The sequence below is a fragment of the Nocardia sp. NPDC020380 genome, assembly GCF_044386975.1.
In the GTDB taxonomy this organism is placed as follows: domain Bacteria; phylum Actinomycetota; class Actinomycetes; order Mycobacteriales; family Mycobacteriaceae; genus Nocardia.
In genome coordinates this window covers 513,862-570,322 of sequence record NZ_JBIRVQ010000004.1, presented here as the reverse complement: position 1 = coordinate 570,322, position 56,461 = coordinate 513,862, and the positions used below count along the sequence as shown (strand labels likewise).

The 56,461-nt window shown below is 66.7% G+C and carries 56 protein-coding genes and 2 pseudogenes (2 of these 58 running past the window's edge); 39 read left to right on the top strand and 19 right to left on the bottom strand.

The genetic code is table 11. The annotated features are described in order from the left end of the window. Positions 1–100, top strand: the 3' end of a protein-coding gene (locus ACH438_RS13425) for a DUF397 domain-containing protein (RefSeq protein ID WP_397004660.1). The gene continues 131 nt to the left of window position 1, outside the view; only the last 100 of its 231 coding nucleotides appear in the window; its start codon lies off the left edge, out of view; the stop codon is at positions 98–100. Between the two features lie 87 nt (positions 101–187). Then, positions 188–1,072: a helix-turn-helix domain-containing protein gene (locus ACH438_RS13420; protein ID WP_397004658.1), complete on the top strand. Its 885-nt coding sequence runs from the start codon at positions 188–190 to the stop codon at positions 1,070–1,072. 188 nt (positions 1,073–1,260) lie between these two features. Here the strand turns inward: ACH438_RS13420 and ACH438_RS13415 are convergent, their stop codons facing one another. The 3 genes from ACH438_RS13415 to ACH438_RS13405 form a co-directional block, all read right to left on the bottom strand. Next, a complete protein-coding gene (locus tag ACH438_RS13415; protein ID WP_397004656.1) occupies positions 1,261–1,509 on the bottom strand; it encodes a hypothetical protein in 249 nt (82 codons plus the stop codon). 310 nt (positions 1,510–1,819) lie between these two features. Further along, positions 1,820–2,062 (bottom strand): hypothetical protein, encoded by a 243-nt coding sequence (locus ACH438_RS13410; RefSeq protein WP_397004654.1) that lies wholly within the window; start codon positions 2,060–2,062, stop codon positions 1,820–1,822. A 70-nt stretch (positions 2,063–2,132) separates the two neighbouring features. Beyond that, positions 2,133–2,699 carry a hypothetical protein gene (locus ACH438_RS13405; RefSeq protein WP_397004652.1) on the bottom strand — a complete coding sequence of 189 codons (567 nt, stop codon included), beginning with the start codon at positions 2,697–2,699 and terminating at the stop codon, positions 2,133–2,135. Between the two features lie 212 nt (positions 2,700–2,911). Here ACH438_RS13405 and ACH438_RS13400 point away from each other — a divergent pair, with 212 nt between their 5' ends. The 3 genes from ACH438_RS13400 to ACH438_RS13390 all read left to right on the top strand — a co-directional run bounded on the left by ACH438_RS13400 (position 2,912) and on the right by ACH438_RS13390 (position 6,035). Continuing rightward, the gene (locus ACH438_RS13400) at positions 2,912–3,742 is read left to right on the top strand and encodes an acyl-CoA thioesterase domain-containing protein (RefSeq protein ID WP_397004892.1); all 831 of its coding nucleotides are present in this window, start codon (positions 2,912–2,914) and stop codon (positions 3,740–3,742) included. Positions 3,743–3,992: 250 nt separating this feature from the next. Beyond that, complete coding sequence (locus ACH438_RS13395) at positions 3,993–4,406, top strand: STAS domain-containing protein (RefSeq protein ID WP_397004650.1); 414 nt, start codon at positions 3,993–3,995, stop codon at positions 4,404–4,406. A gap of 237 nt (positions 4,407–4,643) precedes the next feature. Then, positions 4,644–6,035, top strand: a complete 1,392-nt coding sequence (locus tag ACH438_RS13390; protein ID WP_397004648.1) for a lipase family protein — start codon at positions 4,644–4,646, stop codon at positions 6,033–6,035. 96 nt (positions 6,036–6,131) lie between these two features. Here ACH438_RS13390 and ACH438_RS13385 read toward each other — a convergent pair whose 3' ends face one another. Continuing rightward, a complete protein-coding gene (locus ACH438_RS13385; RefSeq protein WP_397004646.1) occupies positions 6,132–7,682 on the bottom strand; it encodes an acyl-CoA carboxylase subunit beta in 1,551 nt (516 codons plus the stop codon). 169 nt (positions 7,683–7,851) lie between these two features. On the opposite strand from ACH438_RS13385, the gene ACH438_RS13380 reads away from it, so the two are divergent. From ACH438_RS13380 to ACH438_RS13350, 7 genes are all read left to right on the top strand, one after another. Then, positions 7,852–9,231: an ABC1 kinase family protein gene (locus ACH438_RS13380; RefSeq protein ID WP_397004644.1), complete on the top strand. Its 1,380-nt coding sequence runs from the start codon at positions 7,852–7,854 to the stop codon at positions 9,229–9,231. Between the two features lie 109 nt (positions 9,232–9,340). Then, positions 9,341–10,693 (top strand): MFS transporter, encoded by a 1,353-nt coding sequence (locus ACH438_RS13375; protein ID WP_397004642.1) that lies wholly within the window; start codon positions 9,341–9,343, stop codon positions 10,691–10,693. A 90-nt stretch (positions 10,694–10,783) separates the two neighbouring features. Continuing rightward, positions 10,784–11,506, top strand: coding sequence for a GntR family transcriptional regulator (locus tag ACH438_RS13370; RefSeq protein WP_397004640.1), 723 nt, complete (start codon positions 10,784–10,786; stop codon positions 11,504–11,506). Positions 11,507–11,655: 149 nt separating this feature from the next. Further along, on the top strand, positions 11,656–12,198 hold the full coding sequence (locus tag ACH438_RS13365; protein ID WP_397004638.1) for a thiamine pyrophosphate-binding protein: 543 nt from the start codon (positions 11,656–11,658) through the stop codon (positions 12,196–12,198). A gap of 2 nt (positions 12,199–12,200) precedes the next feature. After that, a complete protein-coding gene (locus tag ACH438_RS13360) occupies positions 12,201–12,818 on the top strand; it encodes a thiamine pyrophosphate-dependent enzyme (protein ID WP_397004636.1) in 618 nt (205 codons plus the stop codon). Further along, entirely contained in the window at positions 12,815–14,194 is a 1,380-nt protein-coding gene (locus tag ACH438_RS13355; protein ID WP_397004634.1) for an aldehyde dehydrogenase family protein, read from the top strand. Before ACH438_RS13360 ends, ACH438_RS13355 begins: the two co-directional genes overlap by 4 nt. Next, positions 14,191–15,324 carry a mandelate racemase/muconate lactonizing enzyme family protein gene (locus ACH438_RS13350; RefSeq protein WP_397004632.1) on the top strand — a complete coding sequence of 378 codons (1,134 nt, stop codon included), beginning with the start codon at positions 14,191–14,193 and terminating at the stop codon, positions 15,322–15,324. The genes ACH438_RS13355 and ACH438_RS13350 overlap by 4 nt, the downstream gene beginning before the upstream one ends. A gap of 81 nt (positions 15,325–15,405) precedes the next feature. Here the strand turns inward: ACH438_RS13350 and ACH438_RS13345 are convergent, their stop codons facing one another. The 9 genes and pseudogenes from ACH438_RS13345 to ACH438_RS13305 all read right to left on the bottom strand — a co-directional run bounded on the left by ACH438_RS13345 (position 15,406) and on the right by ACH438_RS13305 (position 29,297). Then, the gene (locus tag ACH438_RS13345) at positions 15,406–16,308 is read right to left on the bottom strand and encodes a hypothetical protein (RefSeq protein ID WP_397004630.1); all 903 of its coding nucleotides are present in this window, start codon (positions 16,306–16,308) and stop codon (positions 15,406–15,408) included. 116 nt (positions 16,309–16,424) lie between these two features. Beyond that, on the bottom strand, positions 16,425–17,993 hold the full coding sequence (locus ACH438_RS13340) for a serine/threonine-protein kinase (protein ID WP_397004628.1): 1,569 nt from the start codon (positions 17,991–17,993) through the stop codon (positions 16,425–16,427). Continuing rightward, entirely contained in the window at positions 17,980–19,509 is a 1,530-nt protein-coding gene (locus ACH438_RS13335; RefSeq protein WP_397004626.1) for a serine/threonine-protein kinase, read from the bottom strand. Before ACH438_RS13335 ends, ACH438_RS13340 begins: the two co-directional genes overlap by 14 nt. Beyond that, the gene (locus ACH438_RS13330) at positions 19,506–20,762 is read right to left on the bottom strand and encodes a hypothetical protein (RefSeq protein WP_397004624.1); all 1,257 of its coding nucleotides are present in this window, start codon (positions 20,760–20,762) and stop codon (positions 19,506–19,508) included. The genes ACH438_RS13335 and ACH438_RS13330 overlap by 4 nt, the downstream gene beginning before the upstream one ends. Positions 20,763–20,786: 24 nt before the next feature. Next, positions 20,787–22,274, bottom strand: coding sequence for a serine/threonine-protein kinase (locus ACH438_RS13325; protein WP_397004622.1), 1,488 nt, complete (start codon positions 22,272–22,274; stop codon positions 20,787–20,789). A 92-nt stretch (positions 22,275–22,366) separates the two neighbouring features. Beyond that, positions 22,367–24,901 (bottom strand): ATP-binding protein, encoded by a 2,535-nt coding sequence (locus tag ACH438_RS13320; protein WP_397004620.1) that lies wholly within the window; start codon positions 24,899–24,901, stop codon positions 22,367–22,369. 103 nt (positions 24,902–25,004) lie between these two features. Further along, a complete protein-coding gene (gene kdpA, locus ACH438_RS13315; RefSeq protein WP_397004618.1) occupies positions 25,005–26,657 on the bottom strand; it encodes a potassium-transporting ATPase subunit KdpA in 1,653 nt (550 codons plus the stop codon). 3 nt (positions 26,658–26,660) lie between these two features. Then, positions 26,661–27,530: a potassium-transporting ATPase subunit C gene (locus tag ACH438_RS13310; protein ID WP_397004616.1), complete on the bottom strand. Its 870-nt coding sequence runs from the start codon at positions 27,528–27,530 to the stop codon at positions 26,661–26,663. 1 nt (position 27,531) lies between these two features. Further along, positions 27,532–29,297: pseudogene (locus tag ACH438_RS13305) on the bottom strand (HAD-IC family P-type ATPase). A 195-nt stretch (positions 29,298–29,492) separates the two neighbouring features. On the opposite strand from ACH438_RS13305, the gene ACH438_RS13300 reads away from it, so the two are divergent. The 4 genes from ACH438_RS13300 (at position 29,493) to ACH438_RS13285 (ending at position 32,036) form a co-directional block, all read left to right on the top strand. After that, positions 29,493–29,894: a nuclear transport factor 2 family protein gene (locus tag ACH438_RS13300; protein ID WP_397004614.1), complete on the top strand. Its 402-nt coding sequence runs from the start codon at positions 29,493–29,495 to the stop codon at positions 29,892–29,894. Between the two features lie 112 nt (positions 29,895–30,006). After that, on the top strand, positions 30,007–30,771 hold the full coding sequence (locus ACH438_RS13295; RefSeq protein ID WP_397004612.1) for a class I SAM-dependent methyltransferase: 765 nt from the start codon (positions 30,007–30,009) through the stop codon (positions 30,769–30,771). Positions 30,772–30,830: 59 nt separating this feature from the next. Continuing rightward, positions 30,831–31,478 carry an NUDIX hydrolase gene (locus ACH438_RS13290; RefSeq protein WP_397004610.1) on the top strand — a complete coding sequence of 216 codons (648 nt, stop codon included), beginning with the start codon at positions 30,831–30,833 and terminating at the stop codon, positions 31,476–31,478. Between the two features lie 6 nt (positions 31,479–31,484). Beyond that, positions 31,485–32,036, top strand: coding sequence for a GNAT family N-acetyltransferase (locus ACH438_RS13285; RefSeq protein WP_397004608.1), 552 nt, complete (start codon positions 31,485–31,487; stop codon positions 32,034–32,036). 8 nt (positions 32,037–32,044) lie between these two features. Here ACH438_RS13285 and ACH438_RS13280 read toward each other — a convergent pair whose 3' ends face one another. Continuing rightward, the gene (locus ACH438_RS13280; protein WP_397004606.1) at positions 32,045–32,317 is read right to left on the bottom strand and encodes a hypothetical protein; all 273 of its coding nucleotides are present in this window, start codon (positions 32,315–32,317) and stop codon (positions 32,045–32,047) included. Positions 32,318–32,341: 24 nt separating this feature from the next. Between ACH438_RS13280 and ACH438_RS13275 the strand changes: the two genes are divergently transcribed. Continuing rightward, positions 32,342–32,827 (top strand): alpha/beta fold hydrolase, encoded by a 486-nt coding sequence (locus tag ACH438_RS13275; protein ID WP_397004604.1) that lies wholly within the window; start codon positions 32,342–32,344, stop codon positions 32,825–32,827. 136 nt (positions 32,828–32,963) lie between these two features. Here ACH438_RS13275 and ACH438_RS13270 read toward each other — a convergent pair whose 3' ends face one another. Beyond that, complete coding sequence (locus ACH438_RS13270) at positions 32,964–33,347, bottom strand: VOC family protein (protein ID WP_397004602.1); 384 nt, start codon at positions 33,345–33,347, stop codon at positions 32,964–32,966. Positions 33,348–33,526: 179 nt separating this feature from the next. Beyond that, positions 33,527–35,029 (bottom strand): MFS transporter, encoded by a 1,503-nt coding sequence (locus ACH438_RS13265; protein WP_397004600.1) that lies wholly within the window; start codon positions 35,027–35,029, stop codon positions 33,527–33,529. Between the two features lie 90 nt (positions 35,030–35,119). Between ACH438_RS13265 and ACH438_RS13260 the strand changes: the two genes are divergently transcribed. Genes ACH438_RS13260 through ACH438_RS13250 form a run of 3 tightly spaced genes read left to right on the top strand, consistent with a single transcriptional unit; the run spans position 35,120 to position 37,432 of the window. Continuing rightward, on the top strand, positions 35,120–35,776 hold the full coding sequence (locus tag ACH438_RS13260; protein WP_397004598.1) for a TetR/AcrR family transcriptional regulator: 657 nt from the start codon (positions 35,120–35,122) through the stop codon (positions 35,774–35,776). Continuing rightward, positions 35,776–36,615 carry a helix-turn-helix domain-containing protein gene (locus ACH438_RS13255; protein WP_397004596.1) on the top strand — a complete coding sequence of 280 codons (840 nt, stop codon included), beginning with the start codon at positions 35,776–35,778 and terminating at the stop codon, positions 36,613–36,615. The genes ACH438_RS13260 and ACH438_RS13255 overlap by 1 nt, the downstream gene beginning before the upstream one ends. Before the next feature lie 46 nt (positions 36,616–36,661). Further along, positions 36,662–37,432 carry an SDR family NAD(P)-dependent oxidoreductase gene (locus ACH438_RS13250; RefSeq protein WP_397004594.1) on the top strand — a complete coding sequence of 257 codons (771 nt, stop codon included), beginning with the start codon at positions 36,662–36,664 and terminating at the stop codon, positions 37,430–37,432. A 60-nt stretch (positions 37,433–37,492) separates the two neighbouring features. Here the strand turns inward: ACH438_RS13250 and ACH438_RS13245 are convergent. After that, positions 37,493–37,834, bottom strand: a pseudogene (locus ACH438_RS13245) (SDR family oxidoreductase); the annotation flags it as partial. A 489-nt stretch (positions 37,835–38,323) separates the two neighbouring features. Between ACH438_RS13245 and ACH438_RS13240 the strand changes: the two are divergent. Continuing rightward, positions 38,324–39,238 carry a class I SAM-dependent methyltransferase gene (locus tag ACH438_RS13240; RefSeq protein ID WP_397004592.1) on the top strand — a complete coding sequence of 305 codons (915 nt, stop codon included), beginning with the start codon at positions 38,324–38,326 and terminating at the stop codon, positions 39,236–39,238. 7 nt (positions 39,239–39,245) lie between these two features. Here ACH438_RS13240 and ACH438_RS13235 read toward each other — a convergent pair whose 3' ends face one another. Continuing rightward, a complete protein-coding gene (locus ACH438_RS13235) occupies positions 39,246–40,010 on the bottom strand; it encodes an acyl-CoA thioesterase domain-containing protein (protein ID WP_397004590.1) in 765 nt (254 codons plus the stop codon). 103 nt (positions 40,011–40,113) lie between these two features. Here ACH438_RS13235 and ACH438_RS13230 point away from each other — a divergent pair, with 103 nt between their 5' ends. From ACH438_RS13230 to ACH438_RS13220, 3 genes are all read left to right on the top strand, one after another. Further along, the gene (locus ACH438_RS13230; protein WP_397004588.1) at positions 40,114–40,725 is read left to right on the top strand and encodes a TetR family transcriptional regulator; all 612 of its coding nucleotides are present in this window, start codon (positions 40,114–40,116) and stop codon (positions 40,723–40,725) included. A 98-nt stretch (positions 40,726–40,823) separates the two neighbouring features. Further along, positions 40,824–41,252, top strand: coding sequence for a nuclear transport factor 2 family protein (locus tag ACH438_RS13225; protein WP_397004586.1), 429 nt, complete (start codon positions 40,824–40,826; stop codon positions 41,250–41,252). Positions 41,253–41,288: 36 nt separating this feature from the next. Then, complete coding sequence (locus ACH438_RS13220; protein WP_397004584.1) at positions 41,289–43,238, top strand: GMC family oxidoreductase; 1,950 nt, start codon at positions 41,289–41,291, stop codon at positions 43,236–43,238. Positions 43,239–43,264: 26 nt separating this feature from the next. Here the strand turns inward: ACH438_RS13220 and ACH438_RS13215 are convergent, their stop codons facing one another. After that, a complete protein-coding gene (locus ACH438_RS13215; RefSeq protein ID WP_397004582.1) occupies positions 43,265–43,876 on the bottom strand; it encodes a TetR family transcriptional regulator in 612 nt (203 codons plus the stop codon). Between the two features lie 124 nt (positions 43,877–44,000). Here ACH438_RS13215 and ACH438_RS13210 point away from each other — a divergent pair, with 124 nt between their 5' ends. The 15 genes from ACH438_RS13210 to ACH438_RS13140 form a co-directional block, all read left to right on the top strand. Further along, positions 44,001–45,224 carry an alkane 1-monooxygenase gene (locus ACH438_RS13210; RefSeq protein WP_397004580.1) on the top strand — a complete coding sequence of 408 codons (1,224 nt, stop codon included), beginning with the start codon at positions 44,001–44,003 and terminating at the stop codon, positions 45,222–45,224. Further along, a complete protein-coding gene (locus ACH438_RS13205) occupies positions 45,224–45,412 on the top strand; it encodes a rubredoxin (protein WP_397004578.1) in 189 nt (62 codons plus the stop codon). Before ACH438_RS13210 ends, ACH438_RS13205 begins: the two co-directional genes overlap by 1 nt. Then, positions 45,405–45,587, top strand: a complete 183-nt coding sequence (locus ACH438_RS13200; RefSeq protein ID WP_397004576.1) for a rubredoxin — start codon at positions 45,405–45,407, stop codon at positions 45,585–45,587. The genes ACH438_RS13205 and ACH438_RS13200 overlap by 8 nt, the downstream gene beginning before the upstream one ends. Then, on the top strand, positions 45,584–46,903 hold the full coding sequence (locus ACH438_RS13195; RefSeq protein WP_397004574.1) for an NAD(P)/FAD-dependent oxidoreductase: 1,320 nt from the start codon (positions 45,584–45,586) through the stop codon (positions 46,901–46,903). The genes ACH438_RS13200 and ACH438_RS13195 overlap by 4 nt, the downstream gene beginning before the upstream one ends. 301 nt (positions 46,904–47,204) lie before the next feature. Further along, positions 47,205–48,035, top strand: coding sequence for an MlaE family ABC transporter permease (locus ACH438_RS13190; protein ID WP_397004572.1), 831 nt, complete (start codon positions 47,205–47,207; stop codon positions 48,033–48,035). Next, positions 48,035–48,904, top strand: coding sequence for an MlaE family ABC transporter permease (locus ACH438_RS13185; protein WP_397004570.1), 870 nt, complete (start codon positions 48,035–48,037; stop codon positions 48,902–48,904). The genes ACH438_RS13190 and ACH438_RS13185 overlap by 1 nt, the downstream gene beginning before the upstream one ends. A gap of 2 nt (positions 48,905–48,906) precedes the next feature. Further along, positions 48,907–49,935 (top strand): MlaD family protein, encoded by a 1,029-nt coding sequence (locus tag ACH438_RS13180; RefSeq protein ID WP_397004568.1) that lies wholly within the window; start codon positions 48,907–48,909, stop codon positions 49,933–49,935. Then, positions 49,932–50,939, top strand: coding sequence for an MlaD family protein (locus tag ACH438_RS13175; RefSeq protein ID WP_397004566.1), 1,008 nt, complete (start codon positions 49,932–49,934; stop codon positions 50,937–50,939). The genes ACH438_RS13180 and ACH438_RS13175 overlap by 4 nt, the downstream gene beginning before the upstream one ends. Further along, complete coding sequence (locus ACH438_RS13170) at positions 50,936–51,949, top strand: MCE family protein (RefSeq protein ID WP_397004564.1); 1,014 nt, start codon at positions 50,936–50,938, stop codon at positions 51,947–51,949. The genes ACH438_RS13175 and ACH438_RS13170 overlap by 4 nt, the downstream gene beginning before the upstream one ends. Then, entirely contained in the window at positions 51,949–52,890 is a 942-nt protein-coding gene (locus tag ACH438_RS13165; RefSeq protein WP_397004562.1) for an MCE family protein, read from the top strand. The genes ACH438_RS13170 and ACH438_RS13165 overlap by 1 nt, the downstream gene beginning before the upstream one ends. After that, the gene (locus ACH438_RS13160) at positions 52,887–53,894 is read left to right on the top strand and encodes an MlaD family protein (RefSeq protein ID WP_397004560.1); all 1,008 of its coding nucleotides are present in this window, start codon (positions 52,887–52,889) and stop codon (positions 53,892–53,894) included. The genes ACH438_RS13165 and ACH438_RS13160 overlap by 4 nt, the downstream gene beginning before the upstream one ends. Continuing rightward, positions 53,891–54,841: an MlaD family protein gene (locus ACH438_RS13155; protein ID WP_397004558.1), complete on the top strand. Its 951-nt coding sequence runs from the start codon at positions 53,891–53,893 to the stop codon at positions 54,839–54,841. Before ACH438_RS13160 ends, ACH438_RS13155 begins: the two co-directional genes overlap by 4 nt. Positions 54,842–54,853: 12 nt before the next feature. Continuing rightward, on the top strand, positions 54,854–55,621 hold the full coding sequence (locus ACH438_RS13150) for a hypothetical protein (RefSeq protein ID WP_397004556.1): 768 nt from the start codon (positions 54,854–54,856) through the stop codon (positions 55,619–55,621). Continuing rightward, positions 55,618–56,262: a TetR/AcrR family transcriptional regulator gene (locus tag ACH438_RS13145; protein ID WP_397004890.1), complete on the top strand. Its 645-nt coding sequence runs from the start codon at positions 55,618–55,620 to the stop codon at positions 56,260–56,262. Before ACH438_RS13150 ends, ACH438_RS13145 begins: the two co-directional genes overlap by 4 nt. After that, positions 56,259–56,461: the 5' portion of a TetR/AcrR family transcriptional regulator gene (locus ACH438_RS13140; RefSeq protein ID WP_397004554.1), read on the top strand. Its footprint extends 433 nt past the window's final position; only the first 203 of its 636 coding nucleotides appear in the window; its start codon is at positions 56,259–56,261; the stop codon falls past the right edge of the window. Before ACH438_RS13145 ends, ACH438_RS13140 begins: the two co-directional genes overlap by 4 nt.

The window sequence follows — 56,461 nt, the reverse complement described above, 5'->3', positions numbered from 1 at the left end:
ACGGGACCCGGAAGGGTCGATCATCGTCTACACCCGCCCCGAGATCGATGCTTTTCTCCGGGGCGCCAAGTCCGGAGAATTCGACGACCTCGCGCGCTGAGCGGTAGCATTGGCAATCGGCGCGGTGGTTCGCGACACTCGGTTGTGAGTCCACTGCCGGCAAAACCCGAGCATCGGAGTGGACCCCATGATCGCAGAACCCGTTGCCCACGGTCGGGCGGATTCCGCTGTCGCCGAACGTGGCCCGACTGCACTGCGTATCGCGGTCGGCAGTCAGCTACGGAAGTTGCGCGAGAAGAGTGGCATTACCCGGGAGGCCGCGGGTGAACACATCCGCGGCTCTCACGCCAAGATCAGTCGCCTGGAACTCGGGCGAACCGGATTCAAGGAACGCGATATCCGGGATCTGCTGGCGCTGTACGGCGTTGACGACCTCGAGGAACGCGAGCAGTTCCTCGAGCTGGTGGTCAGGGCCAACCAGCCGGGCTGGTGGCATCGCTACAGCGACCTGCTGCCGCCCTGGTTCGAGACCTATCTAGGCCTGGAGCACGCGGCCAAGTCCATCAGGACCTATGAGGGCCAACTGGTTCCGGGTCTGCTGCAGACCGCGGACTACGCGCGCTCGGTCGTCGCGCTCGGGCACGACGAGAATTCCGAGCGTCGCGTTTCGCTGCGGCGCCGACGGCAGGAACTGCTGACCCGTCCGGGCGCGCCGAGCTTCTGGGCGGTCCTCGACGAGTCGGTGCTCCGGCGTCCGGTCGGCGGAACCAGCGTGCTGCGCGCCCAGATCGATCACCTCATCGAGATGTCCGAACTGCACAACGTCACCATCCAGGTCCTGCCGTACGCGGCGGGCGGGCATGCGGCAGCGGGTAGTTCGTTCACCATGCTGCGGTTCGCGGAACCGGAACTTCCGGACATCGTGTATCTGGAGCAGCTGACCAGCGCCCTGTATCTGGATCGCCGTCAGGATCTGGAACTGTACCGGCAGGTCATGGATCAGCTGAGCGTGCAGGCGGAGCCGCCCGAGCGCTCCCGCAAACGGCTCGCGGAGATCGCCGCCGAGCTGTAAATGGCGATAGCAGCCGCCCGTGTCAACGGGCGGCTATCGGCGTGCGCGGAGAAAGTCGCGGCGGGTGTGGCGCCGCCGGGCCGGGGCGCATGGACGAGCGCGGACGAGGTCGTCGTCGATTGCCCCGGTGCGGAAATGGTTACGGGGCCCCCGTAGGGACCCCGATCAACCGTGTAATGGGTTCCGACTCACTGCCTGATGAAGCTGGAAGCAATTCGCCAGAATGCTTCCGGTTGCATCGTATGCAGATCCCAATCGTTGACCATTGCGTGAGCCGTGGTAACGATTCGTTCGATATCAAAATCATACCGAGTGGCCGCTCCGGTGGATTCGACCTGTCGGATGACGAAATCTGTTGCCGTCTCCCGTGAATAGGTTTGCTCAGCTCGACTGAAGTCTGCAAACCCGAGCCGGCTGAGGTTGATTGGCTGGTTCATGCGAACGCCCCTGACGCCAGGCCGACGGCTAACCGTTGGCGAAGAATCGCCGATGATTCACCGCTCGGCTCTCTGGTTGTCCCCTGTTTGTGCCTTGCACGAGCAAGTCTAGGACCGTGCTCTGCGCAGATGCAAGTACATCTGCAACCTCGAATTCCCAGCGTCAGAGGGGTTTTCGGGATGCTATGAGTTAGCGAAAGCGGCCCTCGGGAGTGCCCGACTAAGATCGAATCGCGCTATTGAAGCTATTTCCGAACGAAAATTCCGGTGTGCTGCGCTCTGCGCCATTTATCCAGATATTTGCGGAAGATCAGTAGTCGTCCAGATCCGCCGGTCGGGAGTCGGATCCGGCTTTGGCGCGCCGGTGTTCCGCCACCAAGAGCGCGATTCCGAAGCGCAGGCACAGGACACTGGTGAGAGCGCCCATGACACTCCAGTCCCAGTGCCCGTATCCGGCGACATTCAATGTGAGTGCGATGCACACGATTCCGATGGCCGTGAGAATGAGCCCGGGCCAAACACGGATGTCGTCGACGGTCGGAGCGGCAGGCATCACCGCTGTCCTTTCTCGGAAACTGTGCGGAACCGATCACGCGCCGGGTACCCGGCGCCGTACACAGAAATCATGGGCCGGTCCCCGCGGCCGGTCGGCTGCGGATCCCGAGATCGCCCAGCAGGCCCAGGAATGCTCGTGCGTAGGGCGAACCCGCCGTCTCCGCATCCAGCCGGGCCCAGTCCACCTGCCCCCGCAGTATGCGCGCCGTATACAAAAGCCGGGTGAAGTCCAGCTGAAGCGGATCCGCGATCAGCAACTCGTCCACCAGCAGGTCCGTGGCGCACAGTACGGGCGCCTCGACGCCCGCCAGCCGCAGGTGATCGCTGCGGGCCAGCCGCTCCGCGGTCACCACCAGGTAGTCGGTCCGGAACACCAGTGCTATCCGCGTGTCGTCGTCGCGCACCACCACGCGCCGGTCCTCGGGCGGGTCCGGGTGTAATCCGGCCGCTGCCAACGCATCCCGTGCGCGTGGCGCGTCGGCGGGTGGTACCTGGATATCCATCGTCGCCACCGCCTCCCCGGCTCCCCGCAGATAGACCCCGCAGGCCCCGCTCACCGCGAACGGAACCCCGGCGCTCCGCAGCACGTCCACCGCTCGCGCGAGCACGCCCGGCAGTGGATCGACGAGCCCCATGATGCTGGGATACCCCCGGGCGGTGCACTTGAATCGAAGAGCGGCAACGAGATTCGGCATCCCATGGCTGTCCGGGACGATCGTGGGCGGTCCGGGCTGTGGGAAATCCCACCGCGGGGCAGCGGGACCCTGTGTTGTAACCCGTTTCAGCGGTGTGTTAGGTCTGGAAACAGTGGATTGATCAACCGAATGAGACAGGAGTCGTGGCCGTGATGGACGTACCCGCGTATTTCGATGTGGTGGACGGCGGGTTCGTACCGACGCGGTTCGCGGCCAGTCAGTGGTCCGCGGCGCAGGTCGTGGGGCCCGCGCTGACCGGGCTGCTGGCCCGGGAACTGGAACGCGAGCACGCTACCGACGGTTTCGTGCCGGTGCGGCTGACCGTGGACCTGTTCAGCGCGGCCCGCTTCGAGCACACCACCACGCCGACCGTGCGGGTGCGGGACGGCCGCCGGATCCGCGTCGCCGACGTCTCGGTGGTGCAGGGCGGGAAGGTGGCGGCCCGCGCCTCGGCGGTACTGCTGCAGCCCTCCGAGCAGCCGCCGGGCGAGCTCTGGCACCGCGAACACGAACCGCAGCCGCCCGCACTGGATATCGCACCGCGGTCCGAACTGCCGCTGGTGCCGTTGTTCAGCAGTGGCCCGGACACGCAGACCTGGTCGGTCAAGCCCACCGACCACGAGAACGCCGGCCGCAAACGCACCTGGCAGAACCCGATTCGCGTGGTCACCGGCGAGGCGCTGACGCCGTTCGTGCGCGCGGCCATCGTCGGCGAGGCCACCAGCATGATGACCAACTGGGGCGACAAGGGCATCGGCTTCATCAATACCGATATGACACTCGCGCTTTCCCGCATGCCGGAGGGCAACGAGATCGGCGTGGAGGGCGACAGCCACCTCAGTGAGCGGGGCATGGCGGTCGGGGTGGCGACGCTGTTCGACCGCCGCGGCTCCTTCGGCAGCGCCATGGTGACCTCGGTATCGAATGCCGGCCGGCAGATCAGCAATGCCCAGCTCGATATCGCGGTGAGCTCGCGGATGTAGGAGTGGCGCAGGCCGCCCTGTGCCACAGCGGAATTCGCGGTGAGGTTCCTGTGCGTCACCGCCCGAGCTTCGACAGTCCCGGCGCAGCGTGCCACAATGTGACCAGGTTGAGACGACAGCCCACCCGGTGCACGCGGGAAGCGCTCACGAGGCGCGGCAGGCACGGTCTCCCGAATCGGCTTCGAGAACCCACCGCACGTCGTCGCGGATCCTCCGGAACCGGGAAACATCCCGATTGGGAGGTCTGATCATGTCCGGAATCGCCATGCTGGGCGGTGTCGCCGAAAATGGCGCCACCACGGTGGAATCCGCTCCGGTCCACCGTGGCAGATACGTACCGCACGCGACCGACGGGCCGCGGCGCTGCGTGATCGTCCGTGCCGAAGGCGAATTGGATGCCGCCGTCGAGGCCGAATTCACCGCCACGCTGGCCCAGGCCGTGGCCGGCGGCGCGCAGGCCGTCGTGGTCGATCTGCGCCGGGCCCGGTTCCTGAGCATCCGGGTCGCCGCCGGGCTGATCGTCGCCAAGCGGGCGGCCGCCGCCTGCGATATCGACCTGCGACTGGTCGCCGGGCGTCGCGCGGTGGAGCGCGTGCTCGAGGTGACCGGGATCCGCCCGCTGTTCCACTACTATCCGACGATCACTGCCGCCCTGCAGGCGTAACCATCGGGGCGTGCGGCTCGCGTTCGGGAACCCGGATACGACGCTCGTATGCGACATTTGCCGCGCGGGGCTCGCGTTCGGCACAGAGTGATCTCGATGTGGCTTCGGTCCGACGACATCGGAGTGTCGGCTTGCGCGTGCCGGATAGGCTCGTTCGCGCGTGATGAGGAGACTGCCCGGACCACCGAGCCCGTGGGGGGTGTTGTGCTTCGACGCCTGCGAATTATCGCCGGTGCCATGACGATCGGATTGTGCGTGATCATCGGGTGCGGTGCCACGCCGGCACTCGCCCAGGCCCCGATAACCGAAAACCCCGCGAACCCACCGCTTTCGCCCGGCTCCTGGCTGCCCGCGATCCAACAGGGGATCGCCAAGCTCGTGCCCCCGCCGCCGCTACCGCCCGCCCCGAACGCCCCGATCGTCGACGCGGGCGGTCTCTCACCGCAATTGGCGGCGCTGCGGGCCGCGGTCATGCCCGTCGCCATCGGCGATTCGTTCGTCGACGACTGGCCGCCCGGGCTGGAGGACTACGCCGACGGGCAGATCATCGCCTGGCGTGATGTCACCGCCATCGCCGCGCCGACGGTGATCGTCCCGATCTCGAAGGTGGTGCAGCTGAAGTATCGGACCACCGACTCACACGGTGCGGCCTCCTACGGCATCGCCAGCCTGATCCTGCCGCCCGCGCAGTGGACCGGCACGGGGGAGCGGCCGGTGGTGGTCAACAATCTGCCCATCGACGCCCTGGGCCGCGACTGCAATCCGAGTTACACGCTGGCACACGGATTTACGCGCGCCTCCAACTTCAGCGGCTACCTGCTGCCCACCACCCAGCTGGCCCTGCTGCGCGGGTACGCGGTCCTGCTCGCTGATCACGAGGGCCCGCGCATGGCCTACGCCGAGCCGATCGTGGCCGGGCATCTGGTGCTGGACGCCATTCGCGCCGTGCGCAATGCCTTCCCGGATCAGCTGCGCGACAGCCGATACGGCATGATCGGCTACTCGGGCGGGGCCATCGCCACCAACGGCGCGGTCAAGCTCATGCCCGAATACGCCCCGGAGCTGGCCGATGTCGTGGTCGGCGCCGCCATGGGCGGTGTGCCCGCGGACTTCTCGCTGCTGGCGCGCAGTATGAACGCCAACCTCGCGTCGGGCGTGTTCCTGGCCGCGGTCTTCGGCATCGGCCGGGAGCGGCCCGAGATCCTGGCGCACATGAACAACCTCGCGGACTGGCTGGCCACCTCACCGCTGCTGAACAGCCTGTGCAGTGAGACCTTCTCGGTGCCGGGCGTGCTGCAGCTGCCGATCGACGTCTTCGCCAATATCCCGGACCCGCTGAACAGCGATCTGGCCAAGCACATCTACGCCATCACGCGCATGGACGGCAAGAAATCGCCTGTGCCGCTGTACATCTTCAATGGGGAGCAGGAGTTCTGGGTGCCCTCCGCGGGGGCGAAGGCGCTCTATCGCGAGCAATGCTCGCTCGGGGTGCCGGCGGTCTACCGCAGTGTGTTCGGTGAGCATTTCATCGCCGCGTTCACCGGCTTCAGCGGATCCCTCAGCTGGCTAGATCAACGGTTGCAGGGGATACCCGCGCCCGACGAATGCCGGAGCAACCCGAATCCCTGAGCGCCCCACAGTCTTTCCCGACCTGCCGGGAAAAGCACCGAGGGCCCCGAAGTTCTCGGAGCCCTCGGCGATCGGGTAACTGTCAGCGCAACCGGCTCACATCGGGTACAGGTTGTGCTTGCGCGGGTTGTGCTTGCGGACCGTGCCCTTGTCGCGCAGCAGGCGCAGTGCCTTGCGGATCTCCAGGCGAGTGGCCGCGGGCTCGATGACCGCGTCGATGTAGCCGCGCTCGGCCGCCACCCACGGGTTGTCGATGAGCGCGTTGTAGAAGTCGACCATCTGCTGCCGCACGGCCGCGCGCTGCTCCGGCGGGGTGGCGGCGAGGGTCTTCTTCCCGGTGACCGTCACCATGCCGTCCGCGCCGATGACCGCGATGCGCGCGGTCGGCCACGCCAGGTTGATATCGGCGCCGAGCTGCTTGCAGCCCATGACCGCGTACCCGCCGCCGTACGCCTTGCGCGTCACGATGGTGATGATCGGGACGGTGGCCTCGATGAGCGCGCGGAACATGCGCCCGCCGCGCTTGATGACCCCGTTGCGCTCCTCCTCGACGCCGGGCAACACGCCCGGGGTGTCGACGACATAAATGAGCGGCACGTTGAAGGCGTCGCACAGGCGGATGAAGTACGCGCCCTTGTCCGAGCAGGCCGCGTCCAGCGCGCCGCCGAGCTGCATGGGCTGATTGGCGATGACGCCGACCGGGCGGCCGTCCACGCGGGCGAATCCGGTGATGAGGTTGGGCGCCGCGCCCTCGCCGATCTCCAGGAACGCGCCGTCGTCGAAGAGGCGCAGCAGCACCTCGTGCATGTCGTAGCCCTGGCGATCGGAGTCCGGGATGATCCGGTTCAGTTCGCGATCCGAGTCGGTGATCTCGGGCTCGAGCCCGGGGTTCACGACCGGCGGCTGTTCCAGGCAGCTGGTCGGCATGTAGCTGAGGTATTCGCGCACCCACTGCAGGGCATTGGCCTCGGAGTCGGCCACGTGGTGCAGCAGGCCGTTGCGGGCCTGCACGGCCGCGCCGCCCAGTTCCTCGGCGCTGATCTCCTCGCCGGTGATGCCCTTGATGACCTCGGGTCCGGTGACGAACATGTACGACTTGTCCGTTGCGACAAGCACATCCATATTGACCGGGCCGTACACCGAACCGGCCGCGCACTTGCCGAACATGACCGCGACCATCGGCACGAAACCCGACAGGTCCTCCTGCAGCCGGCACATATTGGCGTACCAGGCCAGCGAGGTGACGCCGTCCTGAATGCGCGCGCCGCCGGAGTCGTTGATGACCACCAGCGGGCAGGCGTTCTTGTAGGCGAAGTCCATGGCGGCGGCCACGCGGCGGCCGAAGCTCTCGCCGACCGATCCGCCGTAGACGGTCGGATCGTGGGAGATGACCACGACCGGGCGGCCGTCGATGGTGCCGCGGCCGGTGACCACGCCGTCACCGTAGAAGGCGTTGGGCTGACCGGGTGTGCGCATGAGCGCGCCCATCTCTAAGAAACTGCCCGGGTCCAGCAGCATGTTGGCCCGTTCTCGGGCGCTGGGGATGCCTTTGGCGAGTCGCTTCTGGATGCCTTTTTCACCGGTGGGTTCTTCGGCGATCTCCAGGAGCTTGCGCAGTTCCGCCAGCTTTTCCGCTGTACCCGTCATTACCTCGGTCTTGCCTTTCCGCCATCATCAGGTCGGGCCTGATCACGGCCCGCTCGAGCCGGATCGCGACTCGACCGCCCACGGTACCGTGCACGCCGCATTACGAACTACTGAACGTGTCGGTAACCTGTGCCGCCGCGTTAGCAAGCGCGGGGATACACTGCGGCCCGTGAGCTCACCGTTGACTGTGCGGGCGGGTACGCCCGAGGTGATCCGGCCCGACCTCGATACGTTCGGGTTCTCCGAGTGGCGGAGAACGGCGACCGTCGGCCTGGTGCTGGGTGGTTCGGTTGTGGGTAACGTGCTGCGCCACGGGCTGCGCCCGTCCAAGCGCAAGCGCGCGGCCGCCGAGGGCGTGGTGAACGGCTTCGAATCGCTGGGGCCGATGTTCGTGAAGCTGGGGCAGCTGATCGCGTCCTCGCCGGGTGCGTTCCCGCGCGAGCTCGCCGATGCCTGCCTGCGCTGCCTCGACGATATGGCGCCCTTCCCGTCCGCCGACGCGCGATCGATCGTGGAGTCGGAACTGGGCAAGCCGATCGACGAGTTGTTCCGGGAGTTCGACGACGAGCCGTTGTCGGCGGCGTCCATCGCGCAGGTGCACGCGTGTGTGCTGGCCGATGGCCGGCCCGCGGTGGTGAAGGTGCAGCGGCCCGAGATCGCGCGGCGCATGATCGTGGATCTGCGCGCGGCCATGCGGCTGGCCCGGTCGCTGGAGAAGCGGTCGGAGAACGCGCGGGTGGCCAATGCCCAAGCGGTGGTGCGGGATCTGTACGAGGCGACGGTCGCGGAGCTGAACTTCCTCATCGAGGCCGACAATCAGTCCCGGGCGCGGGAGAACCTCACGGCGTTCGGCGACAACACCAATGTCGTGGTGCCCGAGGTGTATTGGGAGTACTGCGCGCCGCGGGTGCTGTGCATGGAGCGCATGCGCGGGATGCCGCTGGACCGGTTCGACGATATCCGTGCCGCGCACCCGGATTCGGAGCTGCTGATCCGCCGCCTGGTGAAGGCGTGGATGGAATCGGTTGCGGTGCACGGGCTCTTCCACGGCGATGTGCACGCGGGCAATCTGTGGCTGCTCGACGACGGCCGGGTGGCCATGCTGGACTTCGGCATCGTCGGGCGCATGGAGACCGAGTGGCGCGAGTTCGTGCGGGCGCTGTTCTACGCGAGTTCCATCGACAACGACTTCCGTCCGGTGGCGCGGGCCTTGCGCAAGCTGGATCTGGTGTCGGATGACAGTGGTGACGATGCCACCATCGGCCGCCAGCTGGCGGTGGCGCTGGGACCGGTGCTCTCGGGCAGCCTGGACAAGCTCGATCTCGGCGTGGTGTCGGCGCGGCTGCTCGAATTCGGTAAGCGCCGTGGGGCTTCCGGGCCGCAGCAGCTGATGTTGATGGGTAAGCAGCTGGGCTACTTCGAGCGGTATGCGGTGGCGTTGGCGCCGGGCTGGAAGCTCGGGCGCGATCTGTACCTGTTCCGCAATGTGTTCCCGGCCGAGGTGGCGGCGAAGCTCGCCGAGGACGGCACCGAGATCCCCGCGGACTGATTTTCCCTGGGCGTGACTCCTTGTGGGCCTCGTCACAGAATGAGTAGCATGCTACTCATTCTGTAAGGCATGCCATCCGTGTGAGTGGCATGTCGGCTTTGGAGGAAAGATGGACAGTGCCGTTCCCCGATCCGAGCTGATGCTGCGCGAGGACGCACTACGCAAGGTGACCTTCCGCCTGATCCCGATACTCGTGATCGGCTACATCGTCAGCTACGTCGACCGGATCAATATCGGCTTCGCGAAGTTCGGGATGGACAAGGCCTTCGGGCTCAGCGCCACCCAATACGGCTTCGTAGCAGGCATTTTCTTCGTCGGCTACATCATGGCCGAGGTACCCAGCAATATCGTCATGACCCGGGTCGGCGCCCGGGTGTGGCTCAGCCGGATCCTGGTGACCTGGGGGATCATCGCCGCCGCCACCGCGTTCGCGCCGAACTTCACCACGCTGTGCGTGCTGCGGTTCGCCCTCGGAGTGGCCGAGGCCGGCTTCTTCCCGGGCATCATCATCTACCTGACGAAGTGGTATCCGAACGCCGAACGCACCAAGGTGATCTCGACCGTCATGGTCGCGATCCCGGTGGCCAGCGTGATCGGCGGGCCGCTCAACGGCTGGATCCTCGACACCTTCGACGGCACGCTGGGCCTGGCGGGCTGGCGCTGGGTGTTCGTGGTCGGCGGGGTGCCCGCGATCGTGCTGGGCGTGCTGTTCTTCCTGCTGCTCACCGACTCGCCGGCCAAGGCGCGGTGGCTCACCGATGCCCAGAAGGCCGCGCTCATAAGGGTTCTGGAGGCCGAGGACGCCGAACGTGCCCGCACCGCGCCGACCGGGCACTGGGCCGCGCTGAAGGACAAGCGGGTGATCGCGCTGTGCCTGGCCTACTTCCTGCTGCTGTGCGGGGCGTATCCGCTCACCTACTGGATGCCGTCGGTGATCAAGAAGGCCGGGCACGGGATGAGCAGCTTCCAGGTGGGATGGCTGTCGGCGGTGCCGTTCCTGGCGGCGGCCATCTGCATGTATGTCACCGGCCGGACGGTGCGGGATCAGCGTTCGATGCGGCCGGTGCTGATCGCGCTGGGTATCTCGGTGGTCGCGTTCGTGCTGACCGCCGTCGAATTGGGTGTGCCCGCAATCGCTTTGGCGGCCATCACGGTGGCCACCATGGCCGCGCAGACGGCCAAGCCGCTGTTCTGGTCGGTGCCGACCGGGTATCTGGCGGGGGTGGGCGCGGCCAGCGGTATCGCGCTGATCAATTCGCTGGGCAATGCCGCGGGATTCGTGAGTCCCTACGCCTTCGGCTGGATCCAGGACGCCACGCACGGCAGCACCAGTCTGGCCATGGGCGTCATGATCTTCACGAATGTGGCGGCGTTCCTGGTGCTGGCCGCGATGGCGGTCCGGTCACGGCAGGCGCCGGCGGTGGTGGTGCGGCCGGAACCCGCTCCCGGCGTGGGCACATAGGCGTTCCGTGCGGCAGCTATTAGGCTGAGCAATCGCCCGTGGCATCCCGTCGCGGGCGAGTCGCCGTTGTTGTTCCCCCGAAGAGGTCTCGTGTCGCAGGATGTGCCAGCCGACAGTAAGTCCGAGCAGATCGCCGAGGATATTCGCGACGCGATCCGCCAAGGGCGGCTGGAGCGCGGCCTGCTGTACTCCTCCCGCGAACTGGGTGAAATGTTCGGCGCCTCACGGACTCCCGTGCGCGAGGCGCTGCTGAAACTGGCCGATCTGGGGCTGGTGCGCATCGAACGCAATCGCGGGGCGCGGGTGGTGGGGCAGGACGGGCGCGGCATCGTGGATCTGTGCAGCATGCGGATCCTGCTGGAACCGCCCGCGTGCCGGAGTGCGGCGGCGGTGATGACCAGCCGCGATGACGAGGCCATGATGACCGAGTACCGGATCATGGAACGGCTCGCCGACGGCGGTACCGAGTACTTCGCGGCCGATGAACGGCTGCACGATCTGATCCTGCAGGCGAGCGGAAATCAGCGGCTGGCCAAGGCCGTTCGGGAACTGCGGCAGACGCTGGCGCTGGACGGCCGGCACAGTGTGCCGCGGTATCAGCCGGTCGAGGTGGCGTTGCGGGATCACAAGGAGATCGTCGACGCGCTGCGTAAGCGGGATGGCGTGGCGGCCGAACGGGCCATGCTCAAGCATCTGGTGCGGTCGGGGGACCTGCTGGTCGCGCACGGTACCGGTGATGATCGCGGGCTGGTGGCCGAATGGCGGCGCTGGGTCTCGGTTTCCGTGCCGGAGGGCGAGCGGATCACCTACTGACGCGGGGTCGTTCCTCGCGCGTATCCGGGCAGCGTCTCGTTGCCCGGATTTTCTTTTACGAATCAGTTGCATGCTACTCACTCTAATTAGTATGTTGCTTGTGGTTAGTGAACCGCCACTCGGCGGTTCTGTCCCTGAAAGGACATCTTGTGGACCCCACTTCATATGCGGCATCGGTCGCGCGGGGGATCTGGGCGGCAGAGGCCGATCTGGTCGGCTACGTGCCCTCGGTCAGCGTCGCACCGGTCATCTCGGCCCTGGTCGAAACCAGCGGCGGCGCCGACGGGCGCTCGCAGCAGGTCTTCCCGCTCTCCCGCGAGGAGGAGGCGGCCGGCGTGCTCGGCGCGCTGCCCCTGGCCGGGAAGTTCGGCGCGATCATCATGCAGGACAACGGTTTCGGCAATGCGCTGACCGCGCTGACGACCTTCAACATCGCCTACCACCTGCCCCTGCTGATCGTGGCGAACACGCGCGGCGGGCTGGGCGAATACAACTCGATGATCCACACCTTCAGCCAGTACGCGCCCGCACTGCTGGATCGGGTGGGCATTCCGGCCTTCCAGATCGACCGGCGCAGTTCGGCTTCGGACTGGGAGGCGGTCGTCACCGAGGCGGGCGTGCACGCCCGCATGACCTTCCGGCCCGTGGTCGTGCTCGCCCACTTCTGGAACACCGACGGCAAGGGAGCCTGATCGTGTATCGCATCGACGCACTCCGCGTCCTCGCCGACCTCACCGAAGACCTGCCGGTCGTGGTGACCTGCGCGGCCTCCAGCCGGGAACTCGCGGCGGTGGCCGACCGGCCCAACCACCTGTACCTGCTGGACTCCATGGGGCTGGCGGTCTCGGTCGCGACCGGTATCGCGCTGAGCCTGACCGACACCGCGGTGCCGAAGGTGGTGGCCATCGAGGGTGACGGGTCACTGCTCATGAACCCGAATGTGCTGCCCACAGGCGGATTCCTGCGCCCGCCGAACTTGGTGACGGTGCTGCTCGACAACGCGGTCTACGGCGCTACCGCCAACCTGCCGACCTATGCCGACACGGTCGACCTGGGCGTACTGGCCGAAGCCTCGGGCTGGACCGTGCACACCGCGAGCGACGAGCTCGAACTGCGCGCGGCCGTGCTCACCGCCCTCGACCAGACGGGACCGGTGCTGGTCCACGTCCACCTCGAGGTGGGCAATGCCGCGGATATCCCGAAGCTGCTCGTGAATCCCGTTGTGCTGGGCCGCCGTTTCCAGGATTGGGTGACCGCGCGAGCGGCTGCGGGGCAAGAGGTAGTGGCCACTGTTGAGGAGGCCCTGCGGTGATCACCACGGTCGATCCGGCCAACGGGCGCGTGCTCGATACCTACCGGTACACCGGCGAGCGTGAGGTGGGTGTGGCATTGCGGCGTGCGCAGGCCGCGGTGCGGGAGCGTACCGACGAGCCGATCCAGCAGCGCGCCTTGTGTTTCCGCATGCTGGCCGACCTATTGCGGGCGCGGCGTGAGGATTTGGCGTTGCTCATCACTGTCGAGATGGGTAAGCCGCTCACGCAGGCGCGTGCCGAGCTCGACAAGTGTGCGACCACATGCGAGTTTTATGCCGAGCGTATTCCGGAGCTGCTGGAGCCGCAGGCGGTCGACGTTTTCCCGGAGACCGCGGAGGTCCGGATGCGGCCGCTGGGCGTGATCCTCTCGGTGATGCCGTGGAATTACCCGTTCTGGCAGGTGATTCGGGCGATGCTGCCTGCCGTCGCGGTGGGTAATGCGATCGTGCTCAAGCATGCCGACAATGTGTCCGGCTGTGCGCGCGTGCTGCAGTCGCTGTTCGACGAGGTGTTCGGCGCGGGCATCCTGACCACTTTGATGCTGCCCGCGCATCGCATCGGCCCGCTGATCGACGATCCGCTGATCGCGGGCGTGGCGTTCACCGGCAGTAATCGGGTGGGTGCGCTGATCGGCGCCCGGGCCGGGCGGTCGGTCAAGAAGACGGTGCTGGAACTGGGTGGTTCCGACCCGTTCATCGTGCTCGGCGATGCCGATGTGCCCGCCGCCGCGGCGGCCGCGGTGCGTGGCCGTTTCCTGAACAACGGCCAGAGCTGTATCGCGGCCAAGCGAATCCTGGTGGAGCGCAGCGTCTTCAGCGAGTTCGTCGAGGCCATGCTGTCCGAACTGGACGGCCTTGTCTACGGCGACCCGACCTCCGAGGCCACCGATGTCGGCCCGATGGCCCGCGTCGACCTCCGCGACGAACTGCGCCGCCAGCTCGACTCCGCCGTGGCGGCCGGCGCCCGAGTCCTCTACGGCGGCAAGCCCGACGAACGCCCCGGCGCCTGGTTCCCGCCCACCCTGATCCAGGTCCCCGACACCACGAATCCGGCCTTCCGCGAGGAGACCTTCGGCCCCCTGGGCGTAATCAAACCGTTCACCTCCCCGGCCGCCGCCCTGACCGCCGCCAACGAGTCGATCTACGGCCTGTCCTGCGCCATCTGGGGCCGGGACCGCAGCGTCATCGACTACCTGGCCGACCACCTCGACGCCGGTTCGGTCTTCGTCAACCGCATCTCCGAATCCGACCCCCGCCTCCCCGTCGGCGGTGTGAAGGCCAGCGGTTACGGCCGTGAGCTGAGCCATTGGGGCATGGCCGAATTCGCCAATATCCAAGCGGTGCGCAGCGCCGCCACCTCCAGGAGCACCCGATGACCATCACCTCCATCCGCACCCGAGCCATCGGCGTCCCCGTGGACAAGCCGACCCGAATGTCCAACCGCGAATTGGGCGCCCGCCACTACCTCCTGGTCGAGGTGACCACCGACGACGGCGCGACCGGCGTCGGCTACACCTACGCCGGCACGGGCTCCGGCCACCTGGCGAAATGCGCGGCCGACGACCTACTCGCCCCCGTCTACCTGGGCGGCGACCCGAATGACGTAGTCGGCCTGTGGGATCGCGCCTACCAGGAAACCCTCCTCGAAGGCCGCCGCGGCACGGTCCTGCGCGCCCTCTCCGCCCTGGACATCGCCCTATGGGACCTCCGCGCCAAACAAGCCGGCCTCCCCCTGGTCAGCCTCCTCGGCGGCACCACCGCGCCCCTCCCCGCCTACGCCTCGGGCGGCTACTACCGCCCCGACGAGGGCCCGTGGACCGAAGCCGTGGCTCGCGAAATCGAATTCAATGCCTCCCAAGGCTTCACCGACCACAAGATCAAGGTCGGCGGCCTCTCCGTAGCGGAAGACGCCGCCCGAGTAGCCGCCGCCATCGAAGCGATCGGCGACACCGGCCGCCTCTCCCTCGACGCCAACAACGCCTACCGCTCCGTCCACGAAGCCCGCACCGCCATAACAGCTTTCGAACGCGCCGCCGGCGACCGCCCCCTCTGGTGGTTCGAAGAACCCCTGTCCCCGGACGCGAATGCCGGCCACGCCGAACTCTCCCGCACCATCCGCACCCCCGTCGCCACCGGCGAAATCCACCAAACCCGCTGGGAATTCCGCCCTCTCATCGAGGCAGGCATCCCCATCCTCCAATGCGACGCCGGCGTAGCAGGCGGCGTCACCGAATGGCTCCGAATCGCCGCCACCGCCTCCACCTTCGGCCTCCAAATGGCCCCCCACTGGCACCACAACCTCCACGCCCACCTCTGCGGCGCCATCCCCAACACCCTCGTAGTCGAGTACTTCGCCCTGGAAAAGGGCATCTACAACTTCGAACGCCTCCTAACCCCCGAATCCCGCCTCCACTACGCCGACAACAAGGTCCACACCCCCGACCGCCCCGGCCTCGGCATCGACTTCGACGAGGAAATGCTCACCAAGTACGAACTCATGGGCTGACCCACACCAATATCGGGGCCGCTGCCGCACATCCATCGGCACCGGCCCCCACTGACATCGGCGGCTTCGCAACCCCGATGCTTACGGCGACCCGTCCTGCATCCCCGCATCGCCATCGAAAACGCGCTCGGCGGACTCGACGACCAACGCCCGATCCAACCAGGCCGTCAGCTGATCGAGATCCGAGCAGCCGGCAATCCGAGTCCGCACAGCATCGTCAACCGCGAGTCCCCGCCGCTCGAGTATCCGCAGCACGGACCCTGCAAGCCCCTCCGCACGGCCGATGGCCTGATGTTCGTGCGCGAAGTCGCTCTCCCAGTGGTAGTTCTCGATCGCCATGGCCACGAGCTCCTCCCACTCCTTCCGATACCGGGCGGGTACGCACCGGCTGATGTAGTCATGGTAGTGGACACGCCAATCCGGCTCGAGTTTCTGCATTGCCTCGAGTGCCATGCTCAAGACTTTGTGCCGCTCGGCGTCCTCGAGATGCCCGGGGGCGGACAGCAACGCCAACTCCGGCCATTGGTCGGCCTCGGCGACGGTAGTGATGGCAGGCAGCATCCCCGGCCAGTAGGTCCGGGGCCGGAAGACGAAATCGGGGTGGCCTGTCTCCACCGGTGTCGCGACCTTCCGTGCGGTCGGCTCATCAGGGCAGAACGCGAGCAGGACGACCGAACATCCCAGCCGCTGGCGCACATGAGTGACGTATGCAGGCCAGCTGAGCGAGATCCGTTCCAGCTCCGAAGTACCGCACGAGTTCTGAACCTCGTGAATGATCGCGAACTCCGGCTTCTCGGTGTCGGTCCCGATCAAGACGATGTCCAAGTGCAACTCACCAGGTGACAACAGCGTGACCGTTTCCGGCCCCGGACGCCAGCACGGTAGATCCGGCACCGACAAGCCGACCGTGCGAGCGATCCGAGGCGCGACCTCGGCGCGGTTACGCAGCAATTGCAACGGAATCTCGTGGCGGATGGACGGCACTCCGAAACGGTATGACCCGGTTCGAACACGTGTTGCAAATACGCAGAGATGTGCCGTGAACCTCCCGATTTTCTCCGCCGATGGCTTGCCGTGGCGGGCCGCCTGACCGTCCGGCCTCACAGTGGGGCGGTGGGCCACCAGTTGTCGTGCAGGTCTTGGCCGTTCGTGCCGCCATAGACGGTGAGCAGGCAGGGTTTGCGAGTGGCGTCGGTGAAGATGGTGGCGAGTCGGCCCATGGATTGTCCGGTGGACGACGTGAAGTCGCCCCAGGTGAGGGTGCCGCTGCCGGAAGGGCGGGTCCAGGTTTCGGTGTGGTTGGAGGTGGAGGCCGCCTCGGTGAGCTGTGTGGGGTCGACGGCGGTGTGGTCGGAGTAGCAGGCGGCGGCCAGTAGCTCGACGGGGTTTTTGTTTCCGTTGCAGGAAAGGACGTTCAGGCCGGTGACCGGTGCGGTGACATCGATCGGCCGATGGTCTCCATCGCCCACTGCGACGCAGCGGATGCCCTGGTAGCCCGTGGAATCTTGATCGGCCGGCAGGAGTTTCGGGAAGGACTGGGCAATATAGGTGACATTCCCCCATGTCCGGGATGCCCGGATGGTCGTAGCGGGGGAGGTCGTCGCGGCTGCGTTGTGCGAATTGCCTGCTCGCGCATGCCAGACGACCCCGCCGGCCACCAGCACGACCGCCAGGAGGAGGGCGAATGCCGCAATTGCCCGGGGGCGACGCCACCGGCGGGTGGGCGTCGCTTTACCTGGCGAAACACGGTGGTCGGGGTGTGGTGTGGCGACGATCGTCGGCGCCAGACGGTCCGATAGCGGCGCCGTCGAGCGCGGCGGCAGACCGAGCGCCGTGGCGAGGTCGGCCGCGAGGGCGCCACATGAGGAATGGCGATAGTCGGGATGTTTGGCCATCGCGCGGGCGATTACCGCATCGACCGCCGGACGCAGCGCCGGATTGATACTGCTCGCGCGTGGCGGTGGATCCTGGAGATGCGCCGCCATCACCGCGGCGGCGGTGTCGCGGGGGAACGGTTTCGAACCGGTGAGCAGTTCGAACACGGTGCAGCCCAGTGAATAGAGGTCGGCGCGGTGATCGATACCGGTGAGGGTGAGCTGTTCGGGTGCAGCATAGGGGAGGGTGGCGAGCACCGCGCCGGTTTCGGTCAGCGCGGTCGACGCGTCCACCGCTTTCGCGATCCCGAAGTCGGACACCAGCACTCGATCCGAGAAGCCGGGACGCGGCTGGACCAGGATATTGGCGGGTTTGATGTCGCGGTGCAGCAACCCGGCCCGGTGCGCCGCATCCAGACCGTGGGCAGCTTCGGACAGAATGTGCACTACGCGGTGCGGTGGCAGCTCGCTGCGGTGGCGCCGGACGAGCGCGGCCGCGTCGGTGCCGTCCACGAATTGCATTGCGATCCACAGCCGTTCCTCGGTGATGCCGCGGTCGTACACGGTCACGATATTCGGATGGTCCAGGCGGGCCGCGAATTCGGCCTCGCGTTCGAATCGCCGGCGGAACTCGGTGTTCGCACTGAGTTCGGCCGAGAGCACCTTGAGCGCGTCGCGGCGTGGCAGGCGTGGATGGCGGGCCACGAATACGGTGCCCATACCGCCGGCGCCGAGGACGCGCTCGATGAGATATCCGCCGAACACCGTTCCCGGACGTGGTTCAGAGCGGTGCATCGTGCCACCAGTGATCGACGAGATCGGCGCCGGTGGTGTTGCTGCCGCCCCAGATCATGAGCAGGCAGAAGTTCCTTCCCGCATCGTCGAAGCCGACCTGCAGGGAGCCCTGCGGTTTGTTGTCCTCGCCGACCGCGTCGCCCCAGACCATGCGTCCGTTGCCGGAGGGCCGCTGCCATTGCTGATCGCCGGCGTGGGTGACGCTGTCCGGCCAGCCCAGGATGGCGGTGGGTGTGCGGCTGCTGTTGCAGAAAACCATGAGGGTGCCCAGGGGACTGCCGTTTCCGTCGCAGTCGAGGTAGACCGCTTCGGCGGGCCGCGCGTTCACGTCGACGGGCTTCATATCCTTGTCGGCCGCACGGCATCGCAGGCCGTCGTACCCGCTGGTGATCGGTGTGGCGGGCAGCAATCGGGGAAAGGCGTCGATGACGAAGCCATAGTTGCCCCAGGACGCCGCCGCTCCGGTCGCGGTCGTGGTGGTGGCCGGCGCGGCGGTGGTGTTCCCTGATGTGGTGGGAAGGGCGGCGGGGTGCCCGGTCGAGTAGCGGTTCAGTGCAAGGACACCGGTCACTACGAGTCCGGCGACCACCGTCGCGATAGCGAGCGGCAGCATGCGCCGGCGCAGGCCGGGCTGCATCCGGCGGGCGGGCGGTCGATAGATATCGGGTGTGCCGTCCAGGCCCGCTGCTGCCGCTGTGGCGAAGGCGGCGCAGGTTTCATATCGGTCGAGAGGATCCTTGGCCATGGCGCGGGCCAGGACGGTGTCGATCGCTTGCGGCAGTGCGGGATTCAGTGCGCTCGCCCGGGGCGGCGGCTCCGTGAGGTGAGCGTGCATGATCGCGGTGAGATCGGCGCGCGGGAACGGCTTCGACCCGGTGAGCAGTTCGAAGAAGGTACAGCCCAAGGCGTAGATGTCTGCGCGATGATCGACCGTCCCGCCGGTGAGCTGTTCGGGCGCGGCGTAGGCGACGGTCGCCAGGACCGATCCGGTCCGGGTCAAGGCCGTGGAAGATCCTGCGGCCTTGGCGATTCCGAAGTCGGCCACCAGGACCTGGGGCGCGGCCTCGGAGGTGTAGCGCAGTAGCAGGTTCGCCGGTTTCACATCGCGATGCAGGAGCCCGTGACGATGTGCCTCGTCGAGACCGCGGGCGGCCTCGGTCACGATGTGCAGCGCCGGACCGGGCGCCACGCCCGCCGGAGACCGCCGGATCAGCTCTGCCACATCGGATCCGTCCACGAACTGCATGGCCATCCACAGACATCCGCGATCGATGCCGCGGTCGTGCACGGTCACGATATTGGGGTGTTCGAGCCGTGCGGTGATCTCGGCCTCGCGCTGGAAGCGGCGCTGGAACTCCGGATCTGCCGTCAGCGCCTGCGGGAGTACTTTGAGCGCATCGTTACGTGGGAGCCGGGGATGGCGGGCGAGGTAGACGGTACCCATGCCGCCGTGGGCCAGCGCTCGCTCGATGGTGTAGCCGGCGAAAAGCGTTCCGGGGGTGAGTGGTTCGCTCATTCGGTGCTGCCGTTCACGAGCAGCCCGTACGCGGCCGCGGCTTTCTGCCGCATGTTCTGTGGTTCGCGGGCGAGGATGGTGGCTTCGTAGTGGCCGTAGCGGATCCGGCAATAGAATCGGAGTGCCCCGATGCTGCCGGCATCGGTCACCTCCACGCAGCGCAGGTCCGTATCGGGGATGCTCGCCGGTCCGGCCGCCGGGCGGGTATTGCCCTTCGCATCCTTCGCGGTCTGCTGTTCGAAGGCGGTCCGGGCGTCTTTCGCGGTGGCGAAGCGGAGCAGGGCGTCGAGGCCGTTGACGGACATGGCCTCCGGCGCTACCTGATTCGGCGAGGACCAGCCGAGCCACAGCCGGGTCGCGCGTGGCCCGAAGACGACACCCTGTGCTGCCAGGGCGCTGTCCCAGGTGGCGATGACTTGCGCGGGGAGGGTGATGACCCCCGGATACGGCCAGCGGCCGGGCGCGGCCGGCACCATGCGCGCCAGCATGCCGTTCTGGTCGAGGGGCAGGGTGGCCAGCCGGTCGGACGGTGTCGGTGTGAAGTCGTGCAGCCGGCGGATCTGGGCGCCGAAAGCATTGTGCGCCAGCGTCGTCAGTGCGCCCAGGTCGGTGGTGGTGGTACCGGCGAGCACGCTGATCACCGACGTACCGGCGGCGATGGTCGCCGCGAGGCCCGGCACCTCGGGGCGCCAATGGGCATAGGCGGCAGGATAATCCGGGATCGGAACCGCCACATTGTCGGAGCTGACGGCGGCGTCGGTGGCATCGATTTCACGGGCGGCGGACTGCGCGGCGGCGTCATCGGGGAAGCACAGCACCATGACGATGAGGCCGCGGAAGTCGCCGGTGCGCGGATGCTCGCCCAGCGTCCGGTCGGCGCCGCTGACGGACGCGCCGGTGATCATGGCGTATCTGCTCAGCACCGCGCGCACCGGTTCGGCCAGAACGGTCGCGGCGCGCGCGGGCGTGGGCATGAGCGCGAGTCGTTCCGCGCCGATCGGATGGGTCAGCGCGGCATCGGCTTCGGCCGGATCGATCAGCGCCTCGGACAGGCGCACGGCCTCCTCCACCCGTCCGTAGTCGGTGGTGCTCTGTTCCGGTGTCTCGAGCGATCGGACGCTGTAGGCGCCGACGTCCAGGGTGGCCGGGTCCGGATGACGCGGGATCGGCCGTCCCGCGGTGGTACACGCCGCTACGGCGAGCAGGATCAGTATCGGGAGCAGGGTATGTGGCCGAATGCGTTGAGGGGGCATGGGATTCGTCGTTTCCAGGAGAGGTCACAGCGGCGCCTGCGGCCACCAGCGATCGTGAATCTCGGTGCCGTCGGCCGCGCCGGTGACCGAGAGGAAGCAGAAGTTGCGAGCGGGATCCTCGAAGAACACGTCGAGCACGCCCATGGTCTTGCCGGAGAGCACGTCCTGCGACAGGTCGGCCGGGAAGGTGGTGGTGCCCCAGAACATGTGCCCCTTGCCGGACGACCTGGTCCAGGCCGCGTCGCCCTCGGGACGCTCGATGAGCGTCCCGTCCGGCACGATGGCCACCCGGTTCGCATTGCAGGTCACCTTCATCGCATACACCGGATCGCGATCACCGAGACAGTACAGCTGGCCGACGTCGGCGCGCTTGTCGAACGAGACCTGGTCGTTGCCGCGGTACGCATGCGGATAGCAGGTACTCACCTGCTGGTAGCCGATCGTGTAGGGCGAGGGTGGGAGCAGCGCGGGAAACGCCTGCACGATATAGGCGTATTCGCCCCAGTTGGCCGGTTCGACGCTGGTGGTGTTGGGGATACGCGGATCGGCGGCGGAGGTGGCGTGCTCGGGACGCAGACCGACCACCAGCGAAACCGCCACTGCCACCGCGATGATCACGGCACCGGCGACGGCGATGATTCGCCGCCGCCCGTGTAGAGGGGCGGCCCTACTATCTGCGAGTCCGCGATATAACGCTTCCTGCGCCGCCTCCGCGAGCACGCCACAGCTCTGGTACCGAGCGTCGGGGTCCTTCGCCAAGGCGGTAGCGATAACGGCGTCGAAATCGGCCGGCACCGAAGGATTCCCGGCCGAGGGCCGCGGCGGTGGGTCGTGCAGATGGGCGTACATGACCGCCGCGGGATTGTCGCGGGCGAACGGAATGTCGCCGGTGAGCAGCTGATACAGCGTGCAGCCGAGTGCGTAGACATCGGTGCGGTGGTCCACTCGCGTGCCGGCGATCTGTTCGGGAGCGGCACAGGGAAGTGACCCGGTGAATCCGCCCGGCGCGGTATCGGAATCCCCGGCGGCGCGGGCGATTCCGAAGTCGCTGACCAGAACGCGTTCCGCCTCGCCGTCCGGGGTCGCGATGAGGATGTTCGCCGGTTTCACGTCCAGATGCAGCAGCCCCGCGCGATGCACCTCGTCGAGCCCGCGCGCCGCCTCGCTGATGATGCGCACCGCGCGTGCCGCCTCGACCGGGCCGTGCCGGATGAGTTCGGCGACATCGCTACCGGGCACATACTGCATGGCGATCCACAACCGGCCGTCGTATTCGCCCCGGTCGCGCACCGCCACCAGATTCGGATGCTGCAGTCGCGCCGCGATTTCCGCCTCGCGCAGGAACCGTTCCCGGTAAGCGCTGTCGTCGGTGCGGAGTTCGGAGAGCACCTTGAGCGCATCCTGCCTGGGCAACCGCGGATGCCACGCCAGATAAACCGTCCCGGCCGCACCGCTACCGAGCCTGCGCTCGATGCGGTATCCGCCGAATTCGCGCCCCTCGCCGTCGGCCACCAGATCAAACCCCCGTACTGGAATACTCAGCCGCAGTTTACGATACGTTCCAGGTGGAAGGATCTACCTTTTCGATCATCTGGTGCCCCCACTTATGCCGTCTTGGGCAGTGTGACGACCATGGTGAGGCCGCCGCCGGGGGTGTCGTCGGGGGTGATGGTGGCGCCCATGGCTTCTGCGAGGCCGCGGGCCAGGGCCAGGCCCAGGCCTACGCCGTTGCCGTTGTGGCGGTCGCCGAGGCGTTGGAAGGGGAGGAAGACTCGGTCGCGGTCTGCGGGTTCTATGCCGGGGCCGTGGTCTATCACGCGGATTTCGACTACGCCGTCGGTGGTGTCGGCGGCTATGGAGGGTGGGCGTTCTTCGGGGCTGTAGCGCAAGGCGTTTGCGATGAGGTTGACCAGGACTCGTTCCAGCAGGACCGAATCGGCGCGCACCAGGGGTAGGGCGGGGTCGATTCTGGTGTGGACGGTGGCGGTGGCGTCGAGGTCGTCCAGGGCGCGGGGGAGCACCTCCTCGATGCCGAGGTCGTCGAGATGAACGCCCAGGACGCCCGCCTGCAGCCGGCTCATGTCGAGCAGGTTGGTGACGAGACGGTCCAGCCGGGTGAGGGATTCGCCTGCGGCCTCGAGCAGCAGGGCCTGGTCCTCGGGGGAGAAGGTGACGGTTGTGTCCTGCAAGCTGGTCACGGCAGCCATGGCGCCGGCCAGCGGGGTGCGGAGGTCGTGGCCGACTGCGGCGAGCAGGGCGGTGCGCATGCGGTCGGCTTCGGCCAAAGGTGCTACGGCGGCGGCTTGTTCGGATAGGCGTTGCTGTTTCAGGGCCACTGCGGCTTGGACTGCGAAGGCCGCTGCGACGCGCTGGTCGGCGGCTTCGAGGCGGCGGCCGCGGAGGACGAGGGCTAGGCGGTCGTCGGCGGGGACTTCGACGTCGCCGCAGGCGGGGGCGGTGCAGGGTTCGCCGCCGGTGGTGGCGACTATGCGCCATTGGTCGGGGTCGCGGCGTAGGTCGGGGTCGTCGATGCTGTCTTCGTGGCGTTCGAGCAGGGTTACCGCCTGCATGCCGAAGGTTTCGCGTACGCGTTCGAGCAGTGCGGGCAGGGCGGAATCGCCGCGCAGCACGCTGCCGGCGAGGGTGGACAGCGTGTCGGATTCGGCATGGGCTCGTGCGGCCTCGGCGGTGCGGCGGGCGGCCAGTTCGACGGTGGCGCTCACCGCGAAGGCGACCACCACGAAAACGACCAGCGCCAGCAGGTTTCCGCGATCACCTACGGCGAGGCTGTGTCTGGGCGGTATCAGGAAGTAGTCGAGCAATGCGAAGCCGCCGAGTGCGGCGAGCGCGCCCGGGTACAGCCCACCGAGCAGCGCCACGCCGACCACCGCGCCGAACAGCAGCACCACGGTTGCGGCCAAGGGCAACCCGATCACCAGCGCCACGGTCAGCACCGCTGGTAGGCCCACCAGTGCGGCGGCCAGACCCATGAGCCTGCGCCGCATGCTGAGTGCTGGTGGTGTGCGCCAGATCCGGCGGGAAGTGCGGGTGGCCTCGTGCGGTACCAGGTGTACGTCGATGGCATCGGAGCGCACGCTGATGGTCGCGCCCACGCCGGCCGAGAGCCGGGAGGCCAGCGCCCCGCGCCGGCTCGCGCCGAGCACCAGTTGAGTGGCGTTCACCCCGCGTGCGAAATCGAGGATGGCGCTGGGAATGTCGTTGCCGATGACCTGGTGGTAACTGCCGCCGAAGTCCTCGACCAGTTTCCGCTGCCGCGCCAGGTGATCGGGCCCGGCGTCGATGAGCCCGTCGCTGCGGGCCACGTGCACGGCGAGCAGGTCTGCGCCTGTGGTCCTTTCGGCGATACGCGCGGCGCGGCGCAGGATGGTGTCGCCCTCGGGCCCGCCGGTGAGCGCGACCACGATGCGTTCGCGCGTCTCCCAGGTGCGGGTGATGTTGTGCTCGGCGCGGTAGTCGTCGAGTTGGTCGTCGACCTGGTCCGCGACCCACAACAGCGCGAGTTCCCTTAGCGCGGTGAGGTTTCCGGTGCGGAAGTAGTTTCGTAGCGAGGAGTCGATCTTCTCGGGCGGGTACACATTGCCGTGCTCCATCCGGCGGCGCAGCGCCTCGGCGGTCATATCGACGAGTTCGACCTGTTCGGCCGCGCGCACCACGGCATCGGGGACGGTCTCGCGCTGCACGGTGCCGGTGATCCCGGCGATGACGTCGTTCAACGATTCCAGATGCTGGATGTTGAGCGTCGACAGCACCGTGATACCGGCGTCGAGCAGTTCGTCGATGTCCTGCCAGCGCTTGTGGTTACGCGAGCCGGGGACGTTGGTGTGGGCGAGTTCGTCGACCACGACCACGGCGGGGCGGCGTTCCAGGATGGCGTCGATATCCATCTCGGTGAACTCGGAGTCCTTGTAGCGCACGCTGATACGCGGTATGAGCTCCAGTCCGTCGAGCAGGGCCGCGGTGTGTTTGCGCCCGTGCGTCTCGACCAGGCCGAGCACCACATCGGTGCCGCGACTGGCCCTGCGTTGCGCTTCTTCCAGCGCCTTGTATGTTTTGCCGACGCCGGGGGCGGCTCCGAGGTAGATCCGAAGTCGTCCCCGGCCCGGGGGTTTCGTCATCATCGTCCCGAATTGAACGGCCGACCGGGGCGCAGTGGTAATGCTATTGACACACCGCTAGCGCCCCGGCCTGCAATCTTTCCGGAATCCATACGGTCTCTCAGGTTCATCCCAGGATGCCGTCCGCGAGCGGGGCCAGGGAGAGCGCGGGCAGGAAGTTGAGCAGTGCCAGGATGATCGCGGAGCTGGTGGCCAGCACCACGAAGGTGCTGCCCTGGGTGCGCAGCGTGCCCGCGGTCGCCGGGACCGGATGTTGTGCGACCAGTTTGCCCGCCAGCGCAAGCACGAACACCATGGGCAGGTATCGGCCTACCGCCATCCCCACCACCATGGTCAGGTTGTAGAACACCGTATTGCCGCTGAGCCCGCCCATGGACGCGCCATTGCCCATCACATTGCTGGTGTAGGCGAACAGGATCTCGGTGAACCCGTGGGCGCCGGGATTGCCCATGCCGGTGCGGCCCTGGTTGGTGCCGATGGCGATCGCGGACAGCGTCAGGATGGTGGTCGGCGCGACCAGTGCGTACAGCACGACCAGTCGCATTTCGCCGTAGCCGAGGCGCTTGCCGAGGAATTCGGGCGTACGCCCGACCATGAGCCCGCCCAGGAAGACGGCGATGAGCAACACCATGATCAACCCGTAGAGGCCGCTACCGGTGCCGCCGGGCGCGATCTCGCCGAGCATCATGGCCGCCACCAGCACGCCGCCGCCGAGACTGGTGAAGCTGTCGTAGGAGGAGTTGACCGCGCCGTCCGCGGTGGCGGTGGCGCTCACGCCGAACAAGGTGCTGCCGGGGACGCCGATGCGCTGTTCCGTGCCCTCGACGGGACCGCCTACCGCTTGGGAGACGGTGTTGGAGTGGATCTCCTGGGCCAGCACGCCACTGGTGAGCAGCAGGCCGAACAGGATGCCGACCACGATCAGCAGCGTCCAGCTCAGCCGCAGGTTCCCGGCCATGCGGCCGAAGGTGCGCAGGAACGCGGTCGGAATGAGCAGCATGAGAATGGTTTCCACGGCATTGCTCATGGCGTTCGGATTCTCGAACGGATGCGCGCTGCTGGCATTGAAGAAGCCGCCACCGTCGCCGGTCATGATTTTGATCGGTTCCCAGGAACCGACCGGTCCGCCGATAAGGGTCTGCGTGCCGCCGGCAAGTGTGCCCGCATCGTGCGGACCCATCAGGTTCTGCTCCACGCCGAGCAAGATCAGGATCAGGCCGAAGATGATCGCCAGCGGCATCATGATGCGGAAGATGTTGCGCAGCAGATCGACCCAGAAGTTGCCGAGCTCGTCGACCCCGCGTCGTGTCAGGCCGCGCACCAACGCCAGCGCCACACAAATGCCGACCGAGCCGGATGCCACACCCTGCACACCCAGCCCCGCCATGACGGCGAGGTGCCCGGTGGTCGTCTCACCGGCATAGTTCTGCCAGCTGGTATTGGTCACGAAGCTGACCGCCGTATGCAGCGACAGATCCCACTTCATGCCCGAATGCCCGAGCGACAGCGGCAGATGCCCTTGCAGCCAGAACAATCCGAACAGCGCGGCAATACTGATCACCGTGAACGAGGCCAGCGCGAGCAGATACCCGCGCCAATTCTGCTCACTGTCGGGATCGATACCGCACACCCGGTAGATCGCGCGTTCGACGCGCAGATCCCGCCCGCCGTCCAGCGCCCGCGCCATGTAATCGCCGAGCGGGACGTGCAGGATCACCACCACGCCGAGAATGAAAAGTGCTTGCAGCCAACTGAACACGGTCTATGACTCCCGATCGAGCGCGAGGTTGAGTTCCAGCACGTTCACACCGGGTTGCCCGAGGAACCCGAGTGTGCGCCCGGTGGTGTGGGATTCGATCAGCGCATGCACGCGGTCGAGGGGCAGATGCCGCTCACGCGCGATGCGCGGGGCCCGCAGATCCGCGTAGGCGGGGGAGATCTGCGGATCCAGGCCGCTGCCGCTGGCCGTCACGGCATCGGCGGGCACCACCGGGTCACGCGGCGCATCGCCACGGATCGGGACGATCAATGCCGCCGAGTAGTCCTCGCCGGGCTTACCGCATTCCACGGCCACACCGTCATAAGACTGCATGAAAGGGGTTGCGGGGCAACCCTGATCGAGGCTGACCACGCGAGTCACATTGCCGGTCAGGCCATCCGCGCGATAGACACCGAGCACCGCGCCGACCCCGTCGGAGGTGCAGAACGGCCGCGAGCCGTCCACACCTTCCAGATCGCCGACCGCCTTGGACCGGGCGCAGATCTGCGTGAGCAGACTCTGCTTGCCGGACTTGGGGTCCGCCGGATCAGCCAGCGTGTCCACGTCGTTCTCGGGCCCGAGGTTGCTCGCGCCCGAGGCGGTCGGGTCATAGCCGTTGCCCGCAGCGGACGGCCGGCTCTGGAAGTACTTCGGAATGGCATTGCCATTGGAGTCGGTGAACGACTGCCCGATCAGCGCACTGCCGACGAGCTTGCCGTCCCGATACAGCGGCTGCCCGTCCGCGCGATTGCCGACGACCTGCGAAACACCGGTCATGGCAAGCGGATACAGCAGCCCGACGATCACCGTGAGCACCGCGACGACGCGCACGGCGGCCAGATGCTGGGCGAGCCAGAGAGGTAGGCGTGACATGTCAGATTCCCGGAATGAGTGCGACCGCGAGGTCGATGAGCTTGATCGCGAGGAACGGCACCACCACGCCGCCGAGGCCGTACACCCACATATTGCGGGCGAGCAGCGCGTCGGCGCTGGCGGGCCGGTACCGCACGCCGCGCAGGGCGAGCGGGATGAGCGCGACGATGATGATGGCGTTGTAGATGACCGCGGACAGAATGGCCGAGGTCGGGCTGTGCAGCGACATGATGTTGAACGCGCCGAGACCCGGATACACCGCCGCGAAGATGGCGGGCAGGATCGCGAAGTACTTGGCGATGTCATTGGCGATCGAGAAGGTGGTCAGCGCGCCGCGGGTGATGAGCAGTTGCTTGCCGATCTCGACGATCTCCACGATCTTGGTCGGATCCGAGTCGAGGTCGACCATGTTCCCGGCCTCCTTGGCGGCCGAGGTACCGGGCTGCCGCCGTGCTCGCGTACCCATCGCATGACGGCCGCGGCCGCGCCCTTGCGAATCCGCCGGTCGTCGATGTCGACGCCCGACATGCGGGTCTGCGCACTGAAATCCACCCATTCGGCGCGGGTGATCTCGCCGGGCTCGCGTTCGCGCAGATTGTGGGCGACCTTGGCGTGCACCACGATGGACCGGCCTTCGGGCGTCTCGTCGGCGAGGCTGGCGAGCTGCGCCGCCTCGGCGAGTTCTGCGGCGGAAACGCCTGCGACCGGGACGAATTCGCTGGCCTGACGATTGCCGAAGGTGATGGTGCCGGTCTTGTCGAGCAGCAGAGTGTGCACATCACCGGCGGCCTCCACGGCGCGGCCGGACATGGCGAGAACGTTGCGCTGCACCATGCGATCCATGCCCGCGATCCCGATGGCCGACAGCAGCGCGCCGATGGTGGTGGGAATCAGGCACACCAGCAGCGACACCAGCACCACCACCGCCACGCCCTGACCGGTGACGGCGAGGGTGTCGTGCGCGGCGGGCATGACGGTCTTGGAGAAGATCGTCATGGGCTGCAGCGTGATGGTGGCGACCAGGAAGATGAAGGTCAGCGCCAGCAGTAAGAGGTTGAGCGCCAGCTCGTTCGGCGTCTTCTGCCGCTTCGCGCCCTCGACGAGCAGAATCATCCGATCGAGGAAGCTCTCACCCGGTTCCTGGGTGATCTCGACCAGAATCCGGTCCGACAGCACGGTCGTCCCGCCGGTCACCGAGCAGCGATCGCCGCCGGATTCCCGGATGACGGGCGCGGATTCGCCGGTAATGGCGGATTCGTCCACGCTGGCCACACCCTCGACCACATCGCCGTCGCCCGGAATCAGCTCACCCGCAACGACTCTGACGAGATCACCGCGGTGCAGCCCCGCGGTCGCCACCTCCTCGACAGTCACCGCGTCGAGACTCCGCCCTTCCTGCCAGTCGGTGACCCGATAGGCGAGGGTCTGCTGCCGAGTCCGGCGCAGCGTATCGGCCTGGGCCCGCCCGCGACTCTCCGCCACCGCCTCGGCCAGATTGCCGAAAAGCACGGTGAGCCACAGCCACCCGGCGATCAGCCACGCGAACAGCGACGGCTGCAGGATCGCCATGACCGTGGTGAGCACCGCCCCGATCTCGGTCACGAACATCACCGGATTGCGCCACAACGTGCGCGGATCCAGCTTCCGCACGGCCTCCGGCAGCGCGGTCACCAACTGGCGGGGCCGCAGGATCCCGGCGGACACCCGATGCGGGCGGGAATCGGCCACGTCCACATGCTCCGGCCTGCGAAGCGTCTGGACGGCCATCAGAACTTCTCCGAATACCGAATGGCGATGAGCAGATACACGGGCCGAATTGAACGCCCGCTGAGGACCTCCCGGCACCGCCGTTGACGCTCTGCCCCCGGCTCGAGCCGCAATACTTCCGGCTTCTAGACGGCTCGGCGCCGGCCCCCGAAATCCGCTGGCCCGGAGCGCCGGCTCGTGTGAGGATCGGACCTCATGCCGATCACGACCGACGATCGCCTGGCGATCCACGAACTCCTCGCCCTGCACGGTCATCTCAGCGACGCCGGCGACTTCGCCCGCATGGACGAGATCTTCATCGACGACATCGCCTACGACCTCACCGAATTCGGCGCCGGCACCGTCCACGGCCGCGACGCCCTCCGCGATATGGCCCTCGACACCGCCGACCGCCAGCCCCTGGCCCACCACGTCACCAATATCGTCGTCACCCCCGTCGACGCAGGCACCGTCACCACCCTCTCCAAGGGCTTGGCCGTGAACCTCGACGGCACCATCGCCAGCGTCACCTACGCCGACACCCTCCACCGCACCCCGGCAGGCTGGCGCATCACCCACCGCAAGGTGATCCCTCGCCGCAAGCCCCTCACTCCGTAAACGTACGGTGCGGAGAACAGGCTCTTCATGGCGAGATACGCTCTGCTGTAGACGATTCCGGGGATAGGGGTCGGTTCTGCGCTTTTCAAGCACGCACGCTCGGCGTGTCAGGATGGGGTGTATGACTCCGGTTCCAGAAGGTCGAGCGATTGCCGCTGATGCGGCCCGCGCGTACGACTATGACAGCATCGCCGAGGGATATACGGCCGAGAACGAGACCGGTCTTTTGAACGCGTATTACGAACGGCCCGCAATGTTGGAGCTTGCGGGTGAAGTGGCGGGCCGGCGCATACTCGATGCCGGGTGCGGGGCGGGCCCGTTGTCCGCCGCGCTGCGCGAGCGGGGGGCCGTCGTGACCGGGATCGATGCGAGTGCCGGGATGCTGGAGTTGGCGCGGCGGCGGCTCGGCTCCGATGCGGACTTGCGAGTCGCCGACCTGGCCGATCCACTGCCGTTCCCCGACAACACATTCGACGATATTGTCGCCTCGCTGGTGCTGCATTACTTGGAAGACTGGGGGCCGACCCTCGCCGAGTTGCGTCGCGTGCTGGTTCCTGGCGGCCGGCTGATCGCGTCGGTCGAGCACCCCTTCGCCATTTGGCTAGCCGAGCGGTCGGCTGGTGAAAAGACCGACTACTTCAAGACCCGCAATCGGACCGAAAAGTGGAACATGGGTGGTCAGACCGCTCAGCTGACCTTCTGGGATCGGCCGCTGCACGCGATGACCGACGCCTTCACCGCGGCTGGGTTCCGCATCAACACGATCAGCGAACCGCCCCCGGCCCCAGCCGCTCGTGATCTGTTCCCCGACGAATTCCGTGAAGTAGCAGGCACAAGCTTTCTGGCCTTCCTGTTCTTCGTCCTGCAAACCGACTGACTTCCGCGGTTTGCCGAGGGGCGTTGACGGTGGGTGTCGGCGCGAATTAGGTTCGGCTCATGCCGGTCGACGAGGACAGTAGCGGTTACCGCTGGAGTGGAGCGCCCGCTGACCAGCTGCGGCGCGAGATGGCCGACGCATTGGAAGCCTTCTCGCGCCGGGCCGTTGATCCTGATGGCCGTAAGCCTGCCGCAGTGCTGATCGCGATAGTCGATCGTGATGGGGAACAGGGTATTTGGCTGACCGAGCGGTCCTCGGGATTGCGCGCCCACGCCGGGCAGCTGGCCTTGCCGGGCGGGAAGCTCGATCCGGGGGAGGACGCGGAAGCAGCGGCATTGCGTGAGCTGGACGAGGAGCTGGGCATCGCGGTGCCCCGCTCGAGCGTGCTCGGGCTGCTCGACGACTATCCGACCAGGTCCGGTTACGTGATGACTCCGGTCGTGGCCTGGCTCGGTCGGTCGCCCGAGCCTGCCCCGAATCCTGCCGAAGTGGCTGAGGTGCACTGGATTCCACTCGCGGATGTCGACGTCGAACCGCTTTTCGTGCCTGTCCCAGGTTCCGATCGGCCTGCCATCCAGCTTCCGCTACTGGGCGGGCACCTGCACGCTCCGACCGCCGCGATCCTCTATCAATTCCGGGAAGTGGCTCTACGCCACCGATCCACCCGCGTCGATCACTGGGACCAGCCCCGTTTCGCTTGGGAGTGAGTACGGATGACGCAGAAGGCTTATACGAAGTTCCCCACGAATCTCTTGACCGAGCGACTCCGGCTGCGGACCTGGCTTCCCTCGGATGCGGAGGATCATCATTCGCTGTGGGTCGAGCGAGATGTGCGAGCGCTCCGCAGGATCGACGCGGCCGGACATCCGACAGTCGAGGACCTGCGTGGCTGGGCGGTGGCCCGACCTCTCGGTGCCGAACCGGGCCTCGGCCTGCTTCCCATCGAGCTGCGGGAGAGTGGCGAGTTCATCGGCTATTGCGGGCTGATCGTCGGTCAGGGGTCCTACGACGAACCGGAGATCGCGTACGAGCTCGCTCAGCGGGCGCACGGGCATGGGTACGCCACCGAAGCAGGCCGGGCTGTGGTCGAGGCGGCGGCACGGACGGGCCGGCGGCGATTGTGGGCGACGGTGCGGGAGTGGAACACTGCCTCGTTCCGGGTGCTGGAGAAACTCGGCTTCTATGACAGCGGACGTGTCACCCCGGATGCCGACCGCGGTGACTCGATCTGGATGACGTGCGAACTCGATCCGCCGTCGACGTAGAGACTGCGCTAGACAACCCGGCGCACATACAACTGCTGAGTAGCCCGAGCAACCAGAATTCCTTGACCGGAGACGATTTCGGTGGTGTGCGTGGTGATCGACTTACCGCCATTGCTCGTGGTGTCCCGGATCGCCGCAACCTGATCGGCCGGAAGAAACATCGAGGCAGTCACCAGTTCCCGTCCCGGAGTGATGAAGTCGATGCTCGCGGCGCTCGTCCACGCGCGATACCCGCTCCCGAGCTGGCCACGCGCCATGATCGCGAAGAACGGATCCGTCATCGCGCTGGGCAACTCGCAACCGACGTGCACGCGCTCGCCCAGCATCTGAACGGCAAGTTCGCCGCGGCGCATCCGGAATTCGTCTGGTTCGACTGGATGGCCCTCGGACCGAAGGACCAGCTCGCCGAACAGCTGATCGCCGGCAAGGAATCCGCCTTCTACGGCTCGTTCTACCAGGCGGCCAAAGGCGGCGCGATCGACAAGGCCGAAAGCGATGCCTACATCGCCGCCTACAGCAAGCCCGGCCGCACCCACGCCGGCTTGGAGTACTACCGCCAGAAGCCGATCGGCGACAAGGCCATCGACGCCATGATCGCCAAGGACGGCAAGCTCACCGTCCCGATCCTGGCCCTCGGCGGTGAGGACAGCATGGGCGCGTCCGTGGGCACCATGATGTCCCGGGTGGCCGCCAATGTCACCGCCGACGTAGTCCCCGGCGCCGACCACTGGGTCCTCGACGAAAACCACGACTACGTCCTGGCCAGCCTCCGGAAACTGCTCACCCGATAACCCCACACCCGATCCGGGCCGCCGGCGGCACCGGCCGCGACCGGTCGGAACCATAGAGGGCTATCGATGCGGCCGCGCGGAAGACCGATGGCTCGAATGGTTTTCGGTCGTCGATCTTCCGTCGCAGGCAACTCGCTCAGGCGTTGGAAGCGATCTTCCAGAGGTGGCCGTCCGGATCGGCGATGTACCCGAAGTACCCACCCCACTTGGCCGCGGCCGCAGGTTTGACGATCGCGCCACCGGCGTCGACCGCGGCGGTGATCACAGCGTCCACCTGCTCGGCGGTATCGGTGATGTGATGGAAGGACACGCCACGGAAGCCGCTGCCCTCCGGCGAGACTCCGGCATCGGCGGCGGCCGCTGCGACGGGGTAGATGCCGAGGCCGGAACCACCGGCCAACTCGAATGAGGCGAAGTGCGGGTGGTCCTGCCCGAGCCGGGCACCCAGCCCGAGGTAGAACTTCTTGGACCGTTCCATATCCTCGACGGCGAGCATGATGGTTGTCACCTGGAAAGCCATTGTCTTCTCATTTCGTATCGTTGTCGGGCTTCACTCTCTCGACCGTCCGGCCCGGCGAAACGTGACAGGCAGCTGCCAGATCTGCATTGTCGTATCCCGAAACAGCGCGACCCGCGCTGTCCGGGTGGACAGCGCGGGTCGTCGAAAGGCCAACGGGCCTAGGTGATCTCGCCTGAAGCTCAGAGGCTGGTGGACACCGTGGCGAATTCGCCGGCGCTTGCCAGGGCGCTGTCTTCCTCGACCTCGTGCTGGGTCAGGCGGCGTCCGCTCTTGCCGAGGCCGAATCCGGCCAGCAGTGCCGCCACCGCGAAGAAGGCTGCGCCCGTGAGGAACGCTATGCGGTACGCGCCTTCGGCCGGCAGGGCGACGACCGCACCGTTGGGCAGGGCGTGGGCGAGGGTGTCGCTGGTGAGGATCGTGACCACCAGAGCGCTGCCGATGGCGCCGCCCACGGTTCGCATGATCGAGTTGATCGAGTTGGCGATGCCGGTCTCGTGCGGCGCCACATTGGCGACGAGCAGTGCGGGCATGGCCGCGTAGGCGATGGCGATCGCGGCATTGCCGATGATCAGTGCGATGACAACTTCGGTGCTGTTGGCGTGCAGCAGTGCCAGGGCGGTCAGGGCGCACAGGCCGATGACGCTGGCGAGCAGCAGCACGAAACGCGGGCCGATCCGCCCGACCAGACGGCCGGCGATCGGGCCCATCAGCACCGAGGCGATGGCGCCCGGCAGCATGAAGGCCACGCTGGTGCGCAGCACCGAGGCGTCGAATCCGAAGCCGGCCAGTGCCCGCGGCGTCGCCACGAAGTAGGTCGCGCCGAGGAACACGCTGAACATCGCGAAACCGACGCAGAAGCTGGCGAGGTTGGTCACCGCGACCGGGCGATGCGCCAGCAGCGAGGTCGCCACCAGCGGCTCCTTCAGCTTGGACTGCAGCAGCAGGAATCCGGCCAGCACGACGGCCGAGGCCACGAACAGTCCGATCACCTTCGCGCTGCCCCAACCCCATTCGTGCCCTTGGGAAATCGGCAGCAGCAAGCAGACCAGGCCGAGGCCGAGCACCGCGGCGCCCACGTAATCGACCCGTCCACCCTGGCCCGCGCGCCGCGGCAGGATGGCGAACGCCAGTACCAGCACCAGCGCGGTCAGCACCACGCACAGCCAGAAGATGCGACGGTAGTCCGCGCCACCCTGCGTCAGCAGACCGGTCGCCACCAGGGCGACACCGCTGCCCACACCCAGGGTGGAGGCGGTGACGGCCAGCGCGCCGGTGAGGCGCTCGACCGGAAGTTCGTGGCGCAGCACGCTGATGGCCAGCGGGAACAGGCCGAAGCTGGCGCCTTGCAGGGCCCGGCCGACGATCAGCAGATCGATGCTGTGCGCCGAGGCGGCGATCAGGCTGCCCGCCAGCGTCACCACCAGCGTCGCCAATATGACGGGCTTGTGGCCGTACACGTCGCCCAGTCGCCCGAGCAGCGGCGTGAACGCCGAAGCGGCCAGCATGGTCGCGGTGGTCACCCATCCGACGGTCGTCGCCGAGACTCCGAGCTGCAGGCCGATCTGCGGCAGTGCGGGCACGGGCAGCGTCTGAGCCATTGCCAGAAGAAACACGGTGCTGGCCATGGTCAGCACGATCGCGGTCGGCGAGGAGGTACGCCGACTCCCAAGCGAGGAGGTCATTAGCAGGACCCTACGCTGGAATCGACATAGTGTCGATTATGATAGACGCCACGTCCACTACGGGAATGGAAATCGCTCTATGGTGTGGTCATGGTGCAAAAAGGTGTACGCAAGGTGAACCAGACCCGCGACACGACAGAGGGAATCCGCCGCCGCGGCACCATGTCCAAAGGTGATCAGCGCGAAGCCCAGATCCTCGACGCGACCCGCACCCTGCTGACCGAGAAGTCGATGGCGACCCTGACCGTCGACGACATCACCAATGCGACCGGCATCTCACGCACGAGCTTCTACTTCTACTTCCCCTCCAAACAAGCGGTGCTGGCCCGCCTGATGGAAGACGTGAGCGACCGCTACGCCGAAACCCACGTCTGGCTTCCCTCCACCGGCCAGCAGCGCGAACTTCTGCACACCCAGCTCGCCGGTGCGGCCGAGATCTGGCACTACAACAGCACGATCCTGGCGTGTTCCCTGGAGGGCTACGACAGCACCTACCCGCCGCTGACGGAGTTCATCGCCAGCATCCAAACCCGTTTCACCAGCGCCCTCGCCGCCAAGATCGATCGCGACCGTGCCGCGGGCCTGGCCCCCGAAGGCATCGATTCGGCGACCCTCGCCGACCTCATCACCCTGATGCGCGACGGCCGCCTCTCTCAACTCTCCGCGGCATCCAATGGTGATGTGGCACAAGGCATCAACGATCTCGCCGAGGCGATACTGCGCCTCATCTACGGTCGCCTGGACTGATGTCGCCCGCTGCATCCTGGGACATCGCTCAGCCCGTACGAGCCGGGCGGATGGCCGGTGTGAGCATGGCAGGATTCCGCCAACGGAATTCGGGTTCGATCGAGGAGCGGGTGGTCCCGCATCCTGCCGTCACTGTGATTCTCGAATTCGGCGATAGTTCGCTGGTGGTCGACGATGCGGCGGGGCGGATCGAGCGGGGAAGTCTCGCCGCCGGGCTCGGAGCGGGCGCAGTTCGGTTGCGCGGGAGCAACATCGGGTGCGTGGAGGTGCGGTTGTCTCCCGTGATCGCGCCCGCTGTGCTGGGTGCCCGTCCGGCGGAGCTGAATCCTATGGTCGCCCTTGATGATCTGTGGGGCCGAGATGCGGAACGGCTCCGGGAGCAACTGGGCGCCGCCGCTTCGTGGGGCGAGCGATTCACCTTGACGGAGGCGTTTCTCGCCCGTCGGCGCACGGCGGGACCTCCGATGGATCCCGAAGTGGCCTGGGCCTGGCAGAGAATCACGCGCAGCCGTGGTCGGCTCCGGGTCGAGGATCTGGCGGTCGAGATCGGCTGGAGCCGGAAACGGTTGTGGGGCAGGTTCCGGTCGCAGGTGGGCCTTGCGCCCAAGCGTGCGACGAAACTGGTGCGCTTCGATCACGCAGCCCACTGCCTGGCCGCAGGCCGAAGCCCGGCGCGGGTCTCCGCGGAGTGCGGCTACGTCGACCAATCCCATCTGCACCGGGATGTACTGGCGTTCAGCGGCGCGACTCCGGTGACGCTCACGCGCCACCGGGGATTCGCAGCGACCCATACCGCGTTTTCCCGTGCGGGAACATTCGTACAAGATCTGCAACCATAGCGACGGTCAGAGTAAGGGCATGTGCTCTTACGTGTCCGGTGCGAATGTGTTGGTAACAGGGGCAACCGGCGGAATCGGGCAGGTGCTCGCGGCGGAGCTCGCCGCGCGCGGCGGCCGGATGACTCTCACCGGCCGCCGGATCGACCTGCTCGAGCCGCTGGCCGAAAAGCTGGGCGGCCGAGCCATTCCCGCCGACCTGACCGACCCGGAGGCGATCGAGAAACTCCTGAACGAGGCAGGCGAAATCGACGTGCTCGTAGCCAACGCGGCGCTCCCGGCCACAGGCCTGCTGACCGACTACTCCATCGACGAGATCGACCGCGCCCTCGACGTCAACCTCCGCGCGCCGATCATCATGGCAAAGCTCACCGCCGAACGGATGGCCGCCCGCCGCCGAGGTCACTTGGTCTTCATCTCCTCGCTGTCCGGAAAAGCCGCCTCCGCACAGGCATCCCTGTACAACGCAACCAAGTTCGGCCTACGAGGTTTCGCTCTCGCACTCCGCGAGGACATGCGGCCACACAACGTGGGCGTCTCCACCGTGTTCCCCGGCTGCATCACCGACGCCGGAATGTTCGCCGACTCCGGCGCGACACTGCCGCCAGGCGTCGGCACCCGCTCCCCGCAAGACGTCGCCCGAGCCACCATCCGAGCCATCGAGAACAACCTCGCCGAGATCGACGTCGCCCCACTCGGTTTACGCCTGGCGACCCTGGCCGGCGGGATCGCCCCCACCATGTCGGCCGCTGTCCAACGCCGCATGGGCATGGAGAAGGTCACCGCACAGCTCGCGGCAGGCCAGCGCTTCAAGCGCTGACAGTGCCGACCCGGTTCGCCGGCTGAGGCGTGACCGGTTCGCCGAAGGGGGGCGAGCCGGTCAATGCCCCATCCCCAGCCCGCCATCGACAGGAATGACGGCGCCGGAGATATAACTGGACTCATCAGACGCGAGAAAGCTTATGGCAGCGGCAACTTCGTCAGAATGACCGATGCGTCCCATCGGAATGGCCTCGGGCGCAAGGTCGCGGTACTTCTCATCGAGCGCGCGAGTCATATCGGTATCGATGAACCCAGGCGCAACCACATTGGCAGTGATCGAGCGTGACCCGAGCTCCCTGGTGATCGACCGCGCAAGCCCGATCAACCCAGCCTTCGACGCGCCGTAATTGGCCTGCCCCGGCGTCCCGAGCATCCCCACCGCCGACCCGAGAAAGATCAGCGGGTGCTGTGGGTTGGCGGGCCGGACCCTGACGTTCGGTTTGCGCCGGCTGATGGGGTCATGGTTCCGCTTCATGTGGCGTGGGTTGTGGGGTGGATTGCGTTCCTGGCGTGGATGATTGCCTCCGGGGTGCTGATTCCCTTGGTGGCTGGGGTGCCGATGGTGTGTGGCGGTGCTTACCCGATTGTCGGCAAGCTATTCCTCAAAGGGCGGGTCAGGCGGCGGACCGTCTACGCCGTCACTGACGGGCGCGCGTTGATTGCCGAGGGGGACTCGGACCTTGCGTGAGGTGCCGTTGCGCAGCTTGCCGATGTCGATTCGGTACCGGCGCGATGGGCGGCATGTCAGTGTGGCTATCGGGGAGTGCGGACGGTCGTGGATGGCTTCTGACGAAATCACTGCGGGGAAACGGTCACCGGTGTTCGTGTTCTATGACGTCGCCGATGCTGATGGGCTGCTTGCGGCGCTCAATAACGGATGAGGGAGGACATGACTTCCGGTAGGCGTGAGGGGGATACGTGGGATGCGGCGTCTGGGGTGGGGGCGACTGCGACTATGGCTGCGGCGGTGCGGGCGGTGGCGAGTCGGGGGGAGGGGCGGCTGATTGATGATCGGTTTGCCGAGGCACTTGTGCGGGCGGTCGGTATTGAATTCCTCACTCGGCTGGCGAGTGGCGAGGTGGCCGATACCGTCGAGCAGCTATGGATCGATATGGCTGTGGTGCGCACCAAGTTTTATGACGAGTTCTTCCTTGACGCCACGAACGCGGGTATCCGGCAAGCCGTGATTCTGGCTTCGGGGTTGGATTCTCGCGCGTATCGGTTGCCTTGGGCGGCAGGGACTGTCGTGTATGAGGTTGATCAGCCGGAGGTTGTGGAGTTCAAGACGCGCACGTTGGCCGAGCTGGGGGCGGCGCCTACCGCTGAGCGGCGCGTGGCTGCGGTCGATCTGCGTGATGATTGGCCCGAGGTGCTGCGTAGGGCTGGGTTCGATCCGGGGCGGGCGACCGCGTGGAGTGCTGAAGGGCTGTTGGGATATTTGCCGCCTGAGGCACAGGATGAGTTGTTGGACAACATCACCGAACTCAGCGCGCCGGGGAGTCGGGTGGCTACCGAGAGCAGGCCCAATCCGCAACCGGGCGATGAGGGCAGGACGAAGGAAGGGCTGGACCGCATCTCGGAACAATGGAGTGCGCACGGTTACGCACCGGATATGGCGCGGCTGCGCTATTTCGGTGAGCGTAACGAGGCGGGGCCGTATCTGAGCGAACGTGGCTGGGTGCTGGATGGGGTCAGCGTTCGGGATCTGTTCGCTGCCAATGGGTTTACGTCTCTGAAGGGCGATGAGATGCGGATGGGCGACATGCTCTACGTCAGCGGCGCTCTCGGTGAGGCCGCTAAGTAGAAGCGGCTTACTCCGCGAAGGAGCGGGAGGCGGCGAAGGCGGCCAGGTCTACTTGGCGGCGGGCGTTGGCGAGGCCGGTGATGATCGACGTGCCGAGGGGGCCGGTGCGGTCGTACATGAGGGCGGTGCCTACGACTATGCCGTTGGAGGAGACCTGGTCTTGGGCCAGCAGGCCCAGTTCGGGGCCTTCGGGGAGGCGGGTGAGGGTCAGGGTGACGTCGCTGTTGATGTAGCCGACGCCTTCGGTTCCCCAGTTGCAGACCAGGCTGGTGGCGTCGGCTACGAAGGCGGCGCGCTGGAAGGGGGTGATGGGTTCGCCGTCGATCAGTGGGGGGAGGTTGTGCCAGGCGGCTTTGCGCTGATTGTTCTGGCCGGAGCCGAAGTCGCCGGTCCAGTCTTCGTCGCCCGATTTGAAGAGGGGTGGGCAGCCGCCGGGGATGCCCAATGGTTCTGTGGGGGCGGGCAATTGGCGTTCCGGCTGCCAGACCTCGCCCGGCGGATCTTGCGTGGCCGGCAGGTACATCACGCTGGCGCGGGCTCGCACACTGTCGCGCTGCACGATGGACGCATCCACTACCCGGACACGGCTTCCGTCGCGCACCACCTCGCTGGAAAGCCGGATCGGCTCGTCGAGTACGGGACGGAACAGGTCGACCGTGAATCGCGCGGGCACGAATCCGGCTCCGGGGGAGTGGGTTTCGAGTTCGTGTGCGAGCAGTCCGCAGACGCCGGTGCCGCCGAGCTGGTTCGGCGCCCAGGGGCTGAGTGCCATTGCGGTTGCGCGGTAGTACCCGTTTTCCGCTGTAAAAAATCCGACCACGGGTCCGACTATCCACCATTTGGTGGATACTGTCCATAGGACGGAGGATAGTTCTATGAGCGGTTCAGCGGCACGCCGTGCACCCGGTCCGGACACCCGCCGGCGCGACGCCGACCGCACCCGGGCGCAACTCCTGGAGGCGGCGAGCGAGATCTTCGCGGCCAAGGGACTTTCCGGCGCGCGGGTGCAGGAGATCGCGTCGCGCGCGGGCGTGGACAAACAGCTGATCAGCTACTACTTCGGCGGTAAGGACGGCCTGTACGCGGAGGTCCTGCAGCAAGGTCGAACGCACGAACAAGGTCTCACCGACGATGAGCGTCCCCTTGCGGAGGTGGCAGTCCGCTACTTGCGGCAGGTCCTGGCCGATCCACGCGCAACCCGCTTGTCCTACTGGGATGAACGCGACAGCTCCGAGACCACTCCGCCTACCGCACGCGCCCTGCAGAGCCTTCAAGCGCGCAAGGAACGGGGTGAACTCCCACCGGATCTGGACGAAGCGGCCGTCCTGCTCGCCATTACCGGCATGGTCACCGTCGCGGTCACCATGCCGGCCTTGGTGGAACGCCTCTTCGGCGTCCCGCCCACGCATCCGGACTTCGAATCCCGCTACGTCCCACAGGTCCAGCGCTTGATCGGCTTGCTGACCAACCCGGACCAGCAACGATAAGGATCCGCGATCACTCCGAGTGCGGATCGAGGCTCGATCGAGGCCGCCGGAGGCGGTTGACTCGAATCCGTCAGCAGCACAACGACGGAAGGCGCGACATGATCACCGAACTCACCGCCCAGACCACCCTCGCTCCCAAGGCCGTCGTCAAGCGCTACTTCGAGGCGCTGGCGGCCGGCGATCAGGACACCATCCGGGATTCCTGGGCCGAGGACGGAAGCTGCTGGTACGGCGGCGAACTGCCGATCTCGGGCCGCTGGGAGGGCCGTGATCAGGTGCTCGACGGCTTCCTGGCCACCGCCTTCGACCACTTCGACCCGGATTACGCGGTCGGTCTGCGAGTCACGAATCTCTTCGGCGAGGGTCAGCAGGTGTTCGCGGAGTGGGATTCGTGGGGCCGGGGCAAGACCGGGCGGCCCTACGACCAGAAGAACAGTGCGGTCTTCGTGATCCGCGACGGCAGAATCGCCGAGATGCGCGAATACGCCGACACCCAGCACTGGAAGTGGGCCCTTGTGAAGGATTGAGAAGACAGGTGCCCCACCTTGCCGCATGATGGCGGCATGGCTTCACTCGCGGCGCGCCGTGCCGTTCTCGAATTGGTTTGTGACACTTTCACGCCTGGGGACGGGGGCGATCTGCTGTCCGCCTCGGAGTTGGGTGTCGCCGACACCGTGCAGGAGCTGCTCGATCGCAATCCGCGGGCGGCCGAGCGGCAGCAGTTCGACCTGCTGATGCGGGTGTGGAACACGCGAATGTTCGGATTGCTCAACGGCGCCGGCTTCCGGAAGTTCTCGGCGCTGACCCAGGAGGACCGCGAGCGGCTGCTGCTGGGCCTGGCGAATTCGCGAATCGAGAAGAAGCGAGCCCTGTTCCAAGCGCTGAAGGGCGCGGCGGTCACCTCCTACTATCTGACCCCGGGCCCGACGGGCGCGAATCCGGTCTGGGAGCGCATCGGCATTCCACCCGCCTTCGGCCCCCTCGCGGACGCCCAGCGCGGGTTGAGCCCCGAGCGCCCGGCCGCCGACACCACGATCGTGTGCGATGTGGTCGTGATCGGTTCCGGCGCGGGCGGCGGGACGGCCGCGGCGGTTCTCGCCGAGGCCGGACTGGATGTGGTCGTCCTGGAACGCGGCGGCTACTACGACGATCCGGACTTCGGCACGGGCGAGAAGGACGGCTTCCTCAACCTCTACGCCCCGGGCCCCGCCGCCACCGCCGAAGGACAAATGGGCCTGGTCGCCGGAACATGTTTGGGCGGCGGCACGGTCGTCAACTGGACCACCTCCTTCCGTACTCCCGACGATGTGCGCGCGGAATGGGCAGGCCTCGGCGCAAGGCAGTTCGCCGAGCAGGAATACACCGATGCGCTGGATGCCGTGGTCGCCCGCCTCGGCGTGAACTTCGATCATTCGCCGGCCGCCAAGCGCGACGAAATGCTCGAGCGGGGCCTGCGCGAGCTCGGCTGGCATGTCGATCCGTTGCCCCGGAATGTCACAAACTGTGACGCTGGAGTCGAATGCGGGCGTTGCGGTTTCGGCTGCCGGCTGGGCGCCAAGCAGTCGGTGGCAAAGACCTGGCTCGCCGATGCCGCCGCGAACGGCGCGCGCCTCCTGGTCGGCACCGATGTGCGGCGCATCCAGATCAGCAATGGTCAGGCTACCGGTGTCGAGGCACGCACCACCGATGGTCATTCGGTGTGGGTGCACGCGCGCGCCGTGGTGGTCGCGGCCGGCGCGATCCAGACCCCGGCGTTGCTGCGCCGCTCCGGCCTGGCCAATCGCAATATCGGTAATTTCCTCCGATTGCACCCCGCCACCGCGGTTTTCGGTGTCTTCGACGAGGAGATCCGCCCCTGGGAGGGCGGCATGCAGACCCGCTACTCCAAGGAGCATCGCGATCTGGACGGCGATGGCTACGGCGTCATCTACGAGACCGGCCCGATGACTCCCGGCATGTCGGTGGGCTTCCAATCCTGGACCGGTTCGGCGTCGCATCGCGAGAACATGGCCGGACTGGCGAACACGGTGGCCGTCGGCGTCATCACCAGGGATCGCGATCACGGCACGGTGGAAACCGATCGCAAGGGTGACGCCGTGGTCCGCTACCGGCTCTCGGCGCGCGATGCCGCCCACCTGCACACCGGAATCGGCGGCGCGGCAAGCATTCTGGAGGCCGCCGGAGCGAACCGCATCTACTCCGGACATCAGGCGGGCCCTACCTACGAACCCGGTAAGCGCGGCTCACACGAGGATTTCGTGTACGCCTGCGCCGAGGCCGGTTACGCTCCCGGCCGCTGTTCGATGGGCGCACTGCACATCATGGGCTCGGCGCGCATGGGCGGCTCGGCAGCGGATTCGGCCACCAATCCCGACGGCGTGACCTGGGATGTGCCGAATATCGTGGTGGCGGACGGCTCGTGCTTCCCGACCGCCTCGGGCGTCAACCCGATGGTCAGTATCGAGGCCATCGCCTACATGAACGCCACACGGCTGGCAGCACGTCTCGCCTGAGCCGAAAACAGCTGGGGGAGCGGCGGTTACCGCGCGAGCAGCGGCTCGAACAAACTGACCACCACCAGATCGATCTGGTCGACCGCGCCCTCGAGGGGCCCGGTCGGCTGGAACAGGTGGCTCAAGGCCAGCCGCACCACCGTTTCCGCGCGCGAGCCCAGCTCGGCATCGCTCACCCCGGTCAATCCGTACTGTGCGCGGACCGCGGCCGTCACGGCCGTGATCGCCCGCCCCAGTACGGGTTCCGGCTCGGTCATCAGCGTGGGCAGTAGTTCGGTATCGGTGGCCGAGCGCCCCGACAGCACGGCTTTCAGCAGGATATTGTCCGCACCCGTGCGCAGCGTGTAATCGACCGCGCTGGTCAGGCCCGCCAGGACATCGTCGGGGTGCGCCGCGAGACTCGCGGCGATCCCGACCAGGAAGGTGTCGACCTCCTGCCGGATGACCACTTCCGCGAGGTCCTCGCGTTTGCCGATCTCCTTGTAGAGCACCGGCCGGCTGACGCCGACTTCCTTGGCGACGCGGGACATGTTCACCGCGCCCCACCCTTCGGTGCAGACGATCCGGCGCGCGGTCTCGATGACGCGTTCGCGCAGGAGCAGACGCATCTCGTTCTGGAAATTCGGCGCTTCAGCCACGCCAGCGATCGTACATGAGCTGCATCTGCGTCGGTTTGTTGACAAGTAAGTGTGATGTGTATGTAATGAATACACATCTCGGCAAAGTGTAAACAGTCGAGGTCAGGCTGTTAGGAGATCGACAATGACGACGTCTCGCACCCGTGAGCAGGGGTATTCCGCACCTCCGCAGTGGCGCGATCGCAAGCGGTACCTGTGGCTGTTCGGCCTGGTCCCCCCGACCGCCCTGTTCCTGGCCACCGCCCTGGTCTGGGCATTCAACGAGCTCGGCTGGACGGCGGTCTCGCCGGTGTGGTGGTGGATCGGTCCCATGCTGGTCTACGTCCTGCTGCCGATCCTGGACCGGTTCTTCGGCCCGGACGGCCAGAACCCGCCCGACGAGGTGATGGAGTACCTGGAGAACGACAAGTACTACCGGTACTGCACCTACGCCTACATCCCCTTCCAGGTGCTGAGCCTGTTCTTCGCCGGCTACCTGTGGACTGCCTCGAATCTGTCCTGGCTGGGCATCGACGGTGGCCTGGGCCTGGTCTCCAAGATCGGCCTGGCGCTGAGCGTGGGCGTCATGGGTGGCGTCGGCATCAATACCGCGCACGAATTGGGCCACAAGAAGGACGATCTGGAGCGCTGGCTCTCGAAGATCACCCTGGCCCAGACGTTCTACGGGCACTTCTACATCGAGCACAATCGCGGCCACCACGTACGCGTCGCCACCCCGGAGGATCCGGCGAGCGCCCGCTTCGCGGAGACCTTCTGGAGCTTCCTGCCGCGCAGCGTCTGGGGCAGCCTGCGTTCCTCGTGGGAGCTGGAGTCCAAGCGCCTGGAGCGAATGAGCAAGCGGCCGTGGACGATTCGCAATGACGTGCTCAATGCCTGGCTCATGTCGGTGGTGCTGTGGGGCGCGCTGATCGCGGCGTTCGGCGTGAGCGTGCTGCCGTACCTGGTCATCCAGGCCGTCTACGGTTTCACCCTGCTGGAGACGGTGAACTACCTCGAGCACTACGGCCTGCTGCGGCAGAAGACGGCCGCCGGCCGCTACGAGCGCTGCACCCCCGAGCACAGCTGGAACTCCGACCACATCGTCACCAATATCTTCCTGTACCACCTGCAGCGGCACAGTGATCACCACGCGAATCCGACTCGGCGCTACCAGATCCTGCGCAGTATGGACGGCGCCCCGAACCTGCCCAGCGGCTACGCGAGCATGATCTCGCTGGCCTACTTCCCGCCGCTGTGGCGCCGGGTGATGGATCACCGGGTGCTCGCCCATTACGGGGGTGATATCACCCGCGTGAACATCCAGCCCCGCAAGCGATCCCGTGTGCTGGCGAAGTACGGGGTGGCCTGATGTCCGCCTACCGCTGTCCCGTCTGCGATTACACCTACGACGAGTCCAAAGGCGCACCGCGCGAAGGCTTCCCGTCCGGTACCCCGTGGTCGGCGGTGCCCGACGACTGGTGCTGCCCGGACTGCGGCGTGCGCGAAAAACTGGATTTCGAACCCACTTCCACCTCGACAGGACCCCGCCATGACTGACTACAAGCTCTTCCGCTGCCTGCAATGCGGTTTCGAATACGACGAGGCGGAAGGCTGGCCCGAGGACGGCATCGCCCCCGGCACCCGCTGGGACGACATCCCCGCCGACTGGTCCTGCCCCGATTGCGGCGCCGCCAAATCCGATTTCGAAATGGTCGAGGTCAGCCGCGCGTGACCGGCCGCATCGTCATCGTCGGCACCGGCGTCGCGGGCGCGACCGCGGCGAAAACCCTGCGCACGGAAGGCTATTCGGGCGAGATCATCCTGCTCGGCGCCGAACCCTCGCTCCCGTACCGCCGGCCCATGGTCTCGAAGGAGCTGCTGGCCGACACGGCGGAGGAACGCCGAACCCTGCTGCAGCCCGGCGAATTCTGGCGCGACCACACCATCGAACTGCGCACCGCGACAACGGTCGAACGCATCGATCCGGCCTCGCACCTGGCCTGGCTGGCCGACGGCACCGCCATCGGCTACGACACCTTGCTGCTGGCCACGGGTGCGCTGCCGCGCGCTCTCCCGGCTATGGTCGGTGACGGGTCCGGGAGTGGGACTGCGGGCCACCGGCCGGATGGAGCTGGAGGCAGCGCAACGCCGGTCTCAGCTGCGGTAGGCCGCGGTGGGGCCGCATCGGTGGTGCACACCTTGCGTGGGCGCGGTGATGTCGAGGCGGTGCGGGCCGCTATCGCGGAGGGCGGGTCGCTGGTGATCGTGGGTGGCGGGTTGATCGGGTGCGAGGTGGCGGCGACCGCACGCGGGCTGGGGGTGCGTGTGACGCTGCTGCATGCCGGGGAGACCTTGCTCGATCGGGTCGCGCCTGCGGTCGTCGGCGAGTATTACCGAAAGCTGCACGCGGACAATGGAGTCGAAGTGGTGACGGGGGTGCTGCTGGATCGCCTCGAAGAGGGTGCGGGCGTGACGGCTATAGCCGCCGACGGGCGCAGGTGGGTGGCGTCGGCGGCGCTGGTTGCCATCGGCGCTGTCCCGGACACTCGGCTGGCGGAGGGGTCGGGCCTTGCCGTCGGGGAGGGAATTCGCGTCGATGAGCGGTATCGGACCTCGGCCGCCGGGATCTTCGCCGCAGGTGACGCCGCGAGCCGCTTCGACTCGGCGTCGGGTGAGTATCGGCGCGAGGAGCATTGGAACAGTGCGCAGGCGCAGGGCGCGGCGGCGGCGCGATCCATGCTCGGATTGCCGGCAGCGCCGGAGGAGGTCTCGTGGGGCTGGTCGCAGCAGTACGGGCGAAACCTCCAGTTCGCGGGCATGATTCGGCCCGGACACGAGGTGATCGTGCGGGGTGATGCCGCGGCCGGTGATGTCACCGTGCTCGGCCTGGACGCAGGCCGACTGGTCGGCGCGGTGGGGGTGGGCCGTCCGGCCGAGATCCGTGCGGCCCGGGATCTCATCGCCCGCCGGGTGGTGCTGGACTCGGCGGAGTGCGCGGACCCGACCCGGCCACTGGGTGCGGTGACCGCACTGTCCGGACAGTCCTGAGGGCACGCGCCCGCAATCGAGTTAATCGCCCGCAAAATCTGAAAGGCCGACACGTCCACGAGTGACGTGTCGGCCTTTCAGATTTGCGGAGCCATTGCTGAAAGCCGCTGGTAGCGGTCGCTATCTACCCGCGGACCGCGCATTGTTCACCGACACGCCGACCCGGTCAACCCCGAAATCAATTCCGTGAAGACTGACACGTCAGTCCGTGATCTGTATTACTGTCTCGGTCAGTTGAGACCGGTCAAGCAGAGGGACCGGTCGGCATCGGCCAGATAGCGGGGCTGTGGGGTGGTAGGCATTGGTCGACAAGGTCATTCGGGGGCCGGAGCCGTTGATACGGCAGGCAATCGAATTCGTTCTCTCCGGGTTGCGGACATTCGGACGCACCATTCAATTGGCGGTGGCAGCCTTCAAATACCTGGTTGTGGACATCGTCAAGCTGCGGCATCCGTGGCGTGACACGCTACAGCAGGGCTGGTTCATCGTCAGCGTGACGGCGATTCCCGCTGTGCTGGTATCGATTCCGTTCGGCGTGATCGTGGCCGTGCAGGTCGGCAGCCTGACCCAGCAGGTCGGCGCGAGCTCTGTCTCAGGAGCCGCCGGCGGTCTGGGCGTCATCCGCCAGGGTGCGCCCATCGTGACCGCCCTGCTACTGGGCGGTGCCGCCGGCTCCGCCATCGCCTCGGATCTGGGGGCACGCACCATTCGCGACGAGGTGGATGCCTTGCGCGTGATGGGCATCGATCCGGTACGCCGGCTGGTCGCGCCTCGTCTCGCGGCCATGCTGGTGCTCACGCCGCTGCTGTGCATGCTGATCATCTTCATGGGCGTGTTCACCGGTTACGTGATCGCGGTCGGCTTCCAGGACGTCACGCCCGGCAGCTACCTGTCCGCCTTCGCGTCCTTCGCGAAGATTTCGGACCTGGTGGTGGCCATCGTGAAGTCCGTCATCTTCGGAATCATCGTGCTGATCGTGTCCTGCCAGCGCGGGTTGGAGGCCACACACGGTCCCAAGGGCGTCGCGAATGCCGTGAACGCCGCGGTGGTGATCGGTGTGATCGCCGCGTTCGGCGTGAATCTGGTCATCACGCAGCTGGTTTCGATGTTCATTCCGACGCAGGTGGGCTGATGACTCAGGTTCCCGCACGCTATATGCCGCTCGGTGTGGTCGGCCGCACCGTGGAACGCGGCGCGCAAGCGCCGATGTCGATCTTCGAATCGCTCGGGCATCAGGCGACCTTCGTCTACGAGGTGCTGGCCGCGATACCGCACACGCTGAAGGTGTATCGCCGCCAGACCATGCTCATCCTGTCCGATATCACCTGGGGTTCCGGCGCGATCATCGTCGGCGGCGGCACCGTGGCGGTCCTGGCCTTCCTCGGTATCGCGGTCGGCGGTTCCATTGGTGTGGAAGGCTTTTCCGCGCTGAACATGGTCGGCATGGGCCCGCTCACCGGATTCGTCTCGGCCTACGCGAATACCCGGGAGATGGCGCCGATGATCGCCGCCATCGGGTTCGCCGCCCAGGCCGGTTGTCGTATGACGGCCGAGATCGGGGCCATGCGCATCTCCGAGGAGATCGACGCGCTGGAGGCCATCGGCATCCGGCCCATGCCGTTCGTGGTGACCACCCGCGTGATCGCGGGCGTGATCACCATCGTTCCGCTGCAACTGCTCACGCTGATCCTGTCGTACCTCTCGTGCGCGACCGTGGTGAACGTGCTGCACGGGCAGTCCCCGGGCACCTACTACCACTACTTCGACGCGTTCCTGCAACCGGGCGATGTGCTCGCTTCGCTGCTCAAGGCGACGATCTTCGTGGTCACCATCATTCTCATCCACGGCTATCAGGGCTTCTACGCCTCCGGCGGGCCGGAGGGCGTGGGCCGCGCCTCGGGGCGCGCCATTCGCGCCAGCCTGGTGGGCGTCGTAATCCTGGACATGATCCTCACGATCTTGATCTGGGGCGTGGATGTCGGCATCCGGATCTCGGGGTAGTCATGGCGGTATTCAAGGATCATTCCGGTCGCAGCGCCGGGAAATGGGCGTTGCGGGCGCGCGGGCTGGTGGTCGCGGTCGTGCTCGTGGTGGTGCTCATCGTGGTGAGTGCCTATGCGCGTGGCGCTTTCGCGGACAAGTTCTCGCTCACCATCGACGCGGCCACCCTCGGGGAGGGGCTGGCGCCGGGCGCGGAGGTGAAGTTCCGCGGCTACGCCATCGGCACCGTGCACAAGGTGGAGACGGTCGGCTACGGGCAGCAGCGCATCGAGCTGCAGCTCGACCGGGACCAGGCGAAGGCGCTCACCACCGATGCGACGGCGCGGTTCACCTCGTCGAACGTGTTCGGTTCCAGCGCAATCGAACTGGTGCCGGGGACGGACGGCAAGCCGTTGCGTGAAGGCTCGGTACTGCAGATCGGCTCGGGTTCCACCAATGCCACCGTGGCAGGGGTGTTCCGGCGTGCGGCGCGGCTCACCCAGGTGCTCGACTCGGCCACCGTGCACCGGCTCATCGACCTCATGCTCAATAACGCCGATGCCATCGGGCCGACATTGAAGACGTTCTTCGAGACCGCGAAGATGTTCGCCGACGATCAGCAGAACTCGCTGGCGCACTATCTGCGCATCGGCGGCGATATGACCGGGGCGTTCCGTGACCTCACGCCGTCGGCCGGCCACGCGATTCTCGCGGTGCTCGATCAGAGCGCCTACTTCGGCACGCCCGACGCACAGGCCCGCACCAACAAAGCCACCGACGGCGTGAATCAGGCGGTGCTGATCGGCATTTCGAATCTGCTGCAGCGCAACAATCCGGATCTGGAGAAGACGCTGGACGGTGTACTGGATCTCGCGGTGCCCATCAGTGTCTCGCTGGGTACGGTGGCCCCGGCCTATAACCGGATCCCGAACCTGATCAAGGCCATGGACGGCGCCTTCCCGGTGGTCGACGGCAAGGTGCAGCTGCAGCTCGACATCATCGCGAAGAACATGCCGTACCTGGCGGATTCGCTCGGCGGAGGGCAGCGGTGAACGATATCATCAAGTCCTCGATCAAGCTCACGGTGTTCCTGCTCGTGGTGGCGGCCTGCACCACCTTCATCGTGACGGCATTGCGCACGCCGGTCCCCGGTCAGAAGACCGGCTACGACGCGGTGTTCACCGACGTATCCGGCCTGTTCACCGGTGATTCGGTGCGCATGTCCGGCGTCGCGGTGGGCAAGGTGGAATCCATAACGCTCGACGGCGTGCACGCCCGAGTGCACATCACGGTGCAGTCCGATCGCCCGGTCTACGACAACACCCAGGCCGCGGTGCGCTACCAGAACCTCATCGGGCAGCGGTACGTCGAGCTTCTCACCACCGGTGCGACCGGTGCGAAACTCCCTGCGGGAGCGACTATTCCGGTGGATCACACCATCCCCAGCTTCGATGTGTCGAAACTGTTCAACGGCTTCAAACCCATGTTCGACACGCTGGATCCCGCACAGCTCAACGAGTTCGGCACCAACCTGCTGCGCGTCATCCAGGGTGACGGCGCCGGTATCGGCCCGGTGCTGGCGGATGTGAACAATCTGGTCCAGCACGCCAAGAGCAGTGAATCGGTGATCGTGCTGCTCATCCGCAATCTCGGGCTGGTCTCCGACGAGATCGGCGGCAAGTCCAAGGCGGTCGGCGATCTGGTGCAGCAGCTGGCGGATATCCTGCGCCAGTTCACCAGCAAGACCCAGACCGTGCTGAGCGCGATCGATTCGGCGAAAGCCACGCTCGCGCCGCTGATTCCGATCCTCGAAGAGGGGCAGAGCGCCTACGACACGGCCTACGGCCCGATCGACGGGCTGCTGCGCCGGCTGGTCCCGGAGACGAACCAGCTCACCCAGATCCTGGCCATCACGCCGCAGCTCATCACCGGCTTGAACCAGTCGGTGCCGGGTAATGGCGTGAAGCCTCGGATCACGTGCTCGACCGGAGAGGCCGCACTGCCGGCCGCCGTGGACGCGATCCTGTCCACCCAGAACTTGGTGGTGTGCCAATGAAGTCTCTGATCAGCTATGTCGGTGAGCTCGTCAGGGAGACCCTCACCGGTCGCGGCGACCAGCCGACCCAATTGCGCTGGGGCGTGGTGGGTGTCGTGATCTGTGTGATCACGCTCGCCATCGCGGGCGCGCTGTACGTGATCCCGTTCGGGGAGCGCAGCTATACCGCCGATTTCGCCATCTCCGGCGGCGCACGGTCCGGGGACGAGGTGCGGGTGGCCGGTATCAGCGTCGGCAAGATCCGTGCTGTGGACCTGGTCGGCGATCACGTCGAAGTGCAGTTCACGGTGAAAGACGGTGTGCGCGTGGGGGACAGGTCGGCGGTGGAGGTGAAGATGCTCACGCCCATCGGTGGTCAGTATCTGGCGCTCTCCCCGGCCGGCGACAAGGACCTGGGGGCGACGCATATTCCGAAGGAACGCACCGCCACCCCCTTCCAGCTGAGCGACATCCTGGACAAGGGCACGCCGATCTTCAGCAAGATCGACGCCTCCACCATGCGCGGCACCATCGGGCAGCTGGATCAGGCGCTGACCCAGCAGCCGAACGCGTTGCGCGATCTGATCGGCAATGCCAATGATCTGACCGGCCTGCTGGCCGATCGCACCCAGCAGTTGAATTCGGCGCTGAACGTGTCCGACGAATACATCGCCGCCATTGCCGATGACAAGGCGCTGCTGGCCGATTTCGTCAAACAGCTGGGCCAGGTGGCCGATCAGCTCGGTAATCGCAAGGACGACATCGTCTCCGTGTTCAACCTGATCAAGCGGCTGCTGGTGGTGCTGGACCGCCCGATCATGGCCTACGGCGACACCATCGAGCCGAATGTCGCGCAGCTGGAACAGCTGTTCTCCAAGGTCTTCGACGATCCGAATCGCATCGACACCGTGATCACCGGCCTGCGCGGGGTGATCGACAAGCTGAGCGGCATGCTCGGCACCCAGATAAAGGTGGACAAACCCGCCGAGGGCATTCAGATCTGCATTCCCTACGAAGGCAAGGCGTGCTGATGCGGTGGAACAGAAGGGCCTTGGGCCGAACGGTTCTCGCGGCCGGCGTCGCCGTGGCGGTCGTAGCCGCGGGAGTCGTCGGAGTGCGGTGGGTGAACAGCGAGCGCAATCCGCAGCAGAGTCTGTGCGCCGAATTCACCGATACCGTCGGCCTTTACCAAGGCAACAGCGTGACCATGCTCGGCGTCGAGATCGGTTCGGTCAAGAAGATCGAATCGCTCGGTGATCGCATGCGGGTCACCATGAACATCAAGAAGTCGGTGAAACTGCCCGCGGATATCCAGGCGGTCACCATGTCGAGTTCGATCGTGACCGACCGGCATGTGGAGCTCAGCAAGACCTATACCGGCGGACCGCGTTTCGATACGTCGAAATGCATTCCGCTGGACAACACCAAGACGCCGATCGGCATCAGCGACGCGCTCGACGCCATGGGGAAACTGGCCGGAGATCTCACCGGACCGACCACGCCGGGCAAGCCGGACACCCTGATCGACGACACCCTCACCGCGGCCGACCAGGCCATCTCCGGTACCGGGCCGCAGTGGAATGCCTTGCTGCAGCGGCTGTCCGCGGTGGTCGGTGATCCGAACCAGAAGGATGTGGTGTTCCGGCGCCTGGTCGACAATCTGGATTCGCTCACCACCATGTTCGTCAGCAACTGGCCGGATATGCGGCAGGTGCTGGACAATCTGCGCGCCGGGCTGCAGTTGATCGGTCAGTTCTCGGCGCAGTTCGCCGGGGCGGTGGATCTCGCGGTGGAATTCCTGCCGGTGATCGCCCGCAATGTCGGCAAATACGATAAGCAGGTCTACGCGCTGCTGGATCAGGTGCTGCCGCAGGTGCACGCCTTCGCCCAGCAGCACGAGGGCGATATCAGCGATCTGCTGTCGCATCTGCCGCCGCTGGCCGCCGTGCTACCGCAGGCGGGTACCCGATGAAACGTACACTCATCAAACTGGTTCCGGCGCTGACCGCGGCCGCGCTGGTGCTCACCGGCTGCGGGGTGAAGGCCACCGACCTGCCGATTCCCGGCACCTATCCCAGCGGTGACACCTATACCGTGCGTATCGAATTCGGCTCCGTGCTGAATCTGCCCGATCGGGCCAAGGTGGTCGCCGACGGTGTGGAGGTCGGCATGCTCGACCACATCGATCTGGTGGGCAATACCGCGGTGGCGACGGTGAAACTGCATACCGACGCCAAGCTGCCCAAGACGACCACCGCGGAACTGCAGCAGGACACCATTCTCGGCGATATTCACATCGCCCTGCAGGCGCCGAAGAACTCGGACAACAACTTCCTGCGGAACGGTGATGTGATCCCCGAGACGCAGACCATTCCCGCGGCGAACGTCGAGGATATTCTGCGCTCACTGTCGGATCTCATCACCGGTGGTCGCTGGGCGGATATCCAGCGGCTGGTCAACAATGTGAACGCGGCCTTCCCGTCGGATCCGGCCGAGCTGGACCGGATCAACAATGCCGGGCGCGCGGCCCTGCACGATATGGCCTCCCACACCGCCGATATCGATCGGATTCTCGCTGGGGCACAGCAGATCTCGGACAAACTGGCGGCCGGGCGGACCTCGGTGGACGACATTCTCACCAATGGTCCGAGCCGGGCAGCGGGTCTGTCGGATGTGCTGTTCGGGGTGGTGAAGCTGATCATCAGCGGTGGTCCGCTGGCCCGCAATGCCGGGGATCTGCTGTTGCCGCATGTCGGGGATTTCCAGTCCATCGTGTCGATTCTGGCGCCGACCGCGGTGACGGCCGGGTATGCGGATCTGACCCTGGCCGCGGATCTGGATGCCTTCCACAATCTGTTGCGGGACAAGCTGATTCCGTTCTTCGACGCCCCGAATGTGAATGTGCGGAAGGTGTCGGCGGATGCGCAGGCCGACCAGTTGATCACCACACTGCGATCGATCGGGATGGTGCCATGAAACTCTCACTCTCCGGGCCGGTCTCGCTGGTATTGCTGCTGGTCCTGACGCTGGTCTGCGGCAGCTATATGGCCGTGGACGTGCTGAACCTGGATCCGCGCCGGCAGAACAACACGGTGACGGTGCTGCTGGACTCCTCCGGCGGTCTCATGAAGACCTCCCAGGTGACCCTGCGCGGGCTGCCCATCGGCAAGGTGCGGAATATCGCCGCGACGGCCACCGGGCTGCAGGTGACGCTGGAATACGATGCCAAGTACCGGATTCCGGTGGACAGCGGCGTGCAGATCGCCAACCTGTCCGCGGCCGGTGAACAGTATCTGGACTTCCGGCCCAGCGGCACCGCGGGACCGTTCCTGCATGACGGCAGCATCGTGCCCACCCGGCAGGTGAAGACCGCGACCACGGTCGGTGACGCGCTGGCGAAGCTGGATGCGCTGACGGCGCAATTGGATCCGGCCAAACTGCAGGATCTGGCGTCCACGGTCGCCGCGGGCTTCGACGGCCGTGACGCCGACGTCGCCAATCTGACCCAGGCGCTGGTCGGCACCGCGAATCTGTTGCGTGACAAGCGAGACGAGATCACGCGGCTGTACATCAATGTGCAGACCCTCGGCGATCGCCTCGACGGCCGGGCGCCGACCCTGAGCGCCGCGGCCGGCGATATCGACACCGGCCTGCCCGAGTTGCTGCACATCATCGGCGCGTTCCAGAACTACTCGTATGTGGGCGAGAACATCTGGGACGACCCGATCGGGCCGCTGGTCACCAAGATCGACCAGTACATCCAGCTGATCGGCCCCGACCTGGGCAATATCGCCACCGCCCTGAAGCCCGCGACCAGCGTGATCAAACCCATTCGCGTGGACGCCGGATCAATTGTGGACCTGCTGTCCACCGTGTTCCCCGGCGACGGCGCCGCGCATGTCGGCGTCAGCGTTCCCCGATAGAGAGAGGCAATCGTGTTCGATATCGACAAGTCCCCGGAAGCGGTTGCAGTGCTCGACAAGGTCGAGGACGCGGCGAAGACTTCGGAGCCGAAGGAGAGTGCGGCCGCGCTGGCCGCCGACCCGGCGAAGCCCAAGATTCCATTGCGGGCGAAGGTCTCGGGCTTACGCAGATACCCGCTGACGGGGATCGCCGCCGCGGTGCTCGCGATCGTGGCGCTGGTGCTGGGTTACACCTGGCACAGCACCTCCAACGATCTGAGTGCTCTGAAGGCGAGCAACTCCGACCGGGATCGGGCCGCGGAGATCGCCCGCGACTACACGCTGCGCTCGCTGACCTACGACTACAAGAACCTCCCGGCGTTCTTCGACGGCGTGGAACGCGGCACCTCGGATGCCTTGAAGGACCGCTACACCCAGGTCCACGACACCCTCGCCAAGATCATGACCGACGCCCAGGTGGTCGCCACCGGACAGGTGGCCGGCACCTCGGTGGAGGCGCGCGGCAACGGCCAGTACGAGGTCACCGTCTACGCCACCCAGCGCACCCAGAACATCCAGCAGCCCGATCCGGCCACCGTCCCTAACCTGCTGGTGCTGACCGTCGCCAAGGACGACGGACAGTGGCTGGTGACCGACTACGGCCCGAAGGATCCGGCCCCGGCCAAGGACCCGGCGGCCGCCAAGAACCCGGCGAATGCCCCTGCGCCCGCGAACAATCCGGCACCGGCCGGCAACCCGGCGCCGAGCACCGATCCGGCCGCGAACGGGGCCGCGAAATAACCTCACGGCACGGCCGGCCGCCGCAGCCCGAGCTTTCGCTGCGGCGGCGCCGGCAGATAATCGAAGCCGCCTTCGAGGTGTTCACCGCCCGCGGATACGAATCCACCGCAATCTCCGAGGTGGCCGCGCATGCCGGTATCGGGCAGGGCACCGTCTATCGATACTTCGGAAGCAAACGCGAAATCCTGGACCACGTCATCGATTTCGGCGTCGACAAGATCATGGACTCGATCCAGTTGCCGACGCTGCTCGGTGGGTCGAACAGCGTCGCGGAACTGGTCGAGGCCACGCGGGCCGCGGTGGATCGGCTCTACGACCTGGTGGACCGGGAGCCGCGGGTGCTGCGGCTGGTCCTGGTCGAGGCCGGGGCGATCGATCCGGAATTGTCCCGGCGGCTGTTCGGACTGGAGGCCATCGCGGCGTCGCTGATCGCCGGTGAGCTCGCGCGGGGGGTGGCGGGCGGCTGGATCGACCAGGACATCGATCCGCAGGTGCTGGGCCACACCATCTTCGGGTTGGTCGGCCCGTGGATCGTGCGGGAACTGCTCGGTGGCAGCCAGCCGGAAGTGCGTGCGCGCACCACCGGCGCGGTCATGGAGATGCTGGAAAGAGTGCTACCCCCGAGGAAAGCGGCATCATGACGAATCCCGCACCCACGCCCCGCCGCACCGCTCGCCTCGAACAACGCCGGACCGAACTCATTCGCGTGGCCTACGAATTGGTCACCACTCGCGGGTTCCGCACCATCAGCGTCGACGATATCGCCGCCGCGGCGGGGGTCAGCCACGGCACCTTCTACAACTACTTCGCCAATAAGCGGGACATTCTCGATGCCGTCAT

Bases quoted from the DNA above. Each gene is read 5' to 3' on its own strand.
- ACH438_RS13420 (WP_397004658.1), top strand. From the start codon at position 188: ATGATCGCAGAACCCGTTGCCCACGGTCGGGCGGATTCCGCTGTCGCC.
- ACH438_RS13415 (WP_397004656.1), bottom strand. From the start codon at position 1,509: ATGAACCAGCCAATCAACCTCAGCCGGCTCGGGTTTGCAGACTTCAGT.
- ACH438_RS13410 (WP_397004654.1), bottom strand. From the start codon at position 2,062: ATGCCTGCCGCTCCGACCGTCGACGACATCCGTGTTTGGCCCGGGCTC.
- ACH438_RS13405 (WP_397004652.1), bottom strand. From the start codon at position 2,699: ATGGGGCTCGTCGATCCACTGCCGGGCGTGCTCGCGCGAGCGGTGGAC.
- ACH438_RS13400 (WP_397004892.1), top strand. From the start codon at position 2,912: ATGGACGTACCCGCGTATTTCGATGTGGTGGACGGCGGGTTCGTACCG.
- ACH438_RS13395 (WP_397004650.1), top strand. From the start codon at position 3,993: ATGTCCGGAATCGCCATGCTGGGCGGTGTCGCCGAAAATGGCGCCACC.
- ACH438_RS13390 (WP_397004648.1), top strand. From the start codon at position 4,644: ATGACGATCGGATTGTGCGTGATCATCGGGTGCGGTGCCACGCCGGCA.
- ACH438_RS13385 (WP_397004646.1), bottom strand. From the start codon at position 7,682: ATGACGGGTACAGCGGAAAAGCTGGCGGAACTGCGCAAGCTCCTGGAG.
- ACH438_RS13375 (WP_397004642.1), top strand. From the start codon at position 9,341: ATGGACAGTGCCGTTCCCCGATCCGAGCTGATGCTGCGCGAGGACGCA.
- ACH438_RS13350 (WP_397004632.1), top strand. From the start codon at position 14,191: ATGACCATCACCTCCATCCGCACCCGAGCCATCGGCGTCCCCGTGGAC.
- ACH438_RS13340 (WP_397004628.1), bottom strand. From the start codon at position 17,993: ATGCACCGCTCTGAACCACGTCCGGGAACGGTGTTCGGCGGATATCTC.
- ACH438_RS13335 (WP_397004626.1), bottom strand. From the start codon at position 19,509: ATGAGCGAACCACTCACCCCCGGAACGCTTTTCGCCGGCTACACCATC.
- ACH438_RS13330 (WP_397004624.1), bottom strand. From the start codon at position 20,762: ATGCCCCCTCAACGCATTCGGCCACATACCCTGCTCCCGATACTGATC.
- ACH438_RS13320 (WP_397004620.1), bottom strand. From the start codon at position 24,901: ATGATGACGAAACCCCCGGGCCGGGGACGACTTCGGATCTACCTCGGA.
- ACH438_RS13310 (WP_397004616.1), bottom strand. From the start codon at position 27,530: ATGTCACGCCTACCTCTCTGGCTCGCCCAGCATCTGGCCGCCGTGCGC.
- ACH438_RS13300 (WP_397004614.1), top strand. From the start codon at position 29,493: ATGCCGATCACGACCGACGATCGCCTGGCGATCCACGAACTCCTCGCC.
- ACH438_RS13295 (WP_397004612.1), top strand. From the start codon at position 30,007: ATGGGGTGTATGACTCCGGTTCCAGAAGGTCGAGCGATTGCCGCTGAT.
- ACH438_RS13290 (WP_397004610.1), top strand. From the start codon at position 30,831: ATGCCGGTCGACGAGGACAGTAGCGGTTACCGCTGGAGTGGAGCGCCC.
- ACH438_RS13285 (WP_397004608.1), top strand. From the start codon at position 31,485: ATGACGCAGAAGGCTTATACGAAGTTCCCCACGAATCTCTTGACCGAG.
- ACH438_RS13280 (WP_397004606.1), bottom strand. From the start codon at position 32,317: ATGACGGATCCGTTCTTCGCGATCATGGCGCGTGGCCAGCTCGGGAGC.
- ACH438_RS13270 (WP_397004602.1), bottom strand. From the start codon at position 33,347: ATGGCTTTCCAGGTGACAACCATCATGCTCGCCGTCGAGGATATGGAA.
- ACH438_RS13265 (WP_397004600.1), bottom strand. From the start codon at position 35,029: ATGACCTCCTCGCTTGGGAGTCGGCGTACCTCCTCGCCGACCGCGATC.
- ACH438_RS13260 (WP_397004598.1), top strand. From the start codon at position 35,120: ATGGTGCAAAAAGGTGTACGCAAGGTGAACCAGACCCGCGACACGACA.
- ACH438_RS13255 (WP_397004596.1), top strand. From the start codon at position 35,776: ATGTCGCCCGCTGCATCCTGGGACATCGCTCAGCCCGTACGAGCCGGG.
- ACH438_RS13240 (WP_397004592.1), top strand. From the start codon at position 38,324: ATGACTTCCGGTAGGCGTGAGGGGGATACGTGGGATGCGGCGTCTGGG.
- ACH438_RS13235 (WP_397004590.1), bottom strand. From the start codon at position 40,010: ATGGCACTCAGCCCCTGGGCGCCGAACCAGCTCGGCGGCACCGGCGTC.
- ACH438_RS13230 (WP_397004588.1), top strand. From the start codon at position 40,114: ATGAGCGGTTCAGCGGCACGCCGTGCACCCGGTCCGGACACCCGCCGG.
- ACH438_RS13225 (WP_397004586.1), top strand. From the start codon at position 40,824: ATGATCACCGAACTCACCGCCCAGACCACCCTCGCTCCCAAGGCCGTC.
- ACH438_RS13220 (WP_397004584.1), top strand. From the start codon at position 41,289: ATGGCTTCACTCGCGGCGCGCCGTGCCGTTCTCGAATTGGTTTGTGAC.
- ACH438_RS13210 (WP_397004580.1), top strand. From the start codon at position 44,001: ATGACGACGTCTCGCACCCGTGAGCAGGGGTATTCCGCACCTCCGCAG.
- ACH438_RS13205 (WP_397004578.1), top strand. From the start codon at position 45,224: ATGTCCGCCTACCGCTGTCCCGTCTGCGATTACACCTACGACGAGTCC.
- ACH438_RS13200 (WP_397004576.1), top strand. From the start codon at position 45,405: ATGACTGACTACAAGCTCTTCCGCTGCCTGCAATGCGGTTTCGAATAC.
- ACH438_RS13185 (WP_397004570.1), top strand. From the start codon at position 48,035: ATGACTCAGGTTCCCGCACGCTATATGCCGCTCGGTGTGGTCGGCCGC.
- ACH438_RS13180 (WP_397004568.1), top strand. From the start codon at position 48,907: ATGGCGGTATTCAAGGATCATTCCGGTCGCAGCGCCGGGAAATGGGCG.
- ACH438_RS13170 (WP_397004564.1), top strand. From the start codon at position 50,936: ATGAAGTCTCTGATCAGCTATGTCGGTGAGCTCGTCAGGGAGACCCTC.
- ACH438_RS13165 (WP_397004562.1), top strand. From the start codon at position 51,949: ATGCGGTGGAACAGAAGGGCCTTGGGCCGAACGGTTCTCGCGGCCGGC.
- ACH438_RS13160 (WP_397004560.1), top strand. From the start codon at position 52,887: ATGAAACGTACACTCATCAAACTGGTTCCGGCGCTGACCGCGGCCGCG.
- ACH438_RS13155 (WP_397004558.1), top strand. From the start codon at position 53,891: ATGAAACTCTCACTCTCCGGGCCGGTCTCGCTGGTATTGCTGCTGGTC.